The organism is bacterium, from assembly GCA_016708315.1.
Lineage (GTDB): Bacteria > Zixibacteria > MSB-5A5 > CAIYYT01 > CAIYYT01 > JADJGC01.
This window is the reverse complement of sequence record JADJGC010000016.1, coordinates 1-47,508: the sequence shown is the minus strand read 5'-3', so window position 1 is coordinate 47,508 and position 47,508 is coordinate 1. Positions and strand designations below refer to the sequence as shown.

The 47,508-nt window shown below is 52.5% G+C and carries 50 protein-coding genes and 1 tRNA gene; 23 read left to right on the top strand and 28 right to left on the bottom strand.

Annotated elements, in window-relative coordinates; all coding sequences use genetic code 11:
* Window positions 1-276: 276 nt before the first annotated feature.
* From IPH59_11750 to IPH59_11705, 10 genes are all read right to left on the bottom strand, one after another.
* Window positions 277-1,014, bottom strand: coding sequence for a DUF4297 domain-containing protein (locus IPH59_11750; GenBank protein MBK7092373.1), 738 nt, complete (start codon window positions 1,012-1,014; stop codon window positions 277-279).
* A 454-nt stretch (window positions 1,015-1,468) separates the two neighbouring features.
* Window positions 1,469-1,864, bottom strand: a complete 396-nt coding sequence (locus IPH59_11745) for a tyrosine-type recombinase/integrase (protein ID MBK7092372.1) — start codon at window positions 1,862-1,864, stop codon at window positions 1,469-1,471.
* Window positions 1,827-2,021, bottom strand: a complete 195-nt coding sequence (locus IPH59_11740) for a tyrosine-type recombinase/integrase (GenBank protein MBK7092371.1) — start codon at window positions 2,019-2,021, stop codon at window positions 1,827-1,829. The genes IPH59_11745 and IPH59_11740 overlap by 38 nt, the downstream gene beginning before the upstream one ends.
* A gap of 23 nt (window positions 2,022-2,044) precedes the next feature.
* Window positions 2,045-2,464 carry a phage integrase N-terminal SAM-like domain-containing protein gene (locus IPH59_11735; protein ID MBK7092370.1) on the bottom strand — a complete coding sequence of 140 codons (420 nt, stop codon included), beginning with the start codon at window positions 2,462-2,464 and terminating at the stop codon, window positions 2,045-2,047.
* Window positions 2,465-2,512: 48 nt separating this feature from the next.
* Window positions 2,513-2,584: transfer RNA gene (locus IPH59_11730), tRNA-Thr, on the bottom strand.
* Window positions 2,585-2,997: 413 nt separating this feature from the next.
* Window positions 2,998-4,086, bottom strand: a complete 1,089-nt coding sequence (locus tag IPH59_11725) for a hypothetical protein (protein ID MBK7092369.1) — start codon at window positions 4,084-4,086, stop codon at window positions 2,998-3,000.
* Window positions 4,022-5,278: a hypothetical protein gene (locus IPH59_11720; protein ID MBK7092368.1), complete on the bottom strand. Its 1,257-nt coding sequence runs from the start codon at window positions 5,276-5,278 to the stop codon at window positions 4,022-4,024. The genes IPH59_11725 and IPH59_11720 overlap by 65 nt, the downstream gene beginning before the upstream one ends.
* Before the next feature lie 35 nt (window positions 5,279-5,313).
* Window positions 5,314-5,475 (bottom strand): hypothetical protein, encoded by a 162-nt coding sequence (locus IPH59_11715; GenBank protein MBK7092367.1) that lies wholly within the window; start codon window positions 5,473-5,475, stop codon window positions 5,314-5,316.
* A 76-nt stretch (window positions 5,476-5,551) separates the two neighbouring features.
* Window positions 5,552-6,157 carry a hypothetical protein gene (locus IPH59_11710; protein MBK7092366.1) on the bottom strand — a complete coding sequence of 202 codons (606 nt, stop codon included), beginning with the start codon at window positions 6,155-6,157 and terminating at the stop codon, window positions 5,552-5,554.
* 99 nt (window positions 6,158-6,256) lie between these two features.
* Window positions 6,257-6,757: a hypothetical protein gene (locus tag IPH59_11705; GenBank protein ID MBK7092365.1), complete on the bottom strand. Its 501-nt coding sequence runs from the start codon at window positions 6,755-6,757 to the stop codon at window positions 6,257-6,259.
* A 901-nt stretch (window positions 6,758-7,658) separates the two neighbouring features.
* On the opposite strand from IPH59_11705, the gene IPH59_11700 reads away from it, so the two are divergent.
* The 4 genes from IPH59_11700 to IPH59_11685 all read left to right on the top strand — a co-directional run bounded on the left by IPH59_11700 (window position 7,659) and on the right by IPH59_11685 (window position 9,418).
* Window positions 7,659-7,916: a hypothetical protein gene (locus IPH59_11700; GenBank protein MBK7092364.1), complete on the top strand. Its 258-nt coding sequence runs from the start codon at window positions 7,659-7,661 to the stop codon at window positions 7,914-7,916.
* Window positions 7,891-8,400, top strand: a complete 510-nt coding sequence (locus IPH59_11695; GenBank protein ID MBK7092363.1) for a dockerin type I repeat-containing protein — start codon at window positions 7,891-7,893, stop codon at window positions 8,398-8,400. The genes IPH59_11700 and IPH59_11695 overlap by 26 nt, the downstream gene beginning before the upstream one ends.
* A 317-nt stretch (window positions 8,401-8,717) precedes the next feature.
* Entirely contained in the window at window positions 8,718-9,350 is a 633-nt protein-coding gene (lepB, locus tag IPH59_11690; protein MBK7092362.1) for a signal peptidase I, read from the top strand.
* Window positions 9,284-9,418, top strand: a complete 135-nt coding sequence (locus IPH59_11685) for a S26 family signal peptidase (GenBank protein MBK7092361.1) — start codon at window positions 9,284-9,286, stop codon at window positions 9,416-9,418. The genes lepB and IPH59_11685 overlap by 67 nt, the downstream gene beginning before the upstream one ends.
* Window positions 9,419-9,554: 136 nt before the next feature.
* Here IPH59_11685 and IPH59_11680 read toward each other — a convergent pair whose 3' ends face one another.
* The 18 genes from IPH59_11680 to IPH59_11595 all read right to left on the bottom strand — a co-directional run bounded on the left by IPH59_11680 (window position 9,555) and on the right by IPH59_11595 (window position 26,721).
* Window positions 9,555-10,082: a DUF1572 family protein gene (locus IPH59_11680; protein MBK7092360.1), complete on the bottom strand. Its 528-nt coding sequence runs from the start codon at window positions 10,080-10,082 to the stop codon at window positions 9,555-9,557.
* 226 nt (window positions 10,083-10,308) lie between these two features.
* Window positions 10,309-11,712 (bottom strand): cysteine--tRNA ligase, encoded by a 1,404-nt coding sequence (locus IPH59_11675; protein ID MBK7092359.1) that lies wholly within the window; start codon window positions 11,710-11,712, stop codon window positions 10,309-10,311.
* 391 nt (window positions 11,713-12,103) lie between these two features.
* Entirely contained in the window at window positions 12,104-13,177 is a 1,074-nt protein-coding gene (locus IPH59_11670) for a M42 family metallopeptidase (protein MBK7092358.1), read from the bottom strand.
* A 545-nt stretch (window positions 13,178-13,722) separates the two neighbouring features.
* Window positions 13,723-14,712, bottom strand: coding sequence for a D-alanine--D-alanine ligase (locus IPH59_11665; GenBank protein MBK7092357.1), 990 nt, complete (start codon window positions 14,710-14,712; stop codon window positions 13,723-13,725).
* Window positions 14,709-15,341 (bottom strand): DedA family protein, encoded by a 633-nt coding sequence (locus IPH59_11660; GenBank protein MBK7092356.1) that lies wholly within the window; start codon window positions 15,339-15,341, stop codon window positions 14,709-14,711. Before IPH59_11660 ends, IPH59_11665 begins: the two co-directional genes overlap by 4 nt.
* Window positions 15,341-15,814 carry a 2-C-methyl-D-erythritol 2,4-cyclodiphosphate synthase gene (locus tag IPH59_11655; GenBank protein MBK7092355.1) on the bottom strand — a complete coding sequence of 158 codons (474 nt, stop codon included), beginning with the start codon at window positions 15,812-15,814 and terminating at the stop codon, window positions 15,341-15,343. Before IPH59_11655 ends, IPH59_11660 begins: the two co-directional genes overlap by 1 nt.
* Before the next feature lie 280 nt (window positions 15,815-16,094).
* Window positions 16,095-16,703: a hypothetical protein gene (locus IPH59_11650; GenBank protein ID MBK7092354.1), complete on the bottom strand. Its 609-nt coding sequence runs from the start codon at window positions 16,701-16,703 to the stop codon at window positions 16,095-16,097.
* Window positions 16,704-16,778: 75 nt separating this feature from the next.
* The gene (locus tag IPH59_11645; protein MBK7092353.1) at window positions 16,779-17,396 is read right to left on the bottom strand and encodes a hypothetical protein; all 618 of its coding nucleotides are present in this window, start codon (window positions 17,394-17,396) and stop codon (window positions 16,779-16,781) included.
* Window positions 17,397-18,261: 865 nt separating this feature from the next.
* The gene (gene ispD / locus IPH59_11640; GenBank protein ID MBK7092352.1) at window positions 18,262-18,945 is read right to left on the bottom strand and encodes a 2-C-methyl-D-erythritol 4-phosphate cytidylyltransferase; all 684 of its coding nucleotides are present in this window, start codon (window positions 18,943-18,945) and stop codon (window positions 18,262-18,264) included.
* A complete protein-coding gene (gene queA / locus IPH59_11635; protein MBK7092351.1) occupies window positions 18,942-19,961 on the bottom strand; it encodes a tRNA preQ1(34) S-adenosylmethionine ribosyltransferase-isomerase QueA in 1,020 nt (339 codons plus the stop codon). Before queA ends, ispD begins: the two co-directional genes overlap by 4 nt.
* Window positions 19,962-20,011: 50 nt before the next feature.
* Complete coding sequence (gene ruvB, locus IPH59_11630) at window positions 20,012-21,031, bottom strand: Holliday junction branch migration DNA helicase RuvB (GenBank protein MBK7092350.1); 1,020 nt, start codon at window positions 21,029-21,031, stop codon at window positions 20,012-20,014.
* Between the two features lie 7 nt (window positions 21,032-21,038).
* Window positions 21,039-21,632, bottom strand: coding sequence for a Holliday junction branch migration protein RuvA (gene ruvA / locus IPH59_11625; GenBank protein MBK7092349.1), 594 nt, complete (start codon window positions 21,630-21,632; stop codon window positions 21,039-21,041).
* Window positions 21,629-22,105: a crossover junction endodeoxyribonuclease RuvC gene (gene ruvC, locus IPH59_11620; protein ID MBK7092348.1), complete on the bottom strand. Its 477-nt coding sequence runs from the start codon at window positions 22,103-22,105 to the stop codon at window positions 21,629-21,631. The genes ruvA and ruvC overlap by 4 nt, the downstream gene beginning before the upstream one ends.
* On the bottom strand, window positions 22,106-22,855 hold the full coding sequence (locus tag IPH59_11615) for a YebC/PmpR family DNA-binding transcriptional regulator (protein MBK7092347.1): 750 nt from the start codon (window positions 22,853-22,855) through the stop codon (window positions 22,106-22,108).
* Window positions 22,839-23,606 carry a transposase gene (locus tag IPH59_11610; GenBank protein MBK7092346.1) on the bottom strand — a complete coding sequence of 256 codons (768 nt, stop codon included), beginning with the start codon at window positions 23,604-23,606 and terminating at the stop codon, window positions 22,839-22,841. Before IPH59_11610 ends, IPH59_11615 begins: the two co-directional genes overlap by 17 nt.
* Before the next feature lie 283 nt (window positions 23,607-23,889).
* Window positions 23,890-25,362 (bottom strand): phenylacetate--CoA ligase family protein, encoded by a 1,473-nt coding sequence (locus IPH59_11605; GenBank protein ID MBK7092345.1) that lies wholly within the window; start codon window positions 25,360-25,362, stop codon window positions 23,890-23,892.
* Between the two features lie 24 nt (window positions 25,363-25,386).
* Window positions 25,387-26,046, bottom strand: coding sequence for a GNAT family N-acetyltransferase (locus IPH59_11600; protein MBK7092344.1), 660 nt, complete (start codon window positions 26,044-26,046; stop codon window positions 25,387-25,389).
* A gap of 135 nt (window positions 26,047-26,181) precedes the next feature.
* Window positions 26,182-26,721, bottom strand: a complete 540-nt coding sequence (locus IPH59_11595) for a hydrolase (protein ID MBK7092343.1) — start codon at window positions 26,719-26,721, stop codon at window positions 26,182-26,184.
* Between the two features lie 284 nt (window positions 26,722-27,005).
* On the opposite strand from IPH59_11595, the gene IPH59_11590 reads away from it, so the two are divergent.
* The 19 genes from IPH59_11590 to IPH59_11500 form a co-directional block, all read left to right on the top strand.
* Entirely contained in the window at window positions 27,006-28,937 is a 1,932-nt protein-coding gene (locus IPH59_11590) for a hypothetical protein (protein MBK7092342.1), read from the top strand.
* Window positions 28,938-28,944: 7 nt separating this feature from the next.
* A complete protein-coding gene (locus tag IPH59_11585; GenBank protein MBK7092341.1) occupies window positions 28,945-31,041 on the top strand; it encodes a tail fiber domain-containing protein in 2,097 nt (698 codons plus the stop codon).
* Between the two features lie 27 nt (window positions 31,042-31,068).
* Window positions 31,069-32,895 carry a hypothetical protein gene (locus tag IPH59_11580; GenBank protein MBK7092340.1) on the top strand — a complete coding sequence of 609 codons (1,827 nt, stop codon included), beginning with the start codon at window positions 31,069-31,071 and terminating at the stop codon, window positions 32,893-32,895.
* 161 nt (window positions 32,896-33,056) lie between these two features.
* A complete protein-coding gene (locus IPH59_11575; protein MBK7092339.1) occupies window positions 33,057-34,685 on the top strand; it encodes a hypothetical protein in 1,629 nt (542 codons plus the stop codon).
* A gap of 140 nt (window positions 34,686-34,825) precedes the next feature.
* Complete coding sequence (locus IPH59_11570) at window positions 34,826-36,724, top strand: hypothetical protein (protein MBK7092338.1); 1,899 nt, start codon at window positions 34,826-34,828, stop codon at window positions 36,722-36,724.
* Window positions 36,725-36,803: 79 nt separating this feature from the next.
* Window positions 36,804-37,406 carry a dockerin type I repeat-containing protein gene (locus IPH59_11565; GenBank protein MBK7092337.1) on the top strand — a complete coding sequence of 201 codons (603 nt, stop codon included), beginning with the start codon at window positions 36,804-36,806 and terminating at the stop codon, window positions 37,404-37,406.
* 276 nt (window positions 37,407-37,682) lie between these two features.
* Window positions 37,683-38,117 carry a 50S ribosomal protein L13 gene (gene rplM, locus IPH59_11560; protein ID MBK7092336.1) on the top strand — a complete coding sequence of 145 codons (435 nt, stop codon included), beginning with the start codon at window positions 37,683-37,685 and terminating at the stop codon, window positions 38,115-38,117.
* Window positions 38,118-38,139: 22 nt separating this feature from the next.
* Window positions 38,140-38,532 carry a 30S ribosomal protein S9 gene (gene rpsI, locus IPH59_11555; GenBank protein MBK7092335.1) on the top strand — a complete coding sequence of 131 codons (393 nt, stop codon included), beginning with the start codon at window positions 38,140-38,142 and terminating at the stop codon, window positions 38,530-38,532.
* Window positions 38,533-38,700: 168 nt separating this feature from the next.
* Window positions 38,701-39,468 carry a 30S ribosomal protein S2 gene (rpsB, locus tag IPH59_11550; protein ID MBK7092334.1) on the top strand — a complete coding sequence of 256 codons (768 nt, stop codon included), beginning with the start codon at window positions 38,701-38,703 and terminating at the stop codon, window positions 39,466-39,468.
* Window positions 39,469-39,474: 6 nt separating this feature from the next.
* Window positions 39,475-40,068: a translation elongation factor Ts gene (gene tsf / locus IPH59_11545; protein MBK7092333.1), complete on the top strand. Its 594-nt coding sequence runs from the start codon at window positions 39,475-39,477 to the stop codon at window positions 40,066-40,068.
* The gene (locus IPH59_11540; GenBank protein ID MBK7092332.1) at window positions 40,069-40,806 is read left to right on the top strand and encodes a UMP kinase; all 738 of its coding nucleotides are present in this window, start codon (window positions 40,069-40,071) and stop codon (window positions 40,804-40,806) included.
* Entirely contained in the window at window positions 40,803-41,366 is a 564-nt protein-coding gene (gene frr, locus IPH59_11535; GenBank protein MBK7092331.1) for a ribosome recycling factor, read from the top strand. Before IPH59_11540 ends, frr begins: the two co-directional genes overlap by 4 nt.
* Window positions 41,363-42,115, top strand: coding sequence for an isoprenyl transferase (locus IPH59_11530; protein MBK7092330.1), 753 nt, complete (start codon window positions 41,363-41,365; stop codon window positions 42,113-42,115). The genes frr and IPH59_11530 overlap by 4 nt, the downstream gene beginning before the upstream one ends.
* Window positions 42,112-42,930, top strand: coding sequence for a phosphatidate cytidylyltransferase (locus IPH59_11525; protein ID MBK7092329.1), 819 nt, complete (start codon window positions 42,112-42,114; stop codon window positions 42,928-42,930). The genes IPH59_11530 and IPH59_11525 overlap by 4 nt, the downstream gene beginning before the upstream one ends.
* 184 nt (window positions 42,931-43,114) lie before the next feature.
* Window positions 43,115-44,257 carry a Fic family protein gene (locus IPH59_11520; GenBank protein MBK7092328.1) on the top strand — a complete coding sequence of 381 codons (1,143 nt, stop codon included), beginning with the start codon at window positions 43,115-43,117 and terminating at the stop codon, window positions 44,255-44,257.
* 67 nt (window positions 44,258-44,324) lie between these two features.
* Complete coding sequence (locus tag IPH59_11515; protein MBK7092327.1) at window positions 44,325-45,290, top strand: UbiA family prenyltransferase; 966 nt, start codon at window positions 44,325-44,327, stop codon at window positions 45,288-45,290.
* Window positions 45,287-45,910, top strand: coding sequence for a C40 family peptidase (locus tag IPH59_11510; protein ID MBK7092326.1), 624 nt, complete (start codon window positions 45,287-45,289; stop codon window positions 45,908-45,910). Before IPH59_11515 ends, IPH59_11510 begins: the two co-directional genes overlap by 4 nt.
* Before the next feature lie 64 nt (window positions 45,911-45,974).
* Complete coding sequence (locus IPH59_11505) at window positions 45,975-46,619, top strand: GIY-YIG nuclease family protein (GenBank protein ID MBK7092325.1); 645 nt, start codon at window positions 45,975-45,977, stop codon at window positions 46,617-46,619.
* Window positions 46,616-47,508, top strand: an 893-nt coding sequence (locus IPH59_11500; protein ID MBK7092324.1) for a UvrB/UvrC motif-containing protein, incomplete at its 3' end; no start/stop codon positions are given. The genes IPH59_11505 and IPH59_11500, both read left to right, overlap by 4 nt.

The following is a 47,508-nucleotide window of genomic DNA, read 5'->3' as shown; positions in this document are numbered from 1 at the left end:
AGCACTAGACTCATCACATGTGAGTATCGTTGAAGCCCCATGAGTTCCGTGCCGGCTTATCCAAGTAAAGCCCAGATAGTCAGCTTGTTTCGAAGATCTTCAGCAGAGTTTAGGTCACTGCGGAGAAACCACCAGCGTCAAGCTTTTGGTGGAGGAGCGACTTCGTCCCCGATCCTGGAAAGTCAATGTCCTTTGGATCACAAGTCAATGGAGCCGTCCAATTAATGCCTGATTTCAGTACTTTAAGAACCCGCTCCTGACCAAACCGCTTGCCGTCTATCTTTTGTCTAACTGCGTCGCTTTCGGATTAACGCCAATTGAAACATAGGCAGGGAGTGATTCCAGGTGAGCAAGTGAAGACGCCCTCCCGCATTCCTCAGTGAGTGCCAGCCGCACGAGCAATCGTCGGTTGGCTGCACTCGTTAGCACTTGGCCAGACCAGAGTAATCTCTGGATAAGACGAACTTGAATATCCTGCAGCTTAGGTAAGTCATGGTTGAAATCAGTCTTTTTCAATGTGGCAAAAACTGTTTCCTCGCTGCACTCCTCGATTTGGGCGACTTTTTGGATGAATTTCTTTTCTTTTGCAGATACGTTGTGCAAGTCTGTCGCCTGACTAATCTTCGCGAGCACGTAGCATACATCGCTTCCATTTTTGGCACTATATAATGGGTGGTTTGTAAGAAACGCGAATTTGCGGAATCTAGTTGGAAACTTCTCTTCTAACGATGCAAAGCAACAGCCCTTATTACTTCTTCGTCGGTGGTTTCCATAGCTCCTGATCAGGCGGCGTGTCTTTATTTGCAGCCCCGAGAAGGTACCGTCCGCATGTTTCAGCAGAACATCTTCATGCTGCTCGCAGAAGATCTCTACAACGTCGAGTGTCCTGTCTAGAAGTATACAGCAGGCTATTGCGGCGTAACTCCATTGATAGCGAAACCTGCGAGCAGTTTCGTCACCTGGATCATTTGTGGCTGAGATTTGGTCTGGTGATTTGCTCGCTGGGTCTGACATTACCGCCTCACATGTGCCAGTTTGGACTCTGCAAAGTTTTGCTTGATACCGTTGGAAAAACATTCTCACTTAACCTTTTGAGATATTCTCGTCTGCGTTTCGAGCCTTAAAGAATAGTCGGTACGATTGAGAATACCAGAAATAAAGTGATGTGGGAGTTCAACATCAAGTAAATTTCCGGTAATTATCAATTCTTCGTACTGAAGACGCTCGAACAGAATCTTGTCTTCCAAAACGGGTGGCACTTACCACGAACTCAAATCAATCGCCGATGAAGCCGGAAGACGGCCACGAATGATAAATCCTGATATTAGAGGGTCGATAAATTCGCACCAAACTCGTCTTGACTGGTGAAAACTGGGTCTCTAGAATTACTCTGAGTTCACATATGGCATGTAGCAATGAGCCATTGCACTTACATATTTGTTTTCTGTAACCAATCCGGATAATCATACTAATTCTGAGGTGACATTCTAAGATTACAGCCGTGAAGCTGGGCTGAACTTCTCTCATACGCTTCATGCATGTCGTCATTGGATAGATGTACGTATCTTTGAGTTATTGCGAGCGACGAGTGGCCCAGTACCTTCTGAAGAACAGCTGGACTTCCACCCATGCGAATAAACTGCGATGCGCTCGAATGTCGGACGAGATGAGGATGGAGGTATATTCCGGCCCTCTTGCCCGCGTTCTGAAGATTCTTGGGCCCTTCTATAATCAATCTTCTTGCCGTCTCTGGTGGAAAACAAAAGCGGCCTTGGATTGTCTTGCGGTGACGAATTAAGAAAGTATGGATGGTTTTGGCGGTCTTATCAGAGAACGGAACATGTCGTTCTTTCGACCTTTCCAAACACCTTCACTAATTTCGCCTGCAAATCGACGTCACTAATTTTGATCGAGAGCAATTCGTTGATGCGAATCATGCTGTCGTAGCAGAGCAGAAGCATACAGTAGTCTCGGGCACCATTGAAGCTCTTTCTGTCGAATTGCGAAAGGACACTGGCCATTTCTTCAACCGATAGGACCGGCTTTACCTTTGTCTCTGCGCGAACGAGCGAAATATGCCCCATAGGGTTATTGTCAATGAGCGCTTCGCTTTTGAGGTGAAGAAGACCTTGAATACGCGAATACGTCTGTTGACAGTGGCTGCGGACACAGTGTCCAGGATCTTCATCAAGTACGATTGAATGTCTTTCTGGGTCAATTCGTGAAGCTCTTTGCTGATAGATGCCGCATACCTGACCAGGTATTCTAGTCGTTCGGCGTAGCACTTTAGTGTCGATTGCGTGAGATTCTTAGCACGGCACGAAAAAGTGAAACTTTCTGAGAAGCTCCCATTCATATTCAACTGTTCGGCAAGCTGAATAACTTCCTTGAACGTGACTTTGACATCAGCTGGTCTCCTGACTGTTTTTCGGAACTCGTTCCGAGTGTTCCATTCTGAGACCACCTGTGCAACCTATTGAGCGGCGGAAGCCAAGTCCTTCGTGAATTCAAAAGCCGGTGAAGGGACTCGAACCCCGACCAGCTGATTACAAATCAGCTGCTCTACCAACTGAGCTACACCGGCTTAGAATTTGAGCGCGAACGCTTCACTTACGTGTCAAGAAACCTGGGGCGCAACGACTACTCAAGAGAATCCGTTTGTTGCCATCCTGACAGGTTTCGAGCAGGATATCATACAGACTTTCGGGCTTTGGGACAATACGATTTTTGTAAATTTTGGGGACGAAACGCTCGGCATTAAGCTGGATGTTCGACCAACAGGGCGAAGGCAGGCCCAGCTTTTGCCGGACCTGCACTCTTCCCGCTCCTCTTTTGAGCATTCTACTATTTCAGCAACATCATCTTCTTGGTTGCCTCGAAGCCGCGGTGCCGCGATTTCGACTTCGATGACATAACAGCCATGAGAACTGTCAGTTTAGAATCACGCATCGACACTTCAAAGTCGGGGTGACATTAGCCACCCTAAACAAGTAGGTATCATTGGCGAGGTTTGTAGAAAATTTCTTGTGAAACTCGGCAGGTTATGGTTCGAGAGGCTTTCCGGCAATGGTACGCGGTTTGCCATCGCGGTACTGGGTAATGTAGGTCTTGAGTGTCGCACTGTTGTTGTTGAGTGATCTGGGGTATTTGGCCTTCTTGCTTCAACTGCTCAAATGCTCGCGAATAACGGTCGCTGAGACTTACATCGATCAGATTCATTTGGCCATCAAAGTAATAGTCGATACAGCGTGGTCCCATTTCATCGCCCTCGTCGGTCTGAATTTTGTAACGATCCGGGCCATCTCGCCATATCAGAAGACCGCCTTGATAGTCATTTCTGCCATCCTTTTGATTGACTATCGATGGTTTGAAGAGAATGAAGTGCTTTGCATTGCTTGGAATCACAGGATGGAATCTATTGTCACTATCTCGCAATGGCGGGGACACACCAACAGATGAAGCAGGATCGAGCGCGTACATACAGACACAACTAAGTCGATTGTGAAAACTATAGAACAGCGCTTCTTCTTTTCCATCCTTGTCAATGTCTTCGTACAATTTCAGATCGCCAGTCCCGGGATTGATGTGCCAGCCCATCGGGTTTCCTTTTCGATCCCAGAACCGCACGTAACATCGGGCAGGATTGATCGCGTTCACGATGGAAATGATTATCGTGGCACCAATATACTTTTGAATGTGCGGAATAGAGCCTTCGTAATGCTCCGGAACTCCTGGTGGCAGCGTGTCGGTCGGGAATTCGCGCCTTACACTGCAATCGCGGGTAAACAGAGTGTCCCCATTGTCATCAAACACGAGCATCCAACCGTTTAGGGGATGGTCGGAGTTAATGAGCGGCATATAGACGAGTTCGCTCAGAGAATCGTCGTCGAGATTTCCAAACTTCCAGTATGTTGAATCGTCCGTTGCAGGCAATCGCAAGTCGTAACTCCACACATGTTGGCCGCGCCTATTGACGGCTTCGATTACCGTCCCGTGAGTTATCACGTGCTCTGGCTTCCAATCAAACCATGGCCACGCCTTTGGATAGATCACACAGACTAACAAGTAAGCCAGCACCATCAACATCGGAACCTGCACTTTGGCCATGCGCGAAACTTGACCGCTTGTTTGGCGACGAACTCGCCGATGCAGACTCTTTCCGGCGGACGACATTGTGGTCGTTTATTGCTGCGCTGAGCGAGCTTATCGGGAGCAGTAATAGCTGACGCGCTAGAAACTGGGAGGTTAGCGCATCGAGGTGTTGTCTTGCTGAAGCGACATTCTCTACTGGAAGGACGAGATACTTGACGTGCGAGAAAAAGGCGCGTTCTACCTTGGCGTGGATCGTTGCATCATTGACCGAGATGACGTTGCCGTCTTGGTCGATGCCTCCGGTACAGGCAATGTCGCCGGGCAATAAGTGGTCATGGCGCAAGGCTTCGGTATGCAACAACTGGGCATAAGCCAAGAGCGCCGCCGCGACACCAAGCGAATCGCCGGTATAGATCGCGCGTTTGTCTGCCACAGCAAATCGTGCGTGATAGTAGGACGTTCCGAGTCGAGAGTAGCCTTTCGATTTCAGATACCGACGAGTCGCTGCCAGTCCCTGGTATGCGACACCAACGATTGGGTCATCGGCGGCACGAAGCTGGTTATCGAACGTGATTTCATCGTTTTGGGCGCTTCGTCCGCGCTCTTCAACTGAACCGCTCAAGACCCGTAGTTTTCCGCGCGATTTTTCGCTCGTGCCATTATTCTGAACGAACAGGCAATAGACTCGGTCGGTAGAGACGTACTCGCGTTCAGCCTGCCATTGGTCGAGCATTTCCTGAAGTAGTTTCTTCGTTGCCGGAAATCTCTCCTCAAAAGCCGCGACGAACACATGATACGACTCGAATTCACTCAATCCGCCAACTGACGATTCGCTCTTCTCAATAGCGACATTTTCTTGCGTTATTCTCGCGCATGCGGCGAGGCCAGCGTCAAGTTTGCCGACATAGAAGTTCTGCCTGGCGATGTGCATTCTTATGGATTGAAGCGATGTCTGTTTAGCGCCGACTTCGACACAGAGTGCCTCAAGCTTGGCCAATTCACCCAGCGACAAATCGCTGATGGTGTCATCGCTTAGTGCACCCTCGAGAAGTGCGCGAAACTCGGCAACATAGCTGGAGTATGCGGGATTGTTGTTTAGTGGCGCGAGCCTTGGCCAAAAGTCAAGAAGTTGCAAAAGTGCGCTGTCGCCTGCGTCGTTTGCTAAGACGAGTGCGTAAACGTTCAAATGATTCCGCGAATTCTACCGGTGAGAACGCCATCTTATTGGTAAATCCGTATTCCGATTTCGGTGTTAGCGTCGACAAGTGAGAATTTCAATGTATCATTCGGTGTCACGTGTTTTACCTCAGTCCCGCTCTTGGACGTGATTGCTACTCGGGCGCGCTGATATTGCGAATTCCCGTCGAGAGCAAGGACGCGCACGATGATCTCCTTCCCTTCCGACTTCTCCTGCAGCTTGATGCTGACCTTGTCGCCGCCGGGCGATTCGAGAATGGTGTCAGTTTCGCTCTTGACGCGCTCCGGGATTGTACGATAACGAGTCGAGCTGGAAGCCTCCCTCTGGGAGTCTGATTTGCCATCTAATCGACGCAAGGTCCTCGACCTGTCGCAATCCGAACTCGACCTTGCCCTGCTTATCGGTCACATAGGTCAATTGTGCATTCGCTGATTCTATTAGAACATGCGACATCTGCGATTCGTCCTGAGCAATCACCTGCAAGTAGTCAACAGCACGTTCCGTGTCGCGCATGACTCGAACGACGATGTCCTGCTCTTGCGAGTACCAGGTTGCGAGATTTTGCAGGACGGGTTCGTTTGCGCGTTCGCCGTCTGCTGCCAAAATACGCTGGCCGGGCAAGGTGTTGCGATGGAATGGCGAGAGGTAAATAATATTGGGTAACGATTTGCCCGCAAATATACTTGAGGCAATCTCCGAGATGTCTTCCCGGTCGATAACCCCGGCGGAATCGATTTCGGAGAGCAACAGCTTGTAACGTTCGCAATAGGTTTTGCAGAACTTGCACTCGCGAATATGAGCAATAGTCGAGTGGGCGGTTTCCAGCCCTTCGACGAACCGGTTTAGTTCTTCGCGTAATGGGTGCATAATGAGTCCTTTGACCCTCCTCTTATCGAGAGTAGTGTTTCTATCGCCGATTTATCAAAACTTTCCTGATTCGATCACCAAATTCTTCGTCGGCATGGCTCAGGATTGTTTCAAAACGTACTTGTAGCGTTTTAGATAGTGCTTATGCTCGGATTCGGCATCGATTCTCGAAAATACGCGGGCAACAAGTCGACCTGATTTCCATTGGACTTGTCGGCCAGATAAAGCGCGACGGCGCTTCCAAAGCAGAGACCCGTCTCGTGGGAGATCCTCCCCTGCTTGACGAAGCGACTGATGACCTCGGCGCAAATGAATTCGACAACCTCCTCGCGCAGTCTCAACAGCTCCCACGACAGCAAGAGTTGCTCCGGGACCCGGCAAGGACGACGGCGGCATCGCGTCGATTTCGAGATGAGTACCCGAAATCTTAACGGCTGCCGCGAGAAGCTGATGGCGCGGAATCCCCGGGAGATATTCTTCTCGCAAAGCAAGTAGCGCGAATATTTTGGCACACCACTCTTCGATTGAGCGTGATGTGACATAAGCCTCTTCCGCAATGTACTCCAGTTTGTCCTGCGGGATTACTGGTTTGTCGACCATTTTGGCATCGCGGTTCGCTGCCACAAATCAAATTGGAAAAGCCGTTGAGAGAAAATGATGCGTACTTATCGCTCGATAGTATTTTGTTGAGTTGCGTCTTCAAACCCGCGGCTTCAGGATATTCCTGTTTATTAATGCGATAGAGTTCTTGCCTGACGTAACCGAGAAGAAGTCCCCGGAATTTCGACATCACGAATGTCGGATTTGCCTGTGCAAAGTCCGAGATGCCTTCCTTTGCGAGATAATTGAAAATCACGCCAAACTTCACACCCTTCTCGATCCGCAGGAAAGTACCGAGTATGTCAATCGCCAAATCGGATTTGTTAGCGAAGGAATTATGCGATCCCACGGGAAGTCGATATCCACGCCGCTGGAGATATCCCAAGCTTCCGACCGCGAACTTCGGCACATGTGAAAAAACGGCATGAAGGCTTTCAGATCATCGGGCTGCCGAAGAAACAGGATTAAGACCTGTTCATCCTCTGTTCCCTTTGTCGCACTTGTCTCTTCCCATTGTTGCCCGTCCGCTAACCTGCCGTGTGAGAACGTCTGCAAACATGATCGTCTATGATGTAGTCGGTGTTAGAGGATTAGTATAAGTGTATTCTGAGAGATTGGCAATTGCTTTGATTGGGGTTGTTGACGGCAGGTTTGGGCAGAGGTCCGTGCAAATTGGCAATGTGTGATAACATTGTTGATGGTTTTATCCTCCGCGTTGCCAAACCGAGCTAATCGTGCAGAACCGGTGCGAGAATGAGAATAAACAGGAGTGCGATTTACGTTGCGTGGATAAATCAACCGGAGATTTGGAACACGGCATTTGATATCCACTTTGACCTTGACAACGCTATGGGTCGCGGTTATCGTTTAGGTATCTACACATATTACATGCGGGGTGCAAATGAAGAATTTCTACTTAGTCGTCACAATCGCTCTAGTGGTCGCTGCTCTGATTTGCGGTCCTGCTCAGGCGCAAGTAAACAATCCTTCGGATGATTCCATATTGGTTAAGAACGTCAAAATCTGGTATCCCGGCGGTTCAAGGGCCGGCAAGATCAAAGCCGAGTTGTGGTGGCATCAGCCGGAATGGCCTAACTCAGGTCCGTCGGCGGACTGCAGATGTGGGATTTGCGATGGCGGCCGGCGCCATTGTCTGTGATTCGGTACAAGGAATTCCGATCTTCACTCCCAATCCCGTGGCGTATTCGTTCACCATTGACAACAGCATCGGCCGAGTTTTGATGGAAGCATTTGCCGGCAGTGATATTGGAACTTGTTTTCTGCCGGGACAACATCGCCATATCGCCGACATGTATTTCACGATTCAGGCACCGGGGCGTTTCGAAACGTTTGGTGAGCCGTGGTTCAACTGCATTATACCTGCTGCGTGCCAGTGGTATGGCAGTCAGATTCCGACTGCAAACATCATCGCCGACCCCGGTGATTTCAACGGCGACGGCATGACCAACATTTCAGACTGCGTGTATGGAATCAGATACATTTTCGAGTCGTTTGCTGATCCCCTGCCGTGCGGTGACGCCAATGGTGACTGCGTCACAAACATCAGCGACGTGGTTTATCTGCTGAACTACTTATTCTCCGGCGGACCACAGCCCAGTCCCGGGTGCGAGTTTTGGCGGTGAAGATGGTGCCTGCAGTGGGAGTGTCAGGAGCGCAGGGCTCCTGACCTACAAAGCTACGGAACTGTACTACCAACTAAGGAAAAGGTATGGACTATAAATGCTCTGTGGAAAGACTACCACACTAGACGCTCACGAAGAATTGACGACAGAATTCAAATGTCCGCAGTGCGGCAAACCAGCAAACCAAATCAGCGCGGAAATCCCAATCCTCATCCGAAACCTTGGATAGCGGCACTGCTCACTGTGCTTTCGCCGGGGTTAGGTCATTTCTATTCAGGTAACATCAAAATCCAGGTTACGCTGATCGGGATCAGCCCGTGCTCGCATTTGCGAGCTTGCTCCTGAGTTTCTATTGGGATGCTCCCCCTTTCAATATGGTTGTACCGTTGTTGGCCGGTCTCGCTTACTTCATCTTCTCAATCTTTTCCGCAGTAAAGGTGGCGAAGACCTATCACACTTTGGACGAGAAGCCGAAGCGTATCACGAGTTTCCTCTTCTATCCAGTCATAGCAGTTGGTGGTGCGTTAATGGGTCTCCTGATCGCATCAATCTTTGACAATTTCGAAACTTACAATGTCCCGTCAGTGAGCATGGCAGATACAATAGTGATTGGTGATAAAGTCATCTGCGACGAGTCGGCGTATGATGACAGTGATCCCCAGCGCGGCGATCTGATGGTCTTTTTCTCGCCCAGCGATAAAACGACAAAATACATCAAGCGATGTGTTGCGGTTGGTGGCGATTTCATTCAAATAGACAAGAAGAATTTGTTTGTCAACGGCCGTCAGGTTGCGCTGCCGCCGACAGGATTGCACAGAGACCCGGATGTTGATCCGCGGCGCGACGACTTTGGTCCTTACCAGTTCCCGCAGGAAGCTACTTCCTGCTCGGCGATAACCGCGACGATTCGTACGACTCGCGCTACTTTGGGCCAGTTGACAGGAGATTAATCATAGGCAAAGCGGTGCGAGTGTGGTTTAATTTCAAGTTAGGCCGAATCGGGGTGCCGCTGAAGTAGGGCTCGAGCTGCGGCTAGAGTAGCTGGCGGGTCTCCGGGAGAGTAAGTTCCTGAGATTTGAGAATCGCTCGGCAAGGAGACCCACCCTACGGAGTTGAATTGAATAATCCGAATCACAGGGGTTCAAACCTACGAGTTATTCCGGTTTCTTCTCTTTGGTAGGATTCAAATTGTAGGCCTTCGACTCACCGCGAGGAATACTGATCCACTGCCACTGCTCGCCACTTGCGATGCGGGCAAGCATTACAATCTGTCCGACATGATATGCCACATGCGCGACCGAACGCGTGAGCGCTTCACTCACCGTAAGCGGGACGCCTCTGATAGTCACAGTCCGGATTAGGTCGGCATCGGTGAGTTTCGTGAGTTCAGCTTGCAGTACATTCCAGCCCTTGTTCCACCATTCGTAGACCTCCTGCTGACTGTAGTGGCGTTCTTCGAATTCGGCATCGCGATCGCGCCACGGTTTTTCGCCGTCGGTGGTCGTGAAATCAGTGAATCGCGAAAGCAGGTTGCCGCCGAGATGGCGCACGATCATCGCAATCGAGTTGTTCCCGGCTGTCGCGCCGGGCACGCGGTTCATGTCTGCTTCAGATATTTGAGCGAGCGCCTTTTCGCCGATGAGGCGGTAGCGGGTGAATTCGGTGGTGAGGGAGGTTAGCATCTTTAGGTCCTAATGGTGTTGTTGCCTGCGAGGAACAATGTCAGGAGCACAGGGCTCCTGACCTACTATAAATTGGGCGTCGCCCCCCCCCCCCCCCCCCCCCCCCCCCCCCCCCCCCCCCCCCCGCTTTTTTCCCCCCCCCCCCCCCCCCCCCCCCCTCCTCCCCAGACGGACCTACAAACCTGGATTCCGCCTTCGCGGGAATGACGTTCCGAGAAATGCGCCCCTACAGCTTCTTCTTCCAGACAGTCCCCTGCGGGGTGTCTTCGAGGATGATGCCCATCGCCAGAAGCTGGTCGCGGATAGTGTCGGATTTCTTGAAGTCGCGGGCTTTGCGCGCGGCAATTCTCTCGGCAATCAGCTTCTCGACTTCGGCATCGAGTGAAACTTCTTCCTTCTGCAAAATCGCCAGCACCGAATCGAAACCGTCCATTGCGGCTTTGACCTTGGCGGCGTCATCTGCGGAGATGCCGCCCTCGGCGATCAGGCGGTTGATGTCGCGGACGAAATCGAAGATTGCCGCCAGCGACTGCGAGATGTTGAGATCGTCATCGAGACCGTCGGTGAAGCCGGTTGTAACGCGGTCGATGTACTCATCGACCTTGCCGGAGGGAACGTCCTTGATGCCGGTGGTGAGATTGTCGTAGAAATCGCGGAGGCGCTGAATCGCGGCTTTGGCGCCCTCGAGGCCGTCCATCGTAAAGTTGAGCGATGCGCGGTAGTGCGTGGACAAGAGCAAGTAGCGGATCGCGACGGCGGGATACCCCTTGTCGAGCAGGTCGCGGACGGTGAAGAAATTGCCGAGCGATTTCGACATTTTCTTGCTCTCGACGATGAGATGCGCGCTGTGGAGCCAGTAGTTGACGAATTTCTTGCCGGTGGTAGCCTCGGACTGCGCGATTTCGTTTTCGTGGTGCGGGAACATGTTGTCGACGCCGCCGGTGTGGATGTCGAACGACTCGCCGAGATATTTCATCGACATCGCCGAGCACTCCAGATGCCAGCCGGGACGGCCCTTGCCAACTTCGGTTTCCCAGAAGACGTCGCCGTCTTTTTCGTCCCAGCCCTTCCACAATGCGAAATCGGAGACCTGCTCTTTTTCGTATTCATCGGAGGCGACGCGCTGTGAGGCGCCCGCCTTGAGCTGGTCCAGGTCCATGTGCGACAGTTTGCCGTATTCGCTGAATTTGGCGATGGAGAAATAGATGTCGCTGCCGGCGCGATAGGCGACGCCTTTATCGAGCAGTGATTTGACGATTGCGACCATTTCGGGGATGTGCGTCGTTGCCGCCGGATAATACTCGGCGCGTTCGATGCGCAATGCATCGATATCGTCGAAAAACGCCTTGATGTATTCCGCAGTGTACTCGTCGAGGCTGACGCCCTTGGCGATTGAGCCTTTGATGGTTTTGTCGTCGATGTCGGTAAGGTTCATCACCTGGGTGACTTTGTAGCCGCGATATTTGAGATAGCGCCGCAGCAAGTCCTCGAACATGTAGGTGCGGAAATTGCCGATGTGGGCAAAGTTGTAGACGGTCGGCCCGCAAGTATAGAGGCGGACCTCGCCGGGATGGATCGGCGTGAATTCTTCGAGTTGGCGCGACATCGTGTTAAAGAATTTCAGCGGCATTTGGTCTCCAAAAAAGTATTGCCCTCACGGTTCGATCGCGGCAGGCGTGGACGACTGCCGCGCACACAATATGTTGTCATTCCCGCGAAAGCGGGAATCCAGGTTAGGCGCTTACATCACGTCGGTGATGCTGGACACCTGCGGCACCCGCGTTTGCGGAAACGCAGAACAAGAATCTACAACCCCCTCTATCCCCCTTTGCTAAGGGGGATTAACGAGGCCCTCACGGTTCGATCGCGGCAGGCGTGGACGACTGCCGCGCACATAAAAGGTAGGTCAGACATTTTTGTCTGACGAGATTCTCTCAACTGCAAGCGCCCTCACCCCCAACCCCTCTCTCCCGCAAGGCGGGACCTTCGGCCGACGGCAGAAGGGAGGAAGCAAAGTCGAATTAGGCCTGCGTGAACGACTTGACGGTTTTTTCGTCGAGTTTCTTCATCAGTTCGACGACGAGCTTGACCGAGGCCTCGTAATCGCTGCGCGCCATGATGGCGTTGTGGCCATGAATGTAACGCACTGCGGGGCCGATCACGATTGACGGCACGCCCACGCGCGACATGTGGATGCGAGTGCCATCGGTGGTGCCGCCGCGCATCGACGACAGGTGATATTTGATCTTCAGCCTGTCGGCCGTCGCCTGTACAAAATGACGAAGTTTGACATTGGGAATCATGCCGCCGTCAAAAACCAGGATCGACGGTCCGCTGCCGACTTTTTCGTTGGCATCGCCGGAAAATCCGGGCGTGTCGCGGGCAATTCCGGTGTCGAGCACAATCGCCAAATCCGGATCGATCATCCACGCGGAAGTTCCGGCACCGCGGCAGCCGACTTCCTCTTGCACCGAGCCGACGCTATAGAGCGTGTTGGGGTGCTTGACTTTTTCGAGACGCCACATGACTTCGATGGCGGCGGCACAGCCGAAGCGGTTATCGATCGCCTTCGCCATGTACATATCTTTTTCGGCCATGATCGTGAATTTTGAGTCGGGGACAATGACGTCGCCGACGGAGATGCCGAGCTTCTTCCGGACGTCGTACTTCCCTTTCACGCCGACGTCGATGTACATATCGGTGATTTCGATGACTTTCTTACGGGCTTCCGGCTCGAGAAGATGCGGAGGTGTTGAGCCGACGACGCCGAGAATCGGACCCTTCTTGCCGAGCACCATCACGCGTTGTGCCAGTGCGACATGTCCCCACCATCCGCCGAGCGGAAGGAACTTGAGGAAGCCGTTGGCGGAGATCTCGGTTACCATGAAGCCGATCTCGTCGAGATGGCCGACGACCATGATTTTCGGCGAGGCTGATGTGCCTTTGCGTTCGGCGATGATCGAGCCCATCTTGTCGAACGATACCTTGCCCAGTTTGCCGATGTGTTTCTTGAATATTTCGGCGACAGCGCTTTCGTGTCCCGGAGGACCGTAGGCGTTGGTGAGTTCTTCGAGTAATAATTCGGTTCTGTCCACAGTTTACCTCCGTGGTTAAAATCACTATCCTCTTTTGCGCTCCCTGAACATCAGGGATAGAGCAAACGATAATAATATTGAGTACGGTTTTCAAGGGGATTCGTTGCCTGAAGATTGAGGAGCAAGTGAGGAAGAATACAACCCCCTAACCCCCTTTGCTAAGGGGGAATAACTAAACGTGCTCTGGAGAAGAGATGCTAGGTCAATTGATGTAACGAGTCGTTCAATTCTCCCCTATCAAGGGGAGTGGTTTTGCGGTCGAGGAACGAGAGCGCAAAACCGAGGGGTGTCTTGGTAATCCGCAGTCAGAAGATTGATTCATTGCGGGAACAGACACACCCCGTCCCGCGTCCTCCTTTGTCGGACACGGGACACCCCTCTCGAGAGGGGAATCAACAAAATAAGCGGATCGTGATTTACTCAGAAACAGGTCGATGATTATTGAGCAAATTACACACGCCCTCACCCTACCCTCTCTCCCGCAAGGCGGGACCTGGTCGGCCAGAGGGAGAGGGAAAAATCTACGTCGGGCGAGTTCAAACAAACTACGATTTCTTCAACGACAACTCGATGATCTTGGAGAGCAGTTGCTCGAACGACATGCCGGCGGCTTTGGCGGCTTTGGGGACTAGCGAGGTTGCGGTCATGCCGGGAAGCGTGTTAACCTCGAGGCAGAACAATTCGTTATCGGGATTGAGACGGAAGTCGACGCGCGCGTAACCTTCACAGCCGAGCACTTGAAATGCGGTTAAGGCAAACTCCTTGGCGTCTTTCTCGACAGTAGGATCGATCTCGGCGGGACAGAAATAGTCGGAAGCACCGGAGGTGTATTTTGAGTGATAGTCGTAGAAGCCGGATTTGGGCACGATTTCGACGACGGGCAGAGCCTCTTCGCCGAGGATTGCCACAGTCAATTCGCGACCGGGAATGAATTCTTCGACGAGAATATTCAGGTCGTACTTTCCGGCGAGGCGGATGCCATCAAGCAATTGATCGTAGCTGTGTACGATGCTCAAGCCGACCGTGGAGCCTTCACAATTCGGTTTGACCACCATCGGGTATTCGAGATCATCAGCGCCTTCACTGCCGAGATACTTGAAGATCGACGCTTCGTCGCCGAAACAGACCGTGCGCGGCGAAGGCACACCGACGGCGCTCAGAATCAGTTTGGTGCGTTGCTTGTCCATCGCCAATGCGGAGGCGAGCACGCCGGAGCCGGTGTATGGGACTTTGGCGAGATCGAACATCGCCTGCAGTGTTCCATTTTCGCCGAGGCCACCGTGAAGCGCGATGAACACGCAGTCGCAGTCGCGCATCGAGGCGGGAATCGATAGGTCGTATTTCTGGCGCGGTGCTATCTCGCCGCTGGGCGAAGATTCGCTTGCGGGCGCTCCCAACAGGTCGCGGCCATCTTTCGTGTCAATCATCGCGACATCGTGGCCTATGGTCTTGAGTGCGGCGGCGATGGCTTTGCCGGTATTGAGCGAAACCTCGCGCTCTTTTGATTCGCCCCCGGCCAAAACTAATATCTTCAAGTCGTTTCTCCTCGTTTACGGCGCACAATAATCTTGTAAATGATAAACCCGACCACAAGCAAAACTACGGCGATGATGATCTGATTGTATGTCGCAAGTATTCGGTCAATGACCGCCCAGTCCTGTCGGAGTCGCTTGGCGAGATAGAGTACCAGAAAATTCCAGGTGATGGTCGAGATGGTGCTGTAGATCAACATCCGCCACGCCGGGACACGGCCGATACCGGCAAGCAATGCGATCAAAGCGCGCACACCGGTCAGCCAGCGCGAAGCGAGAAGCACTTTGTCGTGATATTTTTCAAACCATTGTTCGACATGATCGAGCCGCTTGACGCCGAGCCAGCGCGCGCGGTGGCTTGACAACACGACGCGGCCCTGTGTGCGGCCAACGTAGTACAAGCCCATCACCGAGATCAGCGTGCCGACAATCGACAGGATGTAGATGGTCGTCCACGAGGCGTTACCGCCGGCGGCATAAACGCCGCAGATGAAAATGCAGGTGTCGCCGGGAAATGGCGGAAAGAAATTTTCGATGATCATCGAGACGAGCACGAACATATAGATCCAGATGGCGCTGTGGCCAGCGACCATGTTGAGGATTTCGTCGGCTTTGGAGAAAAAGACTTCCACTATTTCTCCACTAACACCACAGCCATCGCCGCGATGCCCTCTTCGCGACCGGTGAATCCAAGCTTCTCGGAAGTCGTTGCCTTGAGCGAAATCGCATCAAGCGCCACACCGGCGGCCGCGGCGATATTGGCGCGAATTTTCTCGGAGTATGGCGCGATCTTGGGGCGTTCGCAGACGATGGTCATGTCGGCGTTGACGAGATTCCAGCCGTCGTTGTTCAGCATCTCCATGACACGCAGCAGCAGTTTCATTGATGAAATGTCCTTGTATTGCGGTTCGCCGGGCGGGAAATGAATTCCGATATCTCCCTTGGCGACGGCGCCGAGAAGTGCATCGCACAGCGCGTGCAACAAAACATCGGCATCCGAGTGGCCGAGTAAGCCGAGTGGATGTTCGATTCGTTCACCGCCGAGGAAGAGCGCGCGCCCTTCGGCGAAGCGATGGACATCATAACCGCAACCGATTCTAATCATGGGGTGCAATTAAAGGAATTGCAATGCGGTTGGGAATGGAAATTGTGGGCTTCCCTCACCCGGTCCTCTCCTGACGGGGCGAGGGAAGAAGCCTTCCATTGTGGGTCGACTTCAGTCGAACGGATCCTTGTGCCGGTAGTTGTAGGGCAGGGCCCATTGCCGAAATTTCGTGATGGGCGAATCATCTTGCTGTGAGACCTGCCTGCTGACGACATATTTGAAATCGGGGCCCAGATGCTCCCAATTCCAAATGCCTCCGATAAAGAGACCTGCCCTACGGCTATGGGCTCTTGCCATATTTCTTGAGTCGAAAGGAGAAGATCTTCTTCCACGTAAGTGGTTCTGGCCCTTTCAGGCGAATCTCGTTAACTTCGCCCAATCGTTCTTCAGCTGATGAGTCAAATACGCCTTTGTCCAGCTTGCCGCACAGATACGTCCAGATCTTATCTTCTTCCGCAAAATACTCGGTATCAATGCACTTTGGATCGACTTCGTCTTTCAGCCAAAGTGATATTCTACCTTGGTGAATGTTTTTCTGTTCGTACTGAACTCTCTCGATCTCATCATATCTCCATTCTTTCGCAAGGCAAAACAGATTCTGGCCAACGAGAACACCACCGATAAACGAATTGTCACAAAAAATGACTCGATACGCTGCCAGATAGATGAGAAATATCAACAAACCAAATGCAAGGACCGGAAATGGCATAGCTTTCCAGAAGCCGTTTACGAGCCCCTCTTTATCCGTGTAAGTGAAGAAAACAGAGTAGGCTGCGAGTACTAAGAGAATGCTCGACAATCTTTGGCGAGTGCCTGTACTCAGGAATCGATCCTTGATTGGCTCAGAGTGTTCTCTGTCTCGGATGTTGATCAGTAAACGTAATCTCAAGATTTGACTCCCCTGTTCGAATAGAGTAAGTCAGGAGCCCTGTGCTCCTGACTTTCTTAACTGAAAAAACCAAGATCAAGAATAGCTGAATCCAAACCCTATACAGTCGCTTATGATTTCATATTCAATACGAACTCGTGATCCGGCCTTAAACGTGACTGTCCATTTGGTTAGTCGACAAAGACTCCAAGTGGAAGCAACGACTCTTATGCCGCCATCTTTATCTTTGATGAAATGAATTGGTTGAATAACCGTGTCGATGTCGGCAAACTCTTCCCAGCCATGGATGACGTCACTGAAAGAAGCGGAATCGGTAAAGAAGGAATTCTCGCCAACATGTTCGAGCCGATAACTCGTGAGAAGTGTAATAAGACTATCATTAGAACTCGCGATTTCCCAAAAGGTGGAATCGTATACCGCGTTGGAAAAGGCATAGATGTCGTACGCGCTGTCAACGAATACGATTGGCTTTTCGGGGCAACACACCGTGATCAGATCAATTGCAGCCTGCTTGCAGTTTGATGTGTCGACGTTTGCGACCTTTGCATCACGCATTACTGTTTCTGTCGCTTCAGCCAGCATATCAAGATAATCACTTTGAAATCTTGCGAGCTTTGAAGTCAGCGGGATCAAGACACCGGTACCTGCGCTGTCTACCACAAAGAAAGTAGTGGGCGGAAAGCCACCCAGCATTGATAAAGAGGATCTAATCCAAACCAGCCAATATTCAGAACCCAGAAATTCTGAATTCCCGCGACCAACTTCTGATACCAGTGCAAATTCGGCCAAAACAGTTGGCGGCTATCACAGAATCAAACGAGTCAATTCAGTAGCCAAGTCGGCTGAAATGTGTCCATTCGAATTGCGAATCCAGAACCGTGGCTCTGACATCTTCCCACTCCGCAATATCGAGGCTAGTCGGCCAAAAGATCCGAGAGCTGTGACTCTGTGGCAATGATAGAAAGTATCTTCTGTAGCTCGATCAAGGGTGCCCGTCGCGATCAGGTCTTTCTCGATTGGTTTCACCGAACACTGCTATGGTCTTCGATTGTCAATATCAGTGGTCAGAGTGCCTGCTTGTGGCGAGAATAATCAAGGTCAAGCGCGATGACATTTTCGCAGTCACACTGGCCTGTCACGCCGCTTTGCTCCAATAGAGCGCCTCTCCCCCCCGCGGCCCCCCCCCCCCTTTTTTCTCCCTGGGACATCTAAAGGTCATGCAATCAAGCAAAGATGTCGTTTGGGCGCCAACGGCCCGGACCGAACTGGCAGAACCGCTTCTGGGACCATATTATCCGCGATCAAGACGACTACAATCGGCACATCGATTATGTGCATTATAATCCGGTTAAGCATGGATTAGTGAGATCACCGTTTGATTGGAAATGGACATCGCTGCACGATTATTATCGAGAGGGTTTGTATCGACGCGATTGGGGAAGCAAAGAGATCGATTGGGGTAAAGAAGATTTCGGGGAATAGGGGGAATGGATTTCGCCTTCGGCAAAATGTCAGGAGCACAGGGCTCCTGACCTACTAAACAAAACTTGGGTCTCCCCTACTCCATCGTCAGCAGCTTGCGGGCAAGGTCGAGGTCTTCGGGGGTGGTGACTTTGATGTTGGCGGTGGAGCCTTCGACGATGCGGACACTGATGCCGAATGCTTCGCACACCGCGGAATCATCGGTGAAGTCGCGTTTCGATTCGAGCGCCTGAATATAGGCCGAAATGATGGCTTCGTACTTGAACACCTGCGGCGTCTGCGCGACCCAGATTTTGTCGCGGTCGAGCGTGGCGATGACGAAACCGTCCTCGATGCGCTTGAGCGTCTCGGTCTGACGCACGGCAAGAATGGCGGCATCGAACGCTTCAGCTTGCTTGCCGACGGCTTCGATTTCGGCAATACTCACCAGCGGACGCACGCCGTCGTGGATGTAAACCAGATTCGCCGTTTCGGGAATCGAGCGCAGACCGCATAAAATCGAGTCAAAACGCGTTTTGCCGCCCGCGACAATGCGTTCGACTTTTTTGTATTTGAAACGGTCGACGACAGCTTCGTGCGTGTAGTTCAAATCTTCGCCGGAAACGACGAGATGGATCGCGTCGATGGACGGACATTGTTCGAATTTGTCGATGGTCCAGGCCAGAAGCGGTTTGGAGCCGACGGGACGGAATTGTTTGGCGACCGCGCCGGGCAAACGTGTGCCTTTGCCGGCCGCCGTGATGATGGCATAATTTTTCATGAAATCAACATTGCATCGCCGTAGGAGTAGAATCGGTAGCGGTTCGCAACGGCGAAGTTATAAGCGGTGAGAATCTGCTCCGGCGTGGCAAAGGCTGCGACCATCGCCAGAAGCGACGATTCCGGAAGGTGAAAATTGGTGACCATCGCCCCAACGACTTTGAATTGAAAACCCGGATAGATGAAGATGTCGGTCTCGTCATGCGACGCTTTGATTTCGCCATTGCTCTGGAAACAGCCCTCGAGTGTGCGCGTGACAGTGGACCCGACCGCGACAATGCGGCGACCCTTCTTCATTGCCGTATTGATCTGCTTGGCGGATTCTTCAGAGATCCAGTATTCCTCCGGATCCATAGTGTGCTTCTCGTAAGTCTTGGTTTCGATCATTTTGAATGTTCCGCGTCCGACATCGAGGCGAATCCGGCAAATCTCGGTTCCGGTTTTCTCGATATCAGCAAGCAACTCCTCGGTGAAATGTAATCCGGCTGTCGGCGCGGCAATGGAGAACCCTTCATTGGCGTAGACAGTTTGATACATCTTTCTATCGACCGAAGTGTCATCGCGCTTAATGTATGGCGGCAGCGGCATGCGTCCGAATTTTTCCATGATTTCGCTCGCGGGAGCGCCGACAAAACGCACACGCCGCGATCCATCGGCAAGAATGCTGATGATTTCGCAGTATTCGCGCGCCGAAAAGTAGAACTTGTCGCCGTTGTGGGCTTTCTTGCCGGGACGCACGAGGCAGAGCCATTCGTCATCCTTGAGTTTGTCGACGAGAAAAATCTCGACCTTGCGGCCGGCTTGCCCGCCAACGCCGTAGAGGCGTGCGCGCTGGACCTTGGTGTCGTTCAACACCAGCAAATCATCCGGACGCAGTAGATTTACGATATCCGCAAAGACATGCTCTTTCATCTCGCCGCTTGAACTGTCCAGATGAAGTAACTTACAGCGGTCGCGTCGTTCCAGCGGATGTTGCGCGATCAAATCATCCGGCAGTTGAAAAGTAATTTTCTCCATAACCCGTCTTTGAAAAGAATTGTACCAAATCTAACAGTGCTCGAAAGTTCTTACAGCAAACGCCCCTGTTTAAATGCGCTCCGATCATATTTCATGTGTGTAAACGCCGCGTTAGTGGCCGTGCGACCGCGCGGTGTTCGTTCCAATAGTCCCTCTTGTATCAGGAATGGCTCATAGATTTCTTCGAGCGTTTCCGCCTCTTCGCCGACAGCCACCGCCAGCGTGCTCAAGCCGACCGGTCCGCCGTGGAATTTTTCGATGAGGACGCTCAAGATGCGTTTGTCCATATCATCCAGCCCCAGTTCATCGACGTCCAAACGCTCCAAACTGTCGTGCGCCAATTGTTCGGTGATGCGGCCATCGCCGTGAACTTCGGCGAAGTCGCGCAAACGGCGCAGGAGCCGGTTGGCAATTCGCGGTGTTCCGCGCGAGCGCTTGGCGATCTGACTGGTGCCGCCGGGATCGATCTCGACCTTGAGAATGCGCGCCGAGCGGGTAATCACCTTGCCGATGTCATCAGAACTATAGTAATCCAAACGACCGACAACACCAAAACGCGCCCGCATCGGCGAGGTCAATAGTCCGGCTCTTGTCGTGGCGCCGATCAGCGTAAACGGTTTGAGCGGCAGTTTCACCGAACGCGCCGCTGGCCCCTTGTCGATCATGATATCGAGCGTGAAATCCTCCATCGCCGGATAGAGATATTCTTCGACAACGCGATTGATGCGATGAATTTCATCTATGAATAAAACGTCGCGTTCGTTCAGATTGGTAAGTATTCCTGCAAGATCGGCGGCTTTTTCGAGAATCGGACCCGAGGTCGATTTGATTCCGACACCGAGTTCGTTGGCGATGATAAACGCCAGCGTGGTCTTGCCGAGTCCGGGGGGACCATAGAATAATGCGTGGTCAAGCGCTTCGCCGCGTTGTTTGGCGGCTTGAATGAACACCTTGAGATTGTCAACGACCTTCGCTTGTCCGATGAACTCATCGAACTTCGACGGCCGCAGGGTGACATCAAGTTCGGTCTCGCCCTGGATAACTTCCGGTGTGGTAATGCGCTCTTTCATTCGTCCTTTATGTCGCCGAAACCTTGAGGGCTTCGCGGATAATCACTTCCGAGTTGTGATTCGAGCCGATTTCTTTGACTGCGCCTTCGACGGCCTTGCGAGCCTCGTAACGACTGTAGCCGAGTGCTTCCAACGCGAGGACAGCTTCTTCGACCTGATTGAGCCGGTGCGTCGCGCCGATTCCGGTGGTGGCAACAATCTTGGCGACCTTGTCCTTCAATTCAAGCACCAATCTGCCGGCGGTCTTGGGACCGATGCCGGAGATTGTCGAGAGCAATGATTTGTCCTCTTCAAGGATCGACCGGAACAGGTCCTCTATCTTTATACCCGACAAAATCGTCAATCCGAGTTTAACACCGACGCCGGAGACGCCGATCAAGACTTCGAAGACTTCGCGTTCAGCTTGCGTCGAAAAACCAATCAGGTCAATCGCATTTTCGCGCACCTGCATCGAAGTCGCGAGAGTTACTTCGCTGCCAAGATCGGGCAAAGCCTGATAGGTTGACAACGGAATCAATACGCGATAGCCGACGCCGCCGACAATGATCTCCGCTTTGTCGGGAAGCTTAACCGATAGACGTCCTGTAAGTGATGATATCAAAATTTCTTCTCTCGGCGTTGATAGTGGCAGTATGCTACGGCTAGTGCGTCGGACACGTCATTTGGTCCGGCGATTTCCTTGACATCAAGCAGAGCTTTGATCATGTAATTCACCTGGTCTTTGGACGCTGATCCCCTGCCTGTTGTTGATAATTTGACCTCGCGCGGCGAGTACTCGAAAACCGGAATGTTCTTCAGGGTGCAGGCCAAGAGCACGGCTCCGCGTGCTTGTCCGAGACTCATGGCGACTTTGACGTTTTTGCCGTAGAAACCTTCCTCGATAGCGACCTCGTCGGGGCATTCGGCATCCACTAATTCGTTGATGTTGGCAAAGATCAATTTGAGTCGTGCGGAAATCTCGCCGCTTTCGGTAGTGAAGCAGCCCGCGTTTAACAGTTTGACACCCTTGTTGTGAACCTCGACGACACCGAAGCCGGTAACAGCCAGCCCGGGGTCGATCCCGAGAATTTTCATTTAGTTGCTCAAACGCTCGAGAGTCGCGTCGTCGATGTCGAAGTTGGCGTAGACTTTCTGAACGTCGTCGTTGTCTTCGAGCGCGTCCATCAGCTTGATCATCGATTCGGCGTGCTTGCCCTCGAGTTTGACCGTTGTCGAAGGCACCAATGTGACCTCGGCGCTGGCCATCGGAATACCCTTAGCTTCAATCGCCGAGCGAACAGCCTCGAATGTGTCGGGCGGCATGGTGATTTCGAACATGTCGCCTTCGTGCGTCATGTCGGAAGCACCGGCTTCAAGAGCAAGTTCCAGCAGCTCGTCCTCGCCGATTTTGGCTTTTTCGACTTCGATGACGCCGCTCTTGCTGAAGATCCAGCCCACCGAGCCGGATTCGCCGAGATTGCCGCCGTGTTTGGAGAAGAAGTGGCGAATTTCCGCCACCACGCGATTTTTGTTATCGGTCAGGACCGCGACTAGGACGGCGACGCCGCCGGGACCGTAACCTTCGTAAGTGATTTCTTCGTAATTGACGCCTTCCAAGTCGCCGGTGCCCTTCTGGATAGCGCGTTTGATGTTGTCGGCGGGCATGGAATTCTGCTTGGCGGTAAGGATTGCCGTGCGCAGGCGTGGATTGGCATCGGGGTCGCCGCCGCCAAAGCGGGCAGCAACAGTGATTTCCTTGATCAATTTGGTAAAGACGCGACCGCGCTCCTGATCGGCCTTACCTTTCTTTCTTTTTATAGTCGACCATTTAGAATGCCCTGACATCAAATCCTCCGGAAAGTGACAAAATTAACCGGCGAATTAATAACAAACGGCAGGGTTGGAAGCAATAGAAATTAGGTGAAAACGCGGCAGGCGTGGACGGCTGCCGCGCACGAAACAGGCGGATCGGCGGTAGAAGACGCGGCAGGCGTGGACGGCTGCCGCGCACCAAGAGGCGGTTGGCGTCCAAGATTGTGCCCGCCAGTCGTCTTCGCCTGGCGGGCTTGCTTGTCAGTTGATAAACGAAGTCTCGATCAATTGGAACTATACCCGGTATATCCGAGAGCCAAGCGCCTGCGCTTGAAAAAGGATAAGAAGCAGCATCTTGGACTATGCCATCCTTGACCGGATTGTTATGTATATACTCGATTTTGATTTTGAATTGCTTTTCCGAGTAAATGGTCAACTCGTCGAATCGCGGTTGCCATAGCGCGTACTTGCCCGATATGGATAGCCGGCGAATCAAATCTTCTGAAGCAGTTTCCTTCACCAATTTCGACGACAAAGACTTGAATGATCGCATTAGCTGCGATAGGCGCTCGTTTTGTCTGGTGCCTAGAAGAGCATGAAGATGCGAAGGCATTAGAACGTAAGCGACTATCGAAGTCTCATAAATCTTGCATGCCTCTACTAACTGCACCAAGGCTCTTCGAGCCAGTGCTGCATCAGCAAAGACAGGGATCCACTCGGTAACGGTTGTCGTAACAAAATGAAGCCCGCTACCTGGTATATGCAGTCTCGTCCGAACGGGCATGATCTAATACTGACTCTTAGCTCGCCGATGTCAAGCAACGCGGCAGGCGTGGACGACTGCCGCGCACGAAATTCCGGTCGAGGACGGGATAGCGGCATTGAAGCTCGAATCGTCGCGACCGCCGCAATTCTGTAGGTGACCTGCCAATCTTTGTGGTGATGACGAAGACCAATGGCAGGTCTCACAGCAAGGCGATTCGCTTATCACGAGATTTCGGCAATGAGACCTGCCCTACAACTACCGGCCAAATGCAATAAAAGAAAGTCAGACACGAATGTCTGACCTACCATTGTCGATCACATTGACGCAATCGGTGGGATAGACATTCTTGTCTGTCCGCTCCCCGGCTGACTGCCGCGCAAAATAGCGATTGCGAGCTACTTGCACTTATTGTGCTTGCGCAATTCATCGAGAGCCAGTTGCGAGACGACGAGTTTGTGCTTGTAGGCAGGAGTCTGGGGGATCTTGTCGACGATGCGGACTTCGACGGTGAAGCGGTCCTTGAAGTAGTCACGATACGCCTTCTCGACAATCGGTACGTCGCGGGATTCTTCGAAGTCGTCTGATGGTTCGATGCGAACGAGCAAGTGTTCGAGCGAAAGTTGTTCCAATTGCACGCGGCGATAATTGTGGAAGTTGGCGTTCTTGAGTTGAACTGTAACATTCGGACAGAACAGGCCATCTCTGGAAAGAGCAGATCCCGACCGCGACCGCCGACAACTTCCATCGTGTCGAATCCGACCAGTGCAACTTCGGGGTAGCCGCGATAGATACCGACATCTTCGGTGTGATAGCGGATCAACGGGAAGGCGTAGTTTTCGAATCCGGTGGAGATGATATTGCCGGGTTTGCCTTCAACTGGCTGGCCGTTGTCATCCTCGAATTCGAGATGCACAAAATCAGAATTGATGTAGAGGTTGCCGTCGAACAACTCCCCTGCCGAGGCTGTGTTTTCGCGGTTGCCGTAGTAATCGCGCAGGTTATCGCCAAAGAACCGGGTGATCAGCTCGCGATATTCGGGATAGACTTTCTCACCCAACACGCAACACACCGCAACCGGGATATCCTCAAGATTGTGCAGTCGCCAGTAGTGAATCAACGTTGCCAGATTTGAGGGCTGAGAGAAGATCATCTTCGGACGGAATTCCTTAATCTGGCGATAGATCACCGGAGCGTGATCGTAAGTGATCGAACGCGGATCGAATTGAAGCGAGTTTTCATTCATGTCGATGTGCGGTTGCATGAAGTCTTCGCCCTCGCGATTGGAAAGCGTCAGATGCACACGCGGATCGCGAAAACGATATCCCAGATTGTGCCAGTAGCGCCAGACAACCGCATTGCGGATGGTCTCGGCCTCTTGCGAGCGATACATCACCATACCGTCGCGCGTCGTTGCACTGGTGACGGTTTGCACGGCGTTGAACTTGTCGAATTCGTCCGACTTCAGAGCGTCGTGATTGGCGACGACATCATCTTTATGCAATGTGGGAATGCGGCGAAAGTCATCGAGCGTGCGGATTCTTTTCGGGTCGATTCCGTGTTTGTCGAATAGCTTGTGATAGTACGGTACATGACGATAGGCGTAGTCGACCAAAGCGATGAGTCGTTGCAGGCGATACGATTCGATCTCATTACGCGATGCGCTTTGGCGATCATAATAGCCTTTGAACTTGCGCGAGAAGCTCGGCCCGTATTTGAGCGGAAGCGGAATCGCCGTATGGTAGATTTTCCGGAGTGAGTGGTTCAGGCGAGCCATTTGTGCGCTACCGATTTGTTTTCATTACGATTTGCGAGTCAGTAGAATTTCATGATAGACAGCCGTGGTCTCGAAACCGAGTCGTCGGTAGCAGGATATTGCAGGGATGTTGTCGCTCTTCACATTCAATCCAATCTCGTCAACTTCGTTAAGCAGTTTTCGACAAATTGCCGCTGTCACATCTCCTGCCAGGCCGCGTCCGCGAAAATCGCTATGCGTCGCGATATTGCCCAGCGCTGCTACGCGATACTTCGCCGAGCAGACATGGACACCGCCGGCGGCTGCCATGCGCCCCTCGATTCGCACACCCCAATAGTGCCCCGTCTCCAACATGCGGGCGTCGAACCAGTTGCCGGGATAGGCCGCGCGGTAGAACGCCAGAATCTCTTCCTCGTCATGTATCGACAACGGCACAGATTGTCTTGACGCCACGCTGTTTAGCGCGTCAGGCGAACGGAGAATCATCTTGGAATGCTCGCCGTGGTGTTCAAGATTGAAACTGGAAGCGAGCGCTGATTCGATTCCCGGCGACAGGTGGGCGTAGACTTTGTCGGGTAATGACGGTGCAAGATTCTGAAGCAGTTCAACTGCCCGCTCCCTGTCACCGTTGATCAACACGATCAGGGTCGGCAATCCAGAAGGACGATAGAGCAATGCGAGCGCTTCGATTTCCGCGCCCGACATCGAAGCATACCACGTTGTATGCGGCCAAAAGAAGTCGTCGAGGTCGCCGATCAGATAAATGTTAAGCGGCGTGTCACGACGAAGATATTTCTCGATAGCGACGCGGTCGGTTAAGGTGATGAACTCCGACACGAGTTACTTCACGATTCGCAGGACTTCTTTGAACTTGTCGCCTTTGGCAACACGCAGAAGTTCAAAGAGTGTCATTTCGGTAGACATCACACCGGCGCCAAGGTCTTTCATTCTCTCGATACCAAGTTGCCGATTTGCAGCGGTGCGCGAAGAGACCGCATCAACAATCAATTCGACGCCGAAGCCGTCGGCAAGCAAATCGCGAGCGGTTTGATAAACACAGACATGTGTTTCGATTCCGGTCAACATCACTTGCTTGCGTCCCGATGACTTTAAGGCTTTGGCGAATTTCTCATCGCCGCAGCAACTGAAGGTATCCTTCACCAACGGCGCATTTCCCGGCATCAACTGCGCCAATTGCGGAATTGTTGCGCCAAGTCCTTCGGGATATTGCTCGGTCCAGAGTACCGGGATATCAAGCAATTGCGCGCCCTTGATCATGCGTTCGATGTTGGCGAAAATGATATCCTTGTCGTGCATAAGTTGGGCGAGCCTGCCCTGCACATCGACGACGACGAGGACGCTATTATCGGTGGTTAACATGCCAATTCCTTTCTCAAATCAATAACTTAGCCATCCGCCTTCATTATAGCAGACTCAGGCGGCGGATGCAACGATTCGCATAGGCGCATGGCAAGGCAAATTCGTTGACAGAATTGATTTTTGCCTTATCTTGGGAAGCGATCCATTAACTGCATTACCGCAAAGGCTTCCGTTGAATTTCAGATGGTCGTCAAGCATTGCCACAATAATGGATGTACTCGACCTATATAGATTCTATTTCATTGTCACGATTGAACTTTTACACAATTCAGATAGGAGATCTCATGCGCTTCCGCAAAAGGTCCGCTTCGATTCTTGTGATCTTGCTCTTGCTCGCCGCTTCGGTATTCGCGGCGTCACCGGGGTTGGTAAGCTATCAGGGCCGGCTCGCCGATGGTGCGGGCATTCCGCTAAGTGGCAACCACTCGCTGACCTTCAACATCTACAGTCTTGCAGTTGGCGGCGCACCGCTATGGACAGAAACCCAGAATCCGGTCGTTGTTGATGACGGACTCTTCAATGTGCTGCTGGGTGGTATCTCGCCTCTCAATGATGCACTGTTTAGCAGTGCCAATCGCTTCATCGGCGTTCAAGTCAACGGCGGAGCGGAATTGGCGCCGCGAAGACAAATTGTTACGGTAGCGTATGCGTTCACTGCCGTTGAAGCTGACTCGACAACTTGGTCCGGTATCAAGGGCATCCCTGCCGGGTTTGCCGACGGTATCGATGATGTCGGCGCAGGTGGCGGTGGCGATATCACAGCTGTAAACACTTCTGGCGGTCTCACCGGCGGAGCGACTACCGGAGACGCGAATATTTCTATTGCCAACGGTGGTGTTACTGCGGCTCACATCGGCGACGGTCAAATACTAAACGCCGATATCAACGCTACTGCCAATATCGATGCTTCCAAAATCGGCGGCACGGCGGCAACTCTGAGCAGGAGCAATGCCTTCGCGTCAGCAAACCAATTTAACAGCACACTTGAAGTCTGCGATTCTACTATTCGGATGGATTGCAATGGCATCTCGATTGGACGCAACATAACTCCTTCGGCAACTTACCTTGTCCAAAGTCGGCGTAATTACTCGTCTGAATTGGCGCGGTATGGATTTTACACATCCCTGTACAATACAGGTACTGGCAGTGTCTATGGCAGCTATTCAAGCGCAATTGCTTCAACGCTTGGAGATGCCGGTTCTGGAATTGTTTACGGTTCCTATTCATTGGGCGAATCGGACAACGCTACTCGCTACGGTTCCTACTCAGTCTGTTCGTCGCGCAACCCAGCGTTAACAACCGGAAAAAGTTTTGGGCACTATGCGTCTGCGTTTGATGGAGAAAGCGCCTATGGCGTATATGCACGTGCGACATCGGCCAGCTTCGGTTATGGGGTCTTTGCTGAATCGGAAGCAAACTCGATTATTGGCTATGGCGTCTACTGTACAGTCACCAACTCGAATCAAGGCACAGCCGTGAGTGCGCTCGCGTACCAAAATACACAACCGTCGTATGGCGTCGATGCTTCCGCTGAAAACAACGGTGCGAGCGGAGTTGGCGTGCTTGGCAGTGCGACCTCCAACGGAGGAACGGGATATGGAATCTATGGCGTCGCATCGATAAACACGACTGACGATTGGGCGGGATATTTTACCGGTAACGTAAACATCACTGGTACTGTCTTTATGCCCGCCAAGATGACGAGAATCGACCACCCGCTCGACCCCGAAAACAAGTATCTAGTACACAACACCGTCGAATCTTCGGAAATGACAAATCTGTACAGCGGCAATGCGGTTCTCGATGGCGGCGGCGAAGCTGTGGTAACTCTGCCTGACTGGTTCGAAGCAGCCAACAAGGACTTCCGATATCAACTCACCTGCATCGGCGGATACGCTCCGGTATATGTCGCCGAGAAAATAACAGGCAATCAATTCAAAATCGCCGGCGGGAGTAACGGTTTGGAAGTTTCCTGGCAGATCATGGCCGTTCGCAATGACCAATATGCCAAGGCCAATCCTATGAATGCCGTCACCGACAAGCGTCCGTTCGAGCGAGGCAAGTACCGATTCCCGGAAGTGTTCGGGCTCGGCAAAGATCGTGCCGTCGATTCCTTCGACCCTTTGTCGGATATGGAAGCCCGCAGGGCGGAGAGGGAGCTGCTGTCAAAGCAAGGACCAGATAGACCCACGGAAGATGAAACAAACGAGGAGTAGATTTGCAATGAAACGGACATTACTTTTGGCCACAGCTTTCGCCTTTATTATGGCTGTCGCGGCATCGCTATCGGCTGCTACGCCGACGATTATCAGCTATCAAGGCCGCCTCACCGATGGCGCCGGGCTGGCGCTCAACGGCAACTACTCGCTGACCTTCAATATTTACGATGTCGCTGTTGGCGGCACAGCGCTTTGGACCGAGACACTCAACCCGGTGGTTGTTGATGAAGGATTGTTCAATGTCTTACTTGGCAGTGTTACTCCGTTTGACGAGAAGGCATTTAGTGAAGCTGACCGCTTCATTGGTGTACAAGTCAACGGCGGAGCCGAACTGGCGCCGCGCAAACAGATCGTGGCGGTGGCGTACGCACTGAGGATCGCGACGATTGACGGCGCGACGGGAGGTCACGTCATCGGCGACTCGCGCATCGAAGGCAATGTCGTGATCGGTACCGGCGATGCAACGGGTACACAGTCGTTCACGGCGGGCGCAAACAATACTGCTCAAGGGAACTACTCTATTGCGATGGGTGCGGATAACACGGCATCCGGCAGTTACTCGAGTGTTTCCGGCGGGTTGGAGAATGTCGCCAGCGGCGCGGGCGCGGCTATCGGCGGCGGTAACAGCAATGTGGCGTCGGGAGATTCCTCGTTTATCGGCGGCGGAAGTCTCAACACTGCCAGCGGCAGGAGAAGCTTCGTCGGCGCCGGAAGAGAAAATATCGCGTCCGGCGATTTCACGCATATCGGCGGCGGCTGGTTGAATTACGCTTCGGCTCTGTATGCCACCATCGGCGGCGGCGAGCGCGACTCCGCGACCGCGCAATGGGCTACGGTAGCAGGCGGGCGCAACAATAACGCCGAGGGCGGCTATTCGACCATCGGTGGCGGTACCGGCAATCACGCGGCAGGAACTCGTTCCTTCATCGGTGGCGGTGTCGGTAACTTCGCAGACGGATTTGACGGCATTGTTGTTGGCGGCGAGAGGTGTACGACCTTGTCCAGCGGCAGCTTTGTCGGAGGTGGCGACCAAAATACTGCTTCCGGTGGTAATTCGGTTGTGGTCGGGGGATTCGCCAACAAGAACAGTGGGCTTCGTTCCTTCATCGGCGGCGGCACCGACAACGCGGTCACTGGAGATACGGCGGTTGTAGTCGGCGGCGTCCTCAACGTGGTCAGCAGCAACCTCGGCAATGTTGTCGGCGGATACGGAAATTTAGTCACTGGTCGAGGTGGAAGCATAGTTGGCGGTAGTCTGAACTTGGCCGAAGGAGAATATAGTTTTGTCGGCGGCGGTGTTGTCAACAAGGCGACTGGCGCCGGTGCCGTAATCGGCGGCGGGAGCCAGCAAAGGTGTTGGGGGACCGGATGCGTGATCGGCGGAGGCGGATACAATACGGCTGATTCGGGAGCAAGCCACTCGTTCATCGGAGGAGGGCAGAATAACTGGATAGCTGACCAATACGGTGGAATCGTAGGTGGTGAATTCAATTCTAATCATGGCGCATATTCGGTAATTCTAGGCGGTGCTTTCAATTCGATTTCGGACGAACTACTTAACCCCGCCAATTACATCATGGTCTTTGGCGAAGATGTTGATGTCGGCGGCGCTGACAACCGATCTTACTTTTTCGATGGCACCAATCCGGGGCGCTTGGCGCTCAATCGTGATACTGATGACGGTGGCGCTCTATATCCAGTTCATGTCGGGACGGCTGCCACTAACGGCAACGGCGCACGCTTGACAATTGCCGGCGTTTGGACTGATGCGTCCTCGCGAACATTTAAGGAAAACTTCGTCGAGATCGGCGGCGCTGATCTGCTCGACAAGATTTCGCAACTGTCACTTCCCCATTACAATTACAAAGGCACGACCGAGAAGCACATTGGCCCAATGGCGGAAGATTTCGCTGCGCTGTTCAATGTCGGCTCGGTGGATGAGAATACCGGCCAGATCGATCCGATGTATTTGTCCGCAAAAGATGTTGCCGGAGTCGCGCTGGCAGGCGTGAAAGAACTGACCGCACAAAATCGCGCACTTCAAGAGCAAGTGTCGTTGTTGCTCAAGCGAATCGAGAGTCTGGAATCCAGCAAGAAATAAACTTCAGCAGCATATAGAGGGAATAGAATGTCTCGTACTCGAACTATTTGGAAGATTGCCGTCGGGCTGTGTTTGGCAGCCAGCTCATTGGCAACGGCGGCGGTACCGCAGTTAATCAGTTATCAAGGGCAAATCACAACTTCAACCGGAACTCCCGTCGCCGACGGCGCATACTTGATCAAGTTTCAAATCTACGACACTGCCGTTGGTGGAGTTGCTCTCTGGAACTCCAATTACCAGAATGTGCAAGTTACGAACGGTCTTTATACTTACATCCTCGGCAAAGACCTTCCCTTTCCAAACGGTCTCTTCGCCGGCGGCAATCGTTGGTTGGGAGTTACTATCGGAGTCGATCCGGAAATGACGCCACGCCAGCAAATGATCGCGACGGGATACGCCTTTGTCAGTCAGAATGCTGATTCGGTGAATTGGAGCGGCATCAAGAATCTGCCCGCTGGCTTCGCCGACGGCGTTGATGACAACTCAGGCGGCGATATCACGGCAGTTAGCGCTTCCGGTGGATTGAGTGGCGGCGCAGCATCCGGTGCAGCGAATCTGTCCATCGCCAGCGGCGGCGTAACATCCACACATATTGGCGACGGACAGATCGTCGACGCCGATATCAGTCCTTCAGCAAACATTGCGGCTTCCAAAATCGCCGGCACAGTAGCGACACTTTCGGGGACGCAGACATTCACCGGAAGGAACACATTTGCGGATACTGCCAGGTTTTCGAACAACACAATGGCGGTCTGGAACGAACACGTCGCGGTCGGCAAGTACACGCCATACTCCGGCAGGCTGGCGATGGGCATCCAAGTAGTTGACACGACCGAAACATTCATGAGAGCACTTCAGGTGCGTGCAGAGAACGCTGGAATGGGCGACGTTTACGGAATGTCATCGATTGCTTTCTCAATAGACGCGCCTACGACGGGAATAATGGCTCAAGGAATCTCCAACAATTACTATAGGTACGGCGGCTACTTCAGCGCCAGCTCGGCTTCAAGCTCATCCGCTCTGGGAGTTTCGATTGGGACATCGTCGCACGCAACCTATGGCGATTGGGCCTACGGCGTTACCGGTAATGCTTGGTCTGCCAATAAGACAGTTGGCGTTGAAGGCCAATCATACTATGCCAACGTAGAAGGTGTTGGTGTGCGCGGTTATGCCTACAGCAGCCCAAACAACATCGGCACTTATGGTGGAGCGACTGCAGGCGGCTGGGGAGTCGGCGTCTACGGTGAGGCCTGGGCTAACACAACTGACAATTGGGCGGGCTACTTCGGCGGCAATGTAAATGTCACTGGAACTGTGTTCAGCCCGGTCAAGGCGAGCCGCATCGACCATCCGCTCGACCCGGAGAACAAGTATCTCCAGTTTAGCGATGTTCAATCTCCTGACATGATCAATGTCCACAGCGGGAATGTGGTTACGGATGGCAACGGAGACGCCGTCGTGAATCTGCCCGACTATTTCTCCGTAGTGAATACCGACTTCCGCTATCAGCTAACCGTAATCGGCCAATTCGCACAGGCGATTGTAGCTTCAAAGATCGCGAACAACCAGTTCCGAATCAAATCTGATGCACCCAACGTCGAGGTGTCGTGGCAAGTGACAGGGATTCGCAACGACAAGTTCGCCGAGGCAAATCGGATCGCGACAGAACCGATGAAACTGCCGCATGAAGTCGGCAAGTATCTTCATCCTGAACTGTATGGATTCGATTACAGGCGCAGCATGACAGCAGAAATCAGAGAGTCGGCGATGAAAGCAATTGCGGAGCCACTCAAAGATTCGAACGCAATCAACGGCGCCAAAAACAGAAAATCTATACAAGACCCGACGAAATAGTACTATACATGAAACGGCAAATTTTCTCACCTCCGGTGTTCCTGGCGGCGTAGAACAGATAGTACTTCGCAGTTTACTAATCGGGCAAGTAACTCCTGAGTTGTGTGTTTCGGTCACGGCACCGGCAGCCAACTCATATTCATTATTAAGGAGATGACACCATGATCAGACCGAAAACCATTGTCTCGTTCGCGCTTTCGTTTATTGCGGCGGCAATGCTTGCGACTTCCGTCGCACAGGCCGAAGTCCCCGCAATGATGAGTTATCAGGGCAGGTTGCAGGATTCGCAGGGCGCGCCGCTTGATGGAACTTTTGACATGATTTTCGCAATCTATGATGTCGCAACTGAAGGCACGGCACTATGGACAGAAACGCAAAGCGTCGCGGTCAATGAGGGCCACTTCATCGTGCTGCTTGGTTCGGTGGAATCGCTCCCCGCCGATCTGTTTAGCGCGCAGGTCCGCTATCTTGGCGTGACGATCGGAGCCGATCCAGAAATGTCGCCCCGCCGTCAGATTGTAACCGCTGCTTATGCCCACCATGCACAGACTGCTGACGTCGCGTTGGATGTACCAGACGGAGTCATTACGGATGCTGATGTGAGTTCGACTGCTAACATCAGTCCGACAAAAATCGCCGGCACAGCCTTAACGTTAGATGGTGACAACAGTTTCTCAGGTACCACCACCTACCTCGATAGCGCCATGGTTGTCAGCGATAACAAAGTCGTGATTGGCAGAAACACTCCTCCGGTTGGTGACGACGTTCTCGCTCTCAAGAGATCGTTGGCGACAGCGGCGAGTGCAAACGGTGTTAAGATTGACTTGATGAATTCCGGCACCGGGCAAATACACGGACTTAACTCGACTGCAATCGGTTCTGGTACGCTCGCTATCGGAGTAGCCGGCACGGCATCGGCAGCGACATCGAACGTTGGTGTCTACGGGACAGTCGTGGGGGAAATTGGCACAAAGGTCGGTGTGCATGGCGAAGTCAGCACCGGTTTCAGCATCATCGGCGTCAAAGGCAGTGTTAGCGGCGGCGGCGGAACGCCCTACGGGATTTTTGGTGAAGCCAGCAACTGCTCCGACGGCTACGGCGTTAAGGGCCTCGCCGAAGGAAACATAACTTCAGGGCGCGCAATTGACGGCCTTGCCTACCAGAATTCCGGCAGCGGTTTTGGTATAGTCGGAAGAGCGCTGGAAAACGGCGGGACCGGTTACGGTGTTTATGGCAGCGCTGGAGACAACAGCATTAGCAATTGGGCCGGCTATTTCTCCGGCGATGTCAACGTCACGGGTACGGTCTTCAGTCCGGTTAAGATAAGTCGCATTGACCATCCCCTAGATCCGGAAAACAAGTACCTCCAGCAATCCGATGTCCAATCTCCAGAGATGATTAACGTCTACACCGGCAACGCGACGACAGACCAAAACGGCGACGCGGTTGTTTCTATGCCGGAGTATTTCATGGCAGTCAACAGCGACTTCCGCTATCAGCTAACAGTGGTAGGACAGTTCGCTCAGGCAATTGTATCAAGTGAAATCGAGAACAATAGCTTCACCATTAAGACCGACAAACCAAACGTCAAGGTTTCGTGGCAAGTCACTGGGATCAGGCAGGACCGCTATTCGCAAGCACATCGAGTAGTTGTCCAGGAAGCGAAAGCAACGCATGAAGTCGGCAAATACCTTCATCCTGAGCTTTACGGATTCGGCGCCGAGAGAGGCTTGATGGGCAGCTTTGACGATATCGTGGTCAAGTCTCAGCCGGTTGATCGCAAACAGTAACGGCAATCAGATTCGCTGAGAAAATCGCCGTAAATCGATTTCGAATCACTTTGCAGTCCGAATAAATCATTGACTTTTTTGTCTAATTAAGCATACTGATAGCGGTAATTCTAATTCCAGACTTCTTACCGGAGTATGCCATGATTCGCCAGCTAAAACACTGGTTGGCGGTCGCTACGCTTGTTCTCCTTGCACTTGCATCTGCAACCGCCAATTCGCCTCAAATTATCAGTCATCAGGGTTACATAACTTCATCCGAAGGCATTGCCTTGAACGGTACGTACGACTTGACATTCAGCCTGTACGATATTGCCGGCGGCGGCGCGCCCTTATGGAATGAAATCCACGCTGATGTCGTCGTGACTGACGGATTGTACTCGCTTTTATTAGGTACAATTTCGCCCTTAACTGCCAGCCACTTCACTGGGCCAGTTCGTTATCTTGGAATCTCTATTGATGGCGCTGCCGAGTTGACACCACGGCGCCAGATAGCTACCAGTGCGTTTGCACTTCGCGCTGATGAATCTGCTGATGCCGACAGCCTGAATGGGCAAGCGCCTTCGTTCTATCTGAATTGGGCGAACTTAACCGGGGTTCCAGCCGGATTTGCCGATGGCACGGACAATGTCGGCACTGGTGATATCACCGGCGTGACAGCTGGTGAGGGGCTTGCCGGAGGTGGAAGCTCCGGTACCGTGAACCTCTATCTCGACACTGCCGGTGTTGCCTCCAAGAATATTCTCAATGGCACGATCTTGAATGAGGATATCTCTGGCTCGGCTGCCATCGCGACCACCAAGATTGCCGGCACAGCGATGAATCTGACTACAGCGCAAATCGTGACCGCACAGAAAACTTTCGACGGGTCGGTTTATTTTGGCGACAGCACGATGCGCATTGACAATAATGGGGTAAGGATTGGTTCTTCTTCATTGAGCCCGTCGTCAACATACCTATTAATTCTCGATCGACAAGTCTCTACGACGTCAACGAGATATGGAATCTTCAACGATCTGGACAATCTTTCAACGGGCACTGTATATGCGGTGTACGGACGGGCTTCTGGTGCAACAGCAGGCGCAGCCAATTCCGGCAATGTTATTGGCCTTTATGGACTCGGAATCTCGGATGGTGCCGAGCGACACGGTGCCAGAGTGATCGGCCGGGGAAGGACGGCCACCAATTCGGGCGGTATCAGCACTGGACTTGATGCTCAAGCAACTTACGGAGCTGCTGCTTATGGTCTGCGCGCATTGGCTACGGATGCCACAAGTGGATACGGAGTTTATGCCGAGGTAACCGGCAATCAGACCGGGACCGGTTTCTACTCTTATGTTCACGACAATACGGCAAGTTCGTCATCGATTGGAGTGAACACTCTGGTCGTTGCAAACGGTGGTAACGCATACGGACTTTCCGGCACAGTCGGCAACAACGACGGTACCGGCTATGCGATTTATGGTCATGCTTATAGCAACGGCACGGATTGGTCCGGCTTCTTCACCGGCGATGTTAATGTCGGCGGTACAGTTTATATGCCGGCGAAAATCACCAAGATCGACCATCCTCTCGACCCGGAAAACCAGAATCTATTGCTGTCCGGCATCGACTCGCCGGAAATGCTTGTCAAGACTTCCGGCAACGTGACGACTGATGCTTCCGGCGCGGCAGTTGTTACCCTACCTGCATATTTTGCGGCAATTGCGGCCAATTTCAGCTATCAGCTGACCGTCATCGGCGAGTTTGCCCAGGCAATCATCGGCAATGAAGTCACAGGCAACCAGTTTAGCATCAAGACAGACAAGCCGAATATCAAGGTTTCCTGGGAGATTACCGGAGAGCGCAGCGACAACTTCGCAAAGTCGCACCGCTTGATTAATGAATCGCTCAAACCCGCAGAACAGCGCGGGAGATACTTGCATCCGGAATCGTTTGGACATCCTGTTGAGCGCGGAGTAGACTTCCTCATTTCGGAAGAATTGGCGAAGTCTGCACCAAAGACTTCGAGGACAGCAAATACGGATCATCCAGAGGAGTAATCAGCACAATTAGTGCTTGCGATTTTTCGATTGAGTACTATATTTATCGATAATCCAGCGAGGCAATGATATGAAATTGATGTACATTAAATTATTGGCTGTTGCTTGTATCTTGGTGCTTGCGACGGGCGCATTTGCCGCCAAGACTCCGGCCAAAGCCACAACCAAGAAAGCTTCCCCAGCGGCTACGACCACGGTTCCCGTAAAGCCGACCAATCCGAATTCCACAGTTGCCGCCGAGGCTGCGGCCTCTGCGGGAATCATCAATCCTGAAAGCAATCCGGACGCTCAGTCACCAAATGCTCCGCGCGCCGGTGAGGAGATTAATTGGGATGTTATCGCTTCAGGCGGCGGACCGATGAGTTCGGCGAGCTTCATTCTCAACGGAACCATTGGGCAAGCGATTGCAGGCGAGTCTACATCGCCGAATTTTGCTCTTAATGCCGGTTTCTGGCAGAATTTTGGAAGCGACTATCTTTGCGGCGATGTCAACTCGAGCGGCCAATTTGATATTGCCGACGTCGTTTTTCTGGTTAACTACATTTTTGCCTCTGGAACGGCGCCAGATCCAGTAGAATCGGCGGACGTGAACTGCACATCTTCGGTGGACATTTCCGATGTCGTTTATATGGTGAACTACATCTTTGCGGCCGGTCCGGCTCCTTGCGCAAATTGCCCGTAGTCGAATACGATTCAAGATCAAAATCGCGCCCGCCGAACACGACGGGCGCTTTTTTTGTTTGGGTTCGTAGGCTAAGACCCTTTTTGGGAGTCCTCGGGCTGTTTCTGATTAATCGGAATTCGTGATTTCGACCTAATCCGAGCTTGAGGGTCCTGAATCTCTTCCCCAACCAATTGTCTCCCAATAGCGTAAAAAAATGTCACGCACCCCTTGACAAACGGTTCCCGTTTCGTATTTTGCGGGTCTTGTATTGTGACGAATTTTGAGGAGTTGTTAGTGAAGACGTATATCCCCAAAGTTGACGCGATTGACCGCAAATGGCATGTCGTCGACGTCAACGGAAAAATTCTCGGACGGCAGGCGGCTCAAATCGCCCGTATCCTTATGGGCAAGACCAAGCCGAGCTACACGCCGTTCCTCGACTGCGGCGATTTCGTGGTCGTAATTAACGCCGATAAGGTTCGGCTTTCAACTCCCAAGAAGGAGTTGGAGAAGACTTGGCATTGGAACACCCTCTATCCGGGTGGCCATCGCCAGACAACATTCGGCAAGGCGATCCACGCCAATCCGGAACGGATCATCCGCGGCGCCGTATGGGGAATGCTTCCCAAAGGTCCGCTTGGTCGCAAAATGATTAAGAAGCTCAAGGTCTATCGCGGCGCGGCGCATCCGCATGCTGCCCAGATGCCTGATGCCCTGGAATTGAAATAGTTTCTGACCTGAAAGGTTGTTGATGTCACAGGAAAAAATTCACGCCACCGGCAGACGTAAAAACGCCACCGCCAGTCTTTGGCTCGCTCCCGGCAACGGAAAGTGGATCGTCAACGGCAAGGATCTTGTTGGCTATTTGACGCGCGAATCGTTGGGATCGCACGCTTCCGAGCCAATGAAGATTACCAACATGAGCGGCCGCTTCGACGTGATCGTTGCTGCTTCGGGCGGCGGATTGTCCGGTCAAGCAGGTGCGATTCGTCATGCCTTGGCGCGCGCGTTGTCGGCGTTTAATCCGGATTTGCGCAAACCGCTCAAACTGGCCGGTATGTTGACGCGCGATCCGCGAATGGTCGAGCGCAAAAAGTATGGCCAGCCCAAGGCCCGCAAGCGCTTCCAGTTCTCCAAGCGTTAATCAGGACGTTACTTTCGAACTTTGTGTCGTCAGGCTGTAATGGCCTGACGGCTTCAAAGATATTAGTTCACACATCCGGGGATTTGGACGGGAGGTCGTTGCGTAAGCATCGTCCCGTTGACCGAAGATGATCCGGGTGGAGGTTAAACCAAACATCTGGAGTTATTAATGGCCACTGAAGTCACAGTACGTGATCTTCTCGAAGCCGGCGTGCATTTTGGTCACCAGACCCGCCGCTGGAACCCCAAGATGAAGAAATTCATCTTCACCGCCAAGAATGGCGTCTACATCATCGATCTCAACAAAACTCTTAACTCACTGAAAATCGCCTGCCGCAAGGCTCAGGAAGTTACTGCCAAGAATCAGTACATCCTTTTCGTCGGCACCAAGAAGCAGGCGCAGGACGTGATCAAGGCCGAAGCAGTTCGCGCCGGGCAGTTCTATGTCACCGACCGCTGGTTGGGCGGCATGATGACCAATTTCCAGACGATTAAGAAGAACATCAAGCGTCTCAAAGACATCGAAAAGATGCAGGAAGACGGCACATTCGAGAAAATCACCAAGAAGGAAGTCTCCGGTCTCAACAAAGAGAAGGAGAAACTCGACAAGGTGCTCGGCGGCATTCGCGAAATGAACCGCCTCCCCGGTTTGATGTTCATCGTTGACTGCAAGAAAGAAAAGATCGCGGTTGCCGAAGCCAAGAAGCTCGGTATTCCGATTATCGGCATTATCGACACCAACTCCGATCCGGATCCGATTGACTTCCCGATCGCTGCCAATGACGACGCAATCAAATCGATCCGTATCATCACCAGACAAGTCGTCGACTCCGCCCTCGAAGCGAAGGCGATGTTGATCCAGCAGCCTGCTGAACAAGCCGCTGCCGGAACTTCAGAGAAGTTCGACGAAGGCACAAGCGAAGCTCAAGAGAGGTAATCTATCATGGCTATAACAGCAGATTTAGTCAAAGAATTGCGCGAGCGCTCCGGCGCCGGCATGATGGAGTGCAAGAAAGCGCTCACGGAAGCCGACGGCGACATGGATAAAGCCATCACGATATTGCGCGAACGCGGAATTGCCAAAGCGGCCTCGAAATCCAGCCGCGACACCAGAGAAGGCCTGATCGGCACCTACGTTCACCCCGGCGATAAACTGGCCGTGATGATTGAAGTGCAATGCGAAACCGACTTCGTGGCGCGTACCGATGATTTCAAGGACCTCGTGAAGCACTTGGCGATGCACGTCGCAGCCGCTAATCCGGTGGTTGTCCGTCGCGAAGAGCTCTCCGAAGAGCAGATGGCCAAGGAGCGCGACATTTACCGTCATCAGACGCTGAATGAAGGCAAGCCGGAAAAGATCGTCGATAAGATCGTTGAAGGCCGCATGGAGAAGTGGTATTCGGAAGTTGCACTTATGGAACAAGCCTATGTGCGCGACCCGGAAGTCACTATCCAGGACTTGATCAAAAACACCATCGCCAAGATCGGTGAAAATATCGTGGTCCGGCGCTTTGCGCGCTATCGCCTCGGAGAATAAATGACGGCTACTCCAGCCTATAAACGAATCCTGCTGAAACTCTCCGGTGAACAACTCGCCGGAGAGCAAGGCTTCGGAATCGATCCGCGTCAACTCGAATATGTAGCTAACGAAGTCAAATCAATCAGGGAGCTCGGTGTCGAAGTCGGCATCGTTGTCGGCGGCGGTAATTTCCATCGCGGCGCCACCGGTACCCTGCTCGGCATTGGCCGCGCTACCGGCGATTACATGGGAATGTTGTCGACGGTGATCAACGCGATGGCGCTTCAATCATCGCTGGAAAATTACGGCATGTTCACGCGTGTGCTGAGCGCGCTTCGTATCGAAGCCGTCGCCGAGCCGTTTATTCGTCGCCGTGCCATTCGCCACATGGAGAAGGGCCGCGTCGTTATTATGGCCGCAGGTACCGGCAACCCCTACTTCACGACCGATACCGCCGCAGTTTTGCGCGGCATCGAGACGGAAGTCGATGTCGTAATGAAAGCCACCAAGGTGGATGGGATTTACGATGCCGATCCAATGAAGGTCCCGACCGCAAAGCGTTTTGATCATCTCACCTACGACGAGGCGCTGCGCCTTGACCTCAAAGTGATGGATGGAACAGCGTTTACGCTCTGCCGCGAGAACAAACTGCCATTGGTCGTTTTTAAGTTGACCGATGCCGGTAATCTTTATAAGGTAGTCACTGGTGAAAAAATAGGTACGTTGGTAACGATCCGTTCGGAGGAAAACGTATGACGACAGTCAAAGAGCTTCTTACTGATGCTGAAGATAGAATGAAGAAGTCGGTCGCCACACTGCAGCACCACTTCTCCACTGTACGTTCCGGCAAAGCTAATATCCATATGCTCGACGAAATTATGGTCGACTACTATGGCACGCCGACACCGCTGAAAAATGTCAGTTCGGTGACTACACCCGAGGCGCAATTGATAGTAATCCAGCCCTGGGAAAAACAACTGATCGGCGAAATTATGAAAGCGATCCAGAAATCAAATCTCGGTTTTAATCCGCTTTCCGACGGCCAGGTCGTGCGCGTCCCGGTACCGGCTCTCAATGAAGAGCGCCGCAAGGAACTCGTCAAACTGGTCAAGAAGATGGCCGAGGAAGACAAAGTCGCCATCCGCAATGTCCGTCGCGATGCACTTGATCACGTCAAGCGACTCCTCAAGGATCACAAGATCTCCGAGGACGAAAAAGACAACGCCGAAATCGACGTTCAAAAAATGACGGACAAGTATATCGAGCAAATCGATAAGCTGACGACCACGAAAGAAGCCGAGGTAATGGCTGTCTGAGCGCGCGCATTGCAGCCGATATTGCCGCTCTTAAGGAGAAAATCTCTCCCACTAAATTGCCGGTGCACGTTGCCATCATCATGGATGGCAACGGCCGCTGGGCTGCCAAACGGGGACTTGACCGCTCTTCCGGCCACAAAGCCGGTGTCGATGCCGTCCGTCGCATCGTAGAAATCTCCGGCCAAATCGGCGTTAGTTATCTCACCCTTTACACATTCAGCGTCGAGAATTGGAAACGCCCCGTCAGCGAGGTCGGCTTCCTGTTCAAGCTGCTCAATGACACCGCCCGCAGTGAACTAGCCGAGCTCAACCGCAACAATGTTCGCCTTATCGCCACCGGCCAGCTCGATCAGATTCCCTTTGCGCGTCGTCGAGCGATTCTGCATGCGATTGAAAAGACTTCAAAGAATACTGGGCTGGTGCTTAATCTCGCGTTGAATTACTCAGGGCGTATGGAGATTGTCGAGGCAGTCAAAAAAATCGCTCGCGATTTCAAAGCCAACAAAGTTAAGCTGAGCGAAATCAATGACGTACTATTTTCAAGTTATCTCTTCACTCATCCCCTGCCCGATCCGGATTTGTTGATTCGGACATCGGGAGAAATGCGTTTATCGAATTTCCTGCTGTGGCAGACATCGTATACCGAGCTGTTCATCACCGAGACACTGTGGCCTGATTTCACCGAACGCGAGTTTGTCGAGATTGTGCTGGAATATCAAAAACGCGAACGGAGATTCGGCAAACTATGATTTCCAAGAATCTGATCCAACGCCTGATTGTAGCGGCGGTTTTCATTCCGCTGCTGTTGTATGTCTTTCATCTGGGCGGGATCGTCTTTTGGAGTGTGGTTGAAGTCATAGTCATTCTGTCGGTGTGGGAGTTCTTCACGCTGACGAAGATCAAACTTTACTGGTGGCAGAAGCTGCTGCTGGTAGGGCTTGCGGCTTTTCCGGCAATCTCGTATCAGTTCCTTGAGGGTCGTTTCCTGCTCGAAGCCCTTTTGGCGACGATGTTCGTGACGACACTTCCCTACACATTCACCCGCAGCCTCGGCGATGTCAGCCGCTCTATCAGCATGGGGTTCTTCGGCGTGACCTACCTGTCGCTCGGATTGGGTTGCCTGATCCTTCTGCGCAACGGCAATGTCGTCGCGCCGGAACTTGCCGCCGGATGGGTGACTTTCTTGTTTGCAGCGATCTGGATAATTGACACCGCCGCCTACTATGTTGGCGTCAAGCGCGGTCGCAACAAGCTCTCCCCTGCCATCAGTCCGAATAAGACGGTACAAGGATTCTTCGGCGGATTCCTCGGCGCAGTCTTGGCGGCGGGAATTTTCAGCGTAATTCTCCTCAAAGAGGTCGGCTTTGTGGGCCTGATTCTACCGGCGATGGTGATTGCGTTTTTTGGCCAGTTGGGGGATTTGGTCGAATCGGTTTTCAAGCGCGAAATGGGAGTTAAGGATTCTTCCAATCTGATTCCCGGCCACGGCGGGATTCTGGACCGCTTCGATTCGCTGGTTTTCGCCGCCCCGGCGCTGTATTTGTATCTGCTTTATTGCCAATGACTTCCGTAGATATCACGATTTTCCCGTAACAAATGTTATTGACAATGTAAACAACAACCGACATTTTGTATACATTTCAGAATAGATGTATACAAAATACTATGAATTGTATGCATTCGTGATGCGATGTATACGAAAACCGATGAATTGGCTACATTCATAAAAAGATGTTACCGGAAATGCTATGAACAAAGTGATAATCGGCGAGACCAAGAAACAAGTCAGCGGTTATAGTGCATTCATTCCCAATGATTTTCCGCCAACCAGCAAGTGGGATTTTTCGCAAAGCCTGCTTCTGAAGCACTCAACCGCCCAGCGCCTTGTCGGAAAGCTGGATGGCGTTACCCAACAGCTACCCGACGTAGATTTCTTCTTGTCGATGTACATTCGCAAAGATGCCGCATCATCAAGTCAGATCGAAGGCACACAGGCGACGATGATCAATGTCATTGAAGCAGAAGCCAAAACGACTGCATCCTATCCTGCCGACGTGGATGATATCCAGCACTACATCAAAGCGCTAAACTATGGACTCAAGCGTCTCGAAAAACTGCCCCTAAGTCTGCGCTTTATTCGCGAGCTCCATCGCGAGTTGCTTGCGGGCGCCAGAGCGACGCAATTCTCCGATCCGGGCGAATTCAGAAGAACGCAAAACTGGATTGGCGGAACTTCACCGGCAAACGCACACTTCGTGCCGCCGCCACCGGATGCAATGTACAAGGCTCTGGTCGACTTTGAAAAGTTCATCCACAACCGTGGCGAGCTGTTAACGCTGCTTAAGGTCGGCATTGCACATGCGCAGTTTGAGACGATTCACCCATTTCTTGACGGAAACGGGCGAACCGGCAGACTGCTGATTACGATCATGTTGTGGATTGAAGGACTGCTGGAGAAACCGGTACTCTTCTTGTCATCATATTTCAAGAAGCACCGGTCGGTCTATTATGACCGGTTGAACGGCTATCGCGAAGGCGAGGTCGAAGCCTGGCTGGATTTCGTGCTGGACGGCGTTATCGAAATTGCCGGACAGGCGATTGAGACAGCTCGCCACATATCCGAGATTCGACAAGAAGATATGGCAAAGATCGGCACACTGGGCAAGACATCTGCAGAAAGCGGTGTACTCGTCCTGCGCAGGCTCTATTCCCTGCCGATCGTGAATGTGAATACCATCATGGAGTGGACCAATTTCAGTACACGAAGAGGTGCACAAAAAGTCATCGACCGCTTGATCGAGCTCGAAATCCTCGAGCAAAAGGACAAGTCAGTCACCTACGGCCGGTCGTTCATTTACCGCCGTTATGTCGATGCCTTTATGGATGAATAGCGTGGCGGCGCGGGTACTTCTTTTTAATTGAAACATCTTGCGGTAATTCGCATATTAAACGGAGACTATGAACAAACTACTCGACTATATCTTCCTGATGCGCCCGATGCTGATTATCCCCGTGTGGACGATCTCCCTGCTTGGCGCACGCGCTTCACTGTGGCGCGAACGCGGCACCAGCCCGATTACTCTCGATCGCTATCCGTTCGTCGACTTCAGCACATCGGATCTGAATATCCTCGCCATGCTGGGATTGGCCACTCTGCTTGCCGGCGGAGTGTTCATCCTTAACCAGATTTACGATGCCGACACTGATCGCATTAATAAGAAGCTGTTCTTGATTTCCGACGGCCACATTTCCGCCGCCGAGGCTTGGAAGCTCTACATTATGGTTACCGCAATTGCGATTCTCGGAGCATTTCTGATGAATTGGCAACTCGGCTGCTTGTTCGTGGTCGGCGCCTGGTTTGGATTCCAATATTCCTACCCGCATTTCAAATTGCGCGAACATCCCTACAAGTCATTTCGCAATAACATCGTCGCACACGGCATGTTGGCATTTCTTTTCGGCTGGGTGATGTATCTGAATTTCAATATTGAAGGCATCATCAAGTCTGTCCCCTATTTGCTCGCTGTCGGCGCTGTCTATCTCAATACGACTCTTCCCGATCTCGAAGGTGACAAAACCTCCGGTAAGACTACCTATGGCGGCATGTGGGGAGTTGTCAAAACACAGCGCACATCGTTCATGCTGGTCTTGTCAGGAATGCTGTTTTCGATAATGACTGCCGACTACGGATTCACAGTGACCGCATTGGTTACGAGCACGTTCTTCCTCGTTGCCTGGCTGAAGGAATCAGTCGCAGTGTCGACGGTGTCTTCCAAGGTAGCCATTCTTGCGCTGTCAATATTCGCGGCAATATTCTTCCCGCTTTATGCGGCTGTTCTGATATTCACGATAGTTCTGACGCGCATCTACTACGCGCGCCGTTTTGATGTTAGCTACCCTGCCCTTACCGAGAAGAGTCAATGAGAAAGCTAATCCTGCTTGTGCTATTGGCCGCAGCCGTGACAATATCCGGTTGCACAAATGCCGTGCGTTACTCTGTGACCGATGAGGCCGCGCGCCGACCGGCTCCACGTGAGCCAATCGGTGACACAACTCGTCTCGACGATTATGAGCCGAAGCAGGATGATCGCGACACCAGGGTTGATCCAGACCGCAAAGACGAGCAAGATTCCGAAATCGACGAACGGATTCCGATGGGTACCGGCTCGCAAATTGACAAGGTGCTGATGAATCGCATCATCTCGCGTTACCTTGGTGTGCCCTATGAAAAAGGCGGATCGGGCAAGCTGGGACTCGATTGCTCCGGCCTGGTCTTTGTTGCCTATCGCGATTACGATGGAACGCGCCTGCCGTTAAGTGTCGAAGCTCTTTATCGTCTTGATGATCGCGTCGGATATGATGATCTCTCGTATGGCGATTTGATTTTCTTCCGCATCGATGATCGCCGCGTGTCGCATGTCGGCATCTATCTCGAAAACGGACGCTTCGTCCACGCCTCCGAATCTCGCGGCATTGTGATCGACGACATCGCCGACGAGTACTTCGCGACACGCTTTGCCGGCGCACGCCGGGTGCGGTTGTAACGACAACCATCTTCAACCAACCTATCCCCTTCCCACGCTCGATTAAATTCCGTATCTTCGCTGTATGACCGATCCGTTCCAACATCTGCGCGACAGACTCGCCGATTTGCCCGACAAACCGGGCGTCTACATCATGAAAGACGCCACTGGCAAGATCATTTACATCGGCAAAGCCAAAGTCCTTCGCAATCGCGTGCGGACCTACTTTGCGCTGGCGCCGGAACTCAACCCTAAGATCGCCGCGCTCAAGGGCAAGATTGTCGATTTCGAGATGCTCGTCACCGACAACGAGATCGAGGCATTGATCCTTGAAGCTAACCTTGTCAAAAAGCACAAGCCACGCTACAACATCAATCTCAAGGACGACAAGCGCTATCCATATTTGAAGATCACGCAGGATGATGACTTCCCACGCGTTGTCGTCACGCGCAGTATGTATCGCGATGACGGACTCTACTTCGGACCATATGCCAATGTCGGAGGCATGCGCGAAACTTACAAAATGATCTCGCGCTTGTTCAAACTGCGCACTTGCAAACTTCGCATTCCGCATCCCAAAGGCAAAGGCAGCTACAAAGTCTGCCTGCAGTATCACGTCCGTGCGAGAATCTGGTCAGCAAGGAAGATTACGACAAGGAAGTCCAAAAGGTCATCAAGCTTCTGCAGGGCAAGTCGGCTTCACTCGTCGTTGAGCTTCAGGACGAAATGAAACTGCTGGCATCACTGCAGAACTACGAAGAGGCCGCACGCGTTCGCGACCAAATTCGCTCCATTGAAGGCATCATGCAGAAGCAGAAAGTCGTCGCCGATCACGTCATCGACCGCGACATCATCGCCTTCGCGCGTTCGACCGGCGATCTTGCAGCAGTCGTACTGCAATTGCGCGACGGACTCTTGATTGGACGACAGAACTTCCACTTGCGTGCCGACAAAGCCGACACCGAATCCGATATCGCCGATTCGTTCTTCAAGCAGTACTACTTGAGTTCGACGATGATTCCCGAGGAAATCTACTGCTCGTTCAAACCTGATGATGAGAAGATTATCAAGACCTGGCTCGCCGAGCGCCGCAATGGACGAGTGGAGTTGGTCTTCCCGCAAAAAGGCGAGAAGATGCGGCTGATCGAAATGGCGGAAGCCAACGCGCGGCTTCTGCTCGGTGAGTTGATGAAACAGAAGCAGGAGCGCGCCGACAAACTTCCCGGAGCGGTGGCGATGCTGCAAAAGGACATGTATCTCGCCAAAGCCCCGATGACGATTTGCTGTTTCGACATCTCGAATCTCGGCACCACTGATCCGGTGGGATCGATGGTCTTCTTCAAGGCGGCTAAGCCCTTCAAGAGAAACTACCGGCACTTCAAGATCAAGACCGTTTCCGGCCAGGATGACTTCGCGATGATGCGCGAAATCGTCTCGCGCTACTTCACGCGTGTGCTTTCCGGTGAGGCCGATATGCCGGACTTGTGCATCATCGATGGCGGCCGCGGACAACTCAATGCCGCCCTCGAAGCACTTGCTGAACTCGGCATCGACGACTTGCAGATTTGCGGTCTGGCAAAACGGCTGGAGGAAATTGTGCTTCCGGGTGAGAAGCGGAT

Bases quoted from the DNA above. Each gene is read 5' to 3' on its own strand.
- IPH59_11750 (MBK7092373.1), bottom strand. From the start codon at position 1,014: ATGTCAGACCCAGCGAGCAAATCACCAGACCAAATCTCAGCCACAAAT.
- IPH59_11740 (MBK7092371.1), bottom strand. From the start codon at position 2,021: ATGGCCAGTGTCCTTTCGCAATTCGACAGAAAGAGCTTCAATGGTGCC.
- IPH59_11725 (MBK7092369.1), bottom strand. From the start codon at position 4,086: ATGTTGATGGTGCTGGCTTACTTGTTAGTCTGTGTGATCTATCCAAAG.
- IPH59_11710 (MBK7092366.1), bottom strand. From the start codon at position 6,157: ATGCACCCATTACGCGAAGAACTAAACCGGTTCGTCGAAGGGCTGGAA.
- IPH59_11705 (MBK7092365.1), bottom strand. From the start codon at position 6,757: ATGGTCGACAAACCAGTAATCCCGCAGGACAAACTGGAGTACATTGCG.
- IPH59_11700 (MBK7092364.1), top strand. From the start codon at position 7,659: ATGAAGAATTTCTACTTAGTCGTCACAATCGCTCTAGTGGTCGCTGCT.
- IPH59_11695 (MBK7092363.1), top strand. From the start codon at position 7,891: ATGGCGGCCGGCGCCATTGTCTGTGATTCGGTACAAGGAATTCCGATC.
- IPH59_11680 (MBK7092360.1), bottom strand. From the start codon at position 10,082: ATGCTAACCTCCCTCACCACCGAATTCACCCGCTACCGCCTCATCGGC.
- IPH59_11675 (MBK7092359.1), bottom strand. From the start codon at position 11,712: ATGCCGCTGAAATTCTTTAACACGATGTCGCGCCAACTCGAAGAATTC.
- IPH59_11655 (MBK7092355.1), bottom strand. From the start codon at position 15,814: ATGATTAGAATCGGTTGCGGTTATGATGTCCATCGCTTCGCCGAAGGG.
- IPH59_11645 (MBK7092353.1), bottom strand. From the start codon at position 17,396: ATGCTGGGTGGCTTTCCGCCCACTACTTTCTTTGTGGTAGACAGCGCA.
- ispD (MBK7092352.1), bottom strand. From the start codon at position 18,945: ATGAAAAATTATGCCATCATCACGGCGGCCGGCAAAGGCACACGTTTG.
- queA (MBK7092351.1), bottom strand. From the start codon at position 19,961: ATGGAGAAAATTACTTTTCAACTGCCGGATGATTTGATCGCGCAACAT.
- ruvB (MBK7092350.1), bottom strand. From the start codon at position 21,031: ATGAAAGAGCGCATTACCACACCGGAAGTTATCCAGGGCGAGACCGAA.
- ruvC (MBK7092348.1), bottom strand. From the start codon at position 22,105: ATGAAAATTCTCGGGATCGACCCCGGGCTGGCTGTTACCGGCTTCGGT.
- IPH59_11615 (MBK7092347.1), bottom strand. From the start codon at position 22,855: ATGTCAGGGCATTCTAAATGGTCGACTATAAAAAGAAAGAAAGGTAAG.
- IPH59_11610 (MBK7092346.1), bottom strand. From the start codon at position 23,606: ATGCCCGTTCGGACGAGACTGCATATACCAGGTAGCGGGCTTCATTTT.
- IPH59_11605 (MBK7092345.1), bottom strand. From the start codon at position 25,362: ATGGCTCGCCTGAACCACTCACTCCGGAAAATCTACCATACGGCGATT.
- IPH59_11600 (MBK7092344.1), bottom strand. From the start codon at position 26,046: ATGTCGGGCGCGGAAATCGAAGCGCTCGCATTGCTCTATCGTCCTTCT.
- IPH59_11595 (MBK7092343.1), bottom strand. From the start codon at position 26,721: ATGTTAACCACCGATAATAGCGTCCTCGTCGTCGTCGATGTGCAGGGC.
- IPH59_11590 (MBK7092342.1), top strand. From the start codon at position 27,006: ATGCGCTTCCGCAAAAGGTCCGCTTCGATTCTTGTGATCTTGCTCTTG.
- IPH59_11585 (MBK7092341.1), top strand. From the start codon at position 28,945: ATGAAACGGACATTACTTTTGGCCACAGCTTTCGCCTTTATTATGGCT.
- IPH59_11580 (MBK7092340.1), top strand. From the start codon at position 31,069: ATGTCTCGTACTCGAACTATTTGGAAGATTGCCGTCGGGCTGTGTTTG.
- IPH59_11575 (MBK7092339.1), top strand. From the start codon at position 33,057: ATGATCAGACCGAAAACCATTGTCTCGTTCGCGCTTTCGTTTATTGCG.
- IPH59_11570 (MBK7092338.1), top strand. From the start codon at position 34,826: ATGATTCGCCAGCTAAAACACTGGTTGGCGGTCGCTACGCTTGTTCTC.
- IPH59_11565 (MBK7092337.1), top strand. From the start codon at position 36,804: ATGTACATTAAATTATTGGCTGTTGCTTGTATCTTGGTGCTTGCGACG.
- rpsI (MBK7092335.1), top strand. From the start codon at position 38,140: ATGTCACAGGAAAAAATTCACGCCACCGGCAGACGTAAAAACGCCACC.
- rpsB (MBK7092334.1), top strand. From the start codon at position 38,701: ATGGCCACTGAAGTCACAGTACGTGATCTTCTCGAAGCCGGCGTGCAT.
- tsf (MBK7092333.1), top strand. From the start codon at position 39,475: ATGGCTATAACAGCAGATTTAGTCAAAGAATTGCGCGAGCGCTCCGGC.
- IPH59_11540 (MBK7092332.1), top strand. From the start codon at position 40,069: ATGACGGCTACTCCAGCCTATAAACGAATCCTGCTGAAACTCTCCGGT.
- frr (MBK7092331.1), top strand. From the start codon at position 40,803: ATGACGACAGTCAAAGAGCTTCTTACTGATGCTGAAGATAGAATGAAG.
- IPH59_11525 (MBK7092329.1), top strand. From the start codon at position 42,112: ATGATTTCCAAGAATCTGATCCAACGCCTGATTGTAGCGGCGGTTTTC.
- IPH59_11520 (MBK7092328.1), top strand. From the start codon at position 43,115: ATGAACAAAGTGATAATCGGCGAGACCAAGAAACAAGTCAGCGGTTAT.
- IPH59_11515 (MBK7092327.1), top strand. From the start codon at position 44,325: ATGAACAAACTACTCGACTATATCTTCCTGATGCGCCCGATGCTGATT.
- IPH59_11510 (MBK7092326.1), top strand. From the start codon at position 45,287: ATGAGAAAGCTAATCCTGCTTGTGCTATTGGCCGCAGCCGTGACAATA.
- IPH59_11505 (MBK7092325.1), top strand. From the start codon at position 45,975: ATGACCGATCCGTTCCAACATCTGCGCGACAGACTCGCCGATTTGCCC.